Consider the following 55,273-nt stretch of genomic DNA (forward strand, 5'->3'; position numbering starts at 1 on the left):
ACTCGTGCCGGATGCCTCGATCGACGACGGCACCCTCGACATCGCGGTCATCCAGCCGACCGGCCCGTTCGGCTGGCTGGGCGTCTGGCGGCGGATCTGGTGGGACAACTCCGTGCTGCGGCGCTCCCGTGCCGGGCGCCGGGTCCTCGATCGGCGCGGCCGCGACACCTCGATCCGCTATCTCCGCGGAACCTCGGCCGAGGCGGCCATGACCGAGCCGACCTCGATCGAGCTCGACGGCGACGAGTTCGGCGAGGCGGTGCGCATCCGGTGCCGCATCGACGGAGGCGGACTGCTGCTGGTGCTCCCCGAGGGGCACGACACCAGCAGGTTCTGAGTGGGGCCCTTCGACAGGCTCAGGGACCCACACCCTGGGTCGCTGAGCGGGGCCCTTCGACAGGCTCAGGGACCACACCCTGGGTCGCTGAGCCTGTCGAAGCGTGCTCAGCGCATCACCTCGACGGTGCCGGTGAGGTTTCCGCCGCTCAGCGTCAGCGTGAACGGGGCGTCGTCGTCGGCGGGCTCCTGCACGCCGACGACCGTCACGCGCGGAGCCATGTCCATCGTGCACACGCGGTCCTCCTCCGCGAAGGTCACCGTGGCGCCCCCATCGTTCTGCTCGACACCCGAGACGACCGGCGGGCAGCTCGACGACCCCCAGGTCAGCAGCACGATCCCCTGATCGTCGAACCAGCCGGCCGAGGGCTGCATGTCGGTGGGCCCGGAGGGCGCGGCCGGAAGGGCATCGAGATCGGCGTCGCCGGTGAGGTCTCCGTTCACGACCGTCACGTCGACGTCCTGGGTGACATCGACGCCCTCGGGGATCACCGACAGCGAGGCGCGCGGAACGAGATCCTTGGTGCAGGCCTTCTCCTCGGGGTCGAGGAGCGTCACGGTGAGCTCCTGCCCGGAGGCCGTGGTCGACTCCGTCTGCGGCACGCAGGTGGACGACCCCCAGGTGACGACGGCGAACGAGCGTCCGCCGTCGAGCCAGGCGACCTCGACGTCGGCGCCGTCCGGCGCCGATCCGCCCGCACTGCTCGTCGGAGCCGGTGCGGAGGAGGCCGGAGACGACGGCGACTGCGCGCATCCGGCCATCAGGAGAGCCCCGCGGCGAGCGCGGCGGCGGACACGAGGATGCGCGTGCTGTTCATGTCTTCACGCTACCGGGGCACCGGCATCCGCCGCATCGGCTACTGCAGCGCCGACGTGAGCCGCGCGAGGTTGTCGAGCACCGTCGAGCGCAGCGGCTGCTGCTCCCACTCCTCCAGGGTCAGCTCGCGGCTCAGCCGCCGGTACTCGTCCTCGACCGCGCGCACCTCCGAGACGAACTCCTCGCCGCGCACGAGCATGGAGATCTCGAGGTTCAGACCGAACGAGCGCATGTCCATGTTGCTCGAGCCGATCACCGCGACCTCGTCGTCGATCGTGAGCGTCTTGGTGTGCAGGATGTACGGCTTGCGGTACATCCAGATGCGGATGCCGGCCTTCAGCAGCGCCTCGTAGTAGCTGCGCTGCGCGTGGTAGACGATCGCCTGATCGCCCTCCTCCGACACGAACAGCTCGACCTGTACGCCGCGGTCGACGGCGGCGGTGACCGCGACGAGCAGCGCCTCGTCGGGGACGAAGTAGGGGCTGACGATCATGATCTTCTGCTTCGCGCCGTACAGCAGACCGAGGAACAGCCGCAGGTTGTTCTCGGCCTCGTATCCGGGCCCCGACGGTACGATCTGGCAGTCCAGATCTCCGCTGCCGGATTCCACGCGGGTGATGTCGATGCCGTCGGGCACCCGGTCGGTCTCCGCGTAGTAGTCGCTGAGGAACACGGCGTTCACGCTCGCGACGATGGGGCCGTCGACCCTGACCATGAGGTCGACCCAGTGCAGCCCGCGCTTGATGTTCTTCCGCAGGTTGTACGACGAGTCGGTGACGTTCTGCGAGCCGAGGAAGGCGATCCGACCGTCGACGACGAGCAGCTTGCGGTGGTTGCGCAGGTCGGGGCGCTGCCAACGGCCGCGCAGCGGCTGCACCGGCAGCATCTCGTGCCAGTCGGCGCCCATCGCATCGAGCCGAGCACGGGTCTGCTTGTACCTCGGCTTGCCGCGGTTGGCCCAGAAGTCCAGCAGCACGCGCACCGGGATGCCTCGCGCTGCGACCTCCTCCAGGGCGCGGAAGAAGTTGTCGGTGGCCGCATCCGCCTGCAGGATGTAGAACTCGACGTGCACGTACTCCGTGGCCTGACGGATGGCGTCGGCCATCTCGTCGAGGGACTCCTGGTAGTCGGAGATGAGGTGGGCGCCGTTGTCGCCGGCGATCGGCAGCGCACCGAGGCGCTGGTTCATCGCGGCCAGGGGCGGGAACCACTCCGGCGCATTCGGGCGCAGCGTGCCGAACTGCAGGTGGCTGGACGTCTCGTCGATGTAGGCGTTGATCTGCGCCTGCTTGCGTCGTCGTGCCCTGGGCAGTCTCGGGTTCCCGATCAGCAGGAACAGGACGATGCCGATCTCGGGCAGGAAGAAGATCGCGAGCAGCCAGGCCATCGCCGAGGTGGGGCGGCGGTTGCGCGGGATGACGATGATCGCGGTGATGCGGATGGCGATGTCGATGACGGCGATCGCGCCGACGATCCACCACGGCCAATTGCTGGTGTTGATCACTCCCCGCCTCCGTCAGTCGCTCGGATCAGCGTAACGGCTGGGACGGACGATCCGCGTCATTCCGCGGATAGCACGGGGTGTGGTCAGGATGCGCGCGGTGGCAGGCCGCGCCGGGCACGCTCCTCGGCCTCGATCTCGGAGTGCACCTTGCGCTCGGTGCGGTCGGAGCGCAGGATGCCGCGCAGCACGAAGTAGAAGACGGCGCAGACCACGATGGTCGGAAGGATCGACCAGATCACCGCGCTCCAATAGCTGTCCACCCCACCATCGTACGCGTCTTCCACTGCTGCTCCCCATCGGACGGATCGCCACGGGCGATCACCAGCCCCGGAGATGCCGCGGAGAGCAGGGCGCGGGAGACGAGCACACTCTCGGGATGGACACGATCATCAAGGCATCGGATGCCGCAGAACTGCTCAGTCTCGTCCCCGCACTCGCGGGCTTCACCCCGGCGCGCAGCCTGGTGCTGCTGCCGTTCCACGGCACACGGGCGCCCGGCGTGCTGCGAATGGATCTGCCACCGGGAGACGACGTCGAGGACTACGTCGACGCCGTCCTCGAGCTGCTCGTGCAGGTGCGCGGCTGCGACGCGATCGCCGTGGTCGTCTACACCGATGAGGACGCCACGCACACGCGCGACGGCCTGGTGCTGCCCCATGCGGTGCTCCTCGAGCACCTGCTCGGCTGCGCGCACGACGAGGGGTTCCACATCGTCGAGGGCCTGTGCGTGCTGCCGTCCGGGTGGAGCGACTACCTCGAACCGGAGCCCGCCCTGCATCCACTCGACGAGATCCCGCCCGTCCCCGGGCTGCCCGGTGTCGACGTCGCCGCCGACCAGCACACCGGCGCGAGCCTGCCGCAGGCCGATCTCGCCGCGCGTCAGCGTGTCGGCCTGGCGCTGCGCGATCTGGATGCCGTCCTGGAACGTCTCCGATGCGACGGCGCGCGGCTCGGCCACGATGAGAACCCGCAGGCGATCGGAGCCGCCGTCATGCTGGACGACATCCCCTCGTTCGCCGAGACGCTGCTGGAGGGGAGGACGACCCGCCGCCGTTCGCATGCGCCGCTCTGCTGTGGTGCCTGCACCGCCCCGCGCTGCGCGACGCCGTGCTGGTGCAATGGGCCAGCGACCAGGGGACCGGCGTGCGTGCCTTCGACGCGCAGCTGGGGCACGCGAGGAGTGGAGCGGAGACCCCGGCCGAGATCGGCGACATCTTCCTCGGTCGTGCCGGCGACCCGGATCCGGCACGCCTGCGCCGGGCGCTGGAAGCGGTGCGACACGCCGCTGCGTGCTCGCCGCGCGAGCTGCGACCCGGCGCCCTGGCCTCCGCCGCATGGCTGTCCTGGGCGCTGGGCCGGTCGACGCATGCGGACGCGTACCTGCGGATGTCGCAGCAGATCGACCCCGAGCACGGCCTGACCGGCCTGCTGCTGCGAGTGCTCGACGGCGCGCTCCTGCCGATGTGGCTGATGGAGCGGGGCGAGCGCCTCGTGCCGCCGGCCGGGCCGGGTCGCTGAGCCTGTCGAAGCGCGGGCCCTACTTGACCAGCGGGAAGAGGATCGTCTCGCGGATGCCGAGTCCGGTGACGGCCATCAGCAGGCGGTCGATGCCCATGCCCATTCCGCCGGTCGGCGGCATGCCGTGCTCGAGCGCACGCAGGAACTCCTCGTCCACGCGCATCGCCTCGAGGTCGCCGCCGGCCGCGAGCTTGGCCTGCTCGATGAAGCGCTCGCGCTGGACGACCGGGTCGACCAGCTCGGAGTAGCCGGTGGCCAGCTCGAAGCCGCGCACGTACAGATCCCACTTCTCGACGACGCCCTCGATGGAGCGGTGGTCGCGCACCAGCGGAGAGGTGTCGACGGGGAAGTCCATCACGAAGGTCGGGCGCTCGAGGCCGGGCTTGACGAAGTGCTCCCAGAGCTCCTCGATCAGCTTGCCGTGCGTGGCGTGCGGCGGAACCTCGACGTCGTGCGCCTCGGCGAACGCGATCAGATCCTCCAGTGCGTCCCGCGGGGTGAACTCGCGACCGGCCGCCTCGGACAGCGAGCCGTACATCGAGATGCGGTCCCACTGGCCGCCCAGATCGTACTCGGTGCCGTCCGCCCAGGTGACCGTCGTCGAACCGGAGACCGCGATCGCCGCGTTCTGCACGAGCTCCTGGGTGAGGTCGGCGATGCCGTTGTAGTCGCTGTACGCCTGGTAGGCCTCGAGCATCGCGAACTCCGGGCTGTGCGTGGAGTCGGCGCCCTCGTTGCGGAAGTTGCGGTTGATCTCGTACACCCGATCGATGCCGCCGACGACGGCGCGCTTCAGGTACAGCTCGGGCGCGATGCGCAGGTACAGCTCGGTGTCGAAGGCGTTCGAGTGCGTGATGAACGGGCGGGCCGATGCGCCGCCGTGCTGCACCTGCAGCATGGGGGTCTCGACCTCGAGGAAGTCGTGGGCGGTGAAGGTGGCGCGCAGGCTGGCGTTCACGGCGGCGCGTGCGCGCACGGTGGTGCGGGCCTGATCGCGCACGATCAGGTCGAGGAAGCGGCTGCGCACGCGGCCCTCCTCGCTGAGGTCGCCGTACACGTTCGGCAGCGGCAGGATCGCCTTGGACGCGATCGTCCAGTCGTCGGCCATGATCGACAGCTCGCCGCGGCGGCTGGAGATCACCTCGCCGTGCACGAACACGTGGTCGCCGAGGTCGACGAGCTCCTTCCACGCGGCGAGGGACTCCTCGCCGACGTTCGCCAGCGAGATCATCGCCTGGATGCGGCTGCCGTCGCCGGCCTGGAGCGTGGCGAAGCAGAGCTTGCCGGTGTTGCGGCTGAACACGACGCGACCCGCGACGCCGACGATGACGCCCGTCTCGGCGCCCGCCTCGAGCTCGCCGTACTCGGCGCGAAGCGCGGGGATCGTGTGTGTCACCGGCACGGAGACGGGGAACGCCCCGCCCGCGGCATCCGCGCGCTCGGCGATCAGCTTCTCGCGCTTGGCCAGACGGACCTCGCGCTGCTCGAAGGTGTCGTCCGCCTCGGCGGTGTCGTCTGTGGGCGCGGTGACGGGCGCGTCGGTCATGTGCGGGCTCCTCGAAAGTCGCCGCCCAGTCTACCGGCGCGGCCCGGTGCGTCCTGCGGGGCGTCCTCCCGGCGGCGATCGCCGTGAGCCGACTTCACTCCCGACCGGATCCGGTCAGCTGCCGCCGTTCCACTCCGGGACGGGGTCACCGCCCAGAGCCGCGTTGAGCGCACTCAGGGTGCGGACGGTCAGTGAGAGCTCGTCGGGCGAGAACTGCGGCATGTCCCGCCGCAGGGACTCGGCCAGCAGCGCATCCCCCTTCCGGACGAGAGCCTCGCCGCTCGGAGTCAGGCGGACAGCGTTCTCACGACGCGAATGAGGAGCGGGCTCGACGATCATGAATCCCGCGGCGACAGCGGAATCGATCTGCCGGCTCACCGTTCCCTTCGTCAAGCCGAGACGGGCGGCGATGCTCTTCTGATTGAGAGGGCCTGGGTGGGCGTCGACGACGCTGAGGACAAGGAACTGCGCCAACGACAGACCGAGCCCGCCCCGGTAGAGGGCGTCACCGGCGCGATCCATCCGCGCCGCCACCTGCCGCACGAGAAACCACAGCGTGGCCGTCTCGTCCTGCGCGCCGTTCATCCGATGATCCTATCATACGGTTTGACTATCAACGGTTGTGTATGCAACGGTTGATAGCCAAACCAAGGAGATTCCATGCGCATCCTGCTGCTGCTCGACCACCCGTACACGCTCGACTCCGCCGAGAATGTGCCGCACCGACGAAGCTTCACCGCAGCGGTCGCCGCAGCCGCCATCCGGGGAGCCACAGCAGCCGGACATGAGGTGGATGTCGTGGATCTGGCTGCCGACGGGTTCAACCCCGCGATGACTCGCGAGGACCTTCTCGCCTGGCGAGGCCACGGCGATCCCGACCCGCTTGTGCGCGACTACCAGAAACGCCTGCTGGAGGCGGATCATGTGGTCTTCGCGTTCCCGATCTGGTGGGAAGCGATGCCCGCGGCGACGAAGGGCTTCCTCGACAAGGTGGTCGCCAAGGGGGTCCACTTCGAGGAGCTCACCGACGCCAGGGGAAACCCGTTCCGAAACCTGATGCCCCGGTTGCAGGGCGTCACGATTCTCACGGTGATGACGACGCCGCACGGAGCCTATCGCTGGTGGTTCCGTGATCCTGTGACCAAGATCCTCTTCAAGGGCACCTTCGGAAAGATCGGTGTCAGGAACCTGAGGTGGCGCAACTACGCCAGCATCACCTCGAAGACGCCCGGCCAGCGCGATCAGCTGATCCGCGAGACAGAGGACCACTTCTCGCGTCTGAGCGGCCGATGACCGCCTGCGCGGCAGATCTTGCCGACAGCGCGTCGAAGCCGATCGTCACAGCGGCACCCGCTCTCCGCGCGTGAAGGCGCTCCAGCGGCCGCGCCAGGGCGCCCCGCTCCCAGCCAGCAGCACCTCGTCGGCCGCGGTGTCGACCACCGCGGTCACGAAGGTCCACATCTCGTCGGAGCGCCCGAGAACACCGGGCATCCGCAGAGCCGCGAGGGCCTCGTCCGCCGTCGCCGGCGTCCCGCACCCGTGCAGCACGGCCAACCGGTTCCTGCTCTCCTGCAGCCACTCGTCATCATCGGGCACCGCGAGGCCGTCCACGGTGCCGTCGAGCAGGCGCAGATGGTTCGTGTGCAGATACCGGCCCGATGCGCGGTCGACGCGCCCCGCCGCATTCTCGATCAGGTCCGCGTGCCCTGCGGCGTCGGCGACGTCGAACGCGAAGCCGCCGGCGCAGGGCACCGACGGACAGGGCGGCCCGCGCCGCCTCTCCGCTGTGCTGACGCTGCGCATGCCGTGCGACGAAGTGACGGCCGGCGCCGCTCGTGTCCGCGGTGACCACCGGCACGTGATCCATCCCGAACGCGAGACCGTCGGCCGTGGTCACGAACGCGTTGGAGGGCAGCATCCCCGGGTACCAGACCGCCGTGATCGTGGGGTCGCCCTCGATGTCGAGGGTGACCAGGCGGATCTCGTCGCGCAGCTCACCGTCGCCGTCCTCGTTGTGCCCCATCAGCACGCCGGCATCCGTGGTCAGCGCGAGATCGCTGCATCCGGTGCCGTCCCTGCCCAGATCGCCGCGCAGGTTCCTCGCCCAGAGCTCCCTCTCAGGCACGCCTGCGCCCTCCGCGATCCAGGCGAGCTCCTGGGATTCGACCGGCAGCAGCCGACTGGTCGACTCCCTGACCGCGTCGAACCGCTCGGCCGCGGCGCCGTCCGCTCGGCGCACCTGCGCCTGCCAACTCCCTCCCCGCAGGTCGCGGAACGCATGGATCGCGTCGGCATGCTCGCTGCCGAGAGCGCGCATGACCTCTTCGCGCCCGCCGCGGAACACGCTCCAGGCGAGGCCGGAGACGGGGTCGAGGTGGGTGATCTCCATCACACGTCCCGGACGTCGGGCGTCTGGTCGGATGCCTCGCGCAGCGCGCGCTCGACCGTCGACTGCACCAGCGCCGACAGGTACCCGCCGGGATTCTCGACGCCGATGCCGCGCAGCAGCGCCGTGGACTGCCCGATGATCGACCGGGAGAACTCGGACGCCGTGGCGATGGCCTCGGCGTACGCGGCGCGATCCTCCTCGGCGACGACGACCGGCTCGCACCCGAGTTCGACGGCCAGCGCCTGTGCGATCGGCAGCACTGCGGCAGGTGCGGTCACCGCGGCGAACGCGGCCTGCAGCTGACGCAGGTCGACCGTGGTCCCGGTGAACGAGATCGCCGGATGCACCGCGAGCGGTATCGCTCCCCGTTCGGCCGCCGGGCGCAGCACCTCGGTGCCGTAGCCGGGGTCGGTGTGCAGCACGAGCTGGCCGATCTGCCAGCCGCCCACCTCGGCGATGCCTGCGACCAGGCCGGGCAGCTGGTCGTGCGGGACCGCGAGCACGACCAGCTCGCTGCGCCGCACGACCTCCGGCGCATCGAGCACGGGAGCACCGGGCAGCACGGCAGCCGCCCGATCGTCGTCCGAGCCTGAGGTGATGCCCGTGATGGCGTGCCCCGCGCCGGCGAGCGCGGCGCCGATCACCGGGCCCACCCGGCCCGCGCCGATGATGCCGACACCGAGGCGTCCGTTTCGAGTCATCCGTCGATGCTAACGCCGGGTGCCGGGCGTCCCGTCCCGTCCCTCGGCGCTCTCCCCAGTTCCGGTCCCAACGCTTGCGGGTGCACACGACCAACAACCCGCAACGAGTGAGACCGGAGCTTCAGAAAGACCGCCAACGCGAGGGCGAGTAGCTGACAGCCGGCGCTCTCCCCAGTTCCGGTCCCAACGCTTGCGGGTGCACACCACCAACAACCCGCAACGAGTGAGACCGGAGCTTCAGCAGAGCGCCGCATCGGCGCGAGCGCGGCCGGTGACGTGCCTGCGCAGCTGCTCGCCGATCGCGCGCATCGCGTCGATCACCGGTGCGCGCAGATCGTCCGCACTGCCCTTCCAGTTCGCGGCCACGGCGTAGGCGACGCTCGCGGCAGGCCCTTCGAGGTGCCCGGCGTCGATGCGGGCGAACGAGGTGCTGCCGGTCTTGTGGCGCAGCACCATGCCCTGATACTCCGGCTCCACGTGCGCGAGCGGGTCGAGCAGCAGGGCATCGGCGACCATCGACGTGTCGGCGTTCGCGGCGAGCCAGGTCAGCACCTGCTCGCTCACCTCGGCGGAGATCACGTCGCCCTCGCCCAGCCGCCGCATCACGTCGGCGAGCTCGGCACCGGTCCCGTACGACGGCGTCCACGGCAGGTCGGGCGTGCGCTCCGAACGGATGTAGTCGTGCAGCGCGGTGTCGGTGTAGCCGAGCGCGGGCGCCACCGCCCGCACCTCCTCCAGGCCGCAGAGCGCGATCAGGGCGTTGGTCGCGAGGTTGTCGCTGAACGCCCCGACCAGCAGAGCCGCGTCGTGGACCGACAGCGACTGGTCGCGCATCCGGTACAGCAGCCCGGAGTCCTCGACCACATGCTCGGCCGGGATCGGCACGATCTGATCCGCCGACAGCGACCCGTCGGAGAGCCGGCGCGCGACCTCGATCAGCAGGAAGATCTTGCCGATGCTCGCCGTCTCGCACTGCTGGTCGGGCGCATGCTCGGCGAGCACGGCACCGGTCGCGGCATCCACGATGCGGATCGACCAGGTGACCCGACCGTCCAGCTCCGGCAGTTCCACGGCCATCAGACTCCCTCTCCGACGACGAGGCGGATGCCGGCATCCGAGGCATCCAGCACGCCGTCCACGTTCAGCGGCACGCTCAGCGCGTTCGGGTCGTGCCCGAAGCCCTGCTCCCAGAGCACCGGCTTGCCGAGCTCGGCGAGATACTCCGTCAGGAGAGCGCGAACCCCGCCGAGGTCGGCCACCCCGTCCACCACCGCGCAGTTGTGCCACGATCCGAGCACGATGCCGGATGCCGCGGCGATGCGGCCCGCGCGCAGCAGGGCGAGCAGGAACCCGTCCAGCCGGTAGAGGTCCTCGTCGATGTCCTCGAGAAACAGGATGCCGCCCGGCGCCACGGCCGCCTCCGGCGCGCCGAGGGCGCCCGCGAGCAGTGCCAGGTTGCCTCCGGTGAACCGGCCGGATGCCCGTCCCGGCACGAGGACCTCGGCGGCGGGCCCGACGATCCCGCGCCCTCCCCACGGCTCGAACAGCCAGCGGCGCACGTCGTCGCGGATCAGCTCGGAGTCGCGGAAGACGTCGTTCCCCGGCATCGGACAGAACAGCGTCGGCACGTCCAGATGCACGCGGAACGCCTCGTGCAGCGCGGTGATGTCCGACGACCCGGTGAGCAGCTTCGGCCGGCCGTCGCGACGCAGTGCCGCCCCGCGCATCAGGCCCCAGTCGATGCCGTCGAGCAGCCGCATCGCGCCGTACCCGCCACGCACGCAGACCACGGCGGCGGTGTCGGGGTCGAGCCAGGCATCCACCAGGTCGTCACGGCGCCCGGCATCCGGCCCTGCGAGGTACTTCGCCCGCGGATGCGGCTTGAGCACATGGTCGCCGACCGTCACCTCCAGACCCCAGTCGCGGTAGTACCCCACAGCGCGGTCCAGGCTCTCGGCGTTGCCGAGACCCGACGGCGTGATGAAGTGCACCCGATCGCCCGGCTGCAGCGGTGCCTCGCCGAGGTACGCGTGCCGGTCCACCGCCACCGCCGTCCCCGTCATGCGCCGGTCCGTTCGATCGTGGGTGCCGCGGCGAGCAGCCGCCGGGTGTACTCGTGCTGCGGATCCAGGAGCACCTGCTCCGTCGTGCCGTACTCGACGATCTCGCCCTCCAGCATCACCGCGACGGTGTCGGCGATGTTCCACGCCAGCCCGAGGTCGTGCGTGATCACCAGGGCGCTGAGCCCCAGTCGGTCGCGCAGCGAGAGCAGCAGGGCGAGGATCTCACCGCGCACCGAGGCATCCAGCGATGCGACCGGCTCGTCGGCGACCAGCATCTGCGGACCGAGTGCCAGCGCCCCGGCGATCACCGCGCGCTGCCGCTGCCCGCCGGACAGCTCCTGCGGGATCGCGGTCATGAACCGCTCCGGCGGAGTCAGCTCGGCGTCGGTCAGGCTCTGCGCGACCCGCTCGGCCTCATCGCCGGGGTAGCGCTGCACGCGCAGCCCCTCGGCGACGGACTCGTAGATGCTGAGCTTGGGATTCAGCGCCGCGGTGGGGTCCTGCAGCACCATCTGCACCTCGCTGCGGAACGCGCGCATCGCGCGCCCGCCGCGCGGCAGGTCCTGGCCGCGGAAGCGCACCGTCGATCCGTCGTCCGGATGCTGCAGGCCCACCAGCGTGCGCGCCAGCGTGCTCTTGCCCGACCCGGACTGTCCCACCAGGGCGAGGATCTCGCCGCGGTGAACCGCGAGGTCGACGTTCTTCACGGCCCGGAGGGCCGGTCCGCGGCCATGGTAGGTGACGTTCAGTCCCTTCGCCTCGAGCAGCACCTCGTCGCTCAGCGTCCGCGGTTCACCACCCGGGGCTGTGCGGTCGCGGCGGGTCACCGGGTTCAGACGGGATGCCGGGTCGCCGATCGTCGGGAAGGCGTCCGCCAGCTGCCGGGTGTACGGATGCTCCGGCTCCAGGCACACCTGCAGCGACTCCCCGATCTCGAGGAGCTCGCCGTCGCGCATGACCGCAATCCGGTCACAGGCCGTCGCGAGCACCGACAGGTCGTGGCTGATCATCAGCATCGAGATGCCGCGGTCGGTGACCAGTTCGCTGATCATCTCCAGGATCTGCTTCTGCACGATCACGTCGAGGGCGGTGGTCGGCTCGTCGGCGATGATGATGTCGGGTTCGCAGGCCAGTGCCATCGCGATCATCACGCGCTGCTTCTGGCCGCCGGACATCTCATGCGGGTAGGCGTCGATCTTCTGCGGCGCGAGATCGACCACCTTCAGCAGCTCGGCCACGCGGGCGCGGCGCTCCTTGTCGCTCTTCCAGGCATCCGTGACGTGCAGCTCGAGCGCCTCGATGATCTGCTGTCCCACCGTGCGCACCGGGTTCAGCGAGTGCATCGCGCCCTGGAAGATGATGGAGGCGTCTGCCCAGCGCAGTGCGCGCAGCGCACCGAAGTTCAGCTCGGTGATGTCGGTGTCGCCGACGAGCACGCGCCCGGTGAGCTTCGCGTTCGCGGGCAGCAGGCGCAGCACGCTCATCGCGAGCGTGGACTTGCCCGAGCCCGATTCCCCGGCCACGCCGAGCGTGCCGCCGGCGGGCAGCTGCAGGGAGATGTTCTTCACCGCGTGCACCTCGCCTCGGCCGCCGCGACCCGAGGTGCGATAGGTGATCGAGACGTCGTCGAAAGTCAGGTCGGGCATCTCTCAACGGCTCCTCAGGGTCGGGTTCACGATGTTCTCCACGGTCCGGCCCACCAGGGTGAAGGCCAGCACCACGAGCACGATGGCGATGCCGGGGACGAGCACGTACCACCAGTAGCCTGCAGTCGCCGCCGGAGTACTCCATCGAGTTCTTCAGCACGGAGCCCCAGGACTGCATGGTGGTGTCGCCGAGCCCCAGGAACGAGAGCGTCGACTCGGCGATGATGGCCGATCCCACGGTGAGCGTGGTGTTGGCGAGCACGAGCGGCAGCACGCCGGGCAGCAGGTGCTTGACGATGATGTGCCAGTGACCGGCTCCCAGCACCCGGGAGCGCTCGATGTAGTCGCGCGACTCCACCGACAGGGTCTGCGAACGCACCACGCGGGCGGTGCCCGCCCACGAGGTGAGGCCGATCGCGATGACGATCGTCCACACGCCCCGCTGCAGCACCGACGACAGCACGATCGCGAGGATCAGCGAGGGCAGCACCAGGAAGAAGTCGATGATGCGCATCAGCAGTCCGCCGGTCCAGCCGGTGAAGTGCCCTGCCGCGATCCCGACGATCGTTCCGATGAGCATCGACACGGCCGTGGCCGCGAAGCCGACGACGAGCGAGACCTGTGCGCCCCACACCATGCGCACCCAGATCTCGCGACCCAGGTGGTCGGTGCCGAGCGGATGCTCCCAGGACGGCGGCGCGAAGCGCGGCGCGTCGACCAGTTTGGTGGCATCCAGCATCCACGCCGGGGCGATGACCGGGGCGATGATCGCGATGACGATCACGACGAGCAGGAACACCAGGCCGATCATGCCGGTGCGACTGCGCGCGAACTCACTGCAGAAGGCGGCGAAGGCCTTGCGGCGGCGTGCCCACGCCATGCTGCGCGGCGAGCGCGCGATGGTGGCGGTCTGAGCGCTCATCCGCGCCTCACTCTCGGGTCGAGCCAGCGGTAGACGAAGTCGGCGGCGAGGTTCATCACGATGATGATCGCCGAGAAGACCACGAAGGTGCCCTGCAGCAGCGGCAGATCGGGACCCTGGATCGCCTCGAACGTGAGCTTGCCGAGGCCGGGCCAGGAGAACACCGTCTCGACGGTGACCGCACCGGCGATGAGACCGCCGAGGTGCATGAACACGAGCGTGACCGCGGGCAGCAGGGCGTTCGGCACCGCGTGTCGGCTGCGCACCAGATCGTCGCGCAGGCCCTTGGCCCGTGCGGTGACCAGGTAGTCGGCGCTCTTCTCCTCCATCACGGATGCCCGCATCACGAGCACGTACTGCGCGTAGACGACCGCGACCATCGTGATCACCGGCAGCACCATGTGCGAGATCACGTCGAGGATCTGCCCGAGCACGTCGTCCGGCGGATTCGGCGACGTCATCCCGCCGGTGGGGAACCAGTGCAGCGTGCCGCCGAAGACCATCAGCAGGATGAGCCCCAGCCAGAAGGTCGGCACCGACCAGAGGACGAGCGACGTGCCGGTGGTGACCTTGTCGAACCTCGAGCCGTGCAGCCATCCGGCCTTCTGCCCGAGCCAGAGGCCGAGCGCGATCGCGATGATCGCCGCGGTGCCCGTGAGCAGGATCGTGTTCCAGAAGTACTCGCCGATGAGCGAGGACACCGACTGCTTGTACACGTAGCTCTCGCCGAAGTTGAGCGTGAACACGTTGCCGAGGTAGGTCAGGAACTGCTGCCAGAGCGGCTGGTCGAGCCCCAGCTGCCGGCGCAGCTCGGCCATCTGCTCAGGGGTCATGATGCGGTCCCTGGCCATCGCCGCCACGGGATCGCCGGGGAGGATCTTGAAGGCGAAGAAGCCCAGCAGGATCACCATCGCCAGGCTGATGAGGGCTCCGCCGATCTTCGTGAGCGCGTACTTCAGCGCGGGGACACCGCGCGGTCGCGCCTCGCCCTGCTCCTCCAGGATGACGGCCTCCGTGACCGGCACCGCATTCGACATCTGCGTCTCCTTCTGCTGTCGATGAGCCCTTCGACAGGCTCAGGGGCCCACAAGCATGGGTCGCTGAGCCTGTCGAAGCGCGGGTTATTCGACGTCGGCGCTGTTGCGACGTCGCATCACGAGGAAGACGATGCCGCCGATCACGATGACGGCGATCACCGCGCCCGTGACGATGAGGCCCACGTTCGGCCCTCCGTCGGCCGCTGCCGCCTCGTCACCGGCCGGACGCACCGTCAGGTAGCCCCAGTAGCCGGACTGGTTGGCGATGATGCCGTCCTTCTTCGGCTGCAGCGAGAAGTCCGTGAACCGGTCGGAGCGGTACGCCTCCAGGCCGTTGGCGTACCAGGTCGCGATCTGCGGCGTGGCGGTGTAGTTCATCTCGAGCATCTCGCGCACGATCGCCTCGCGCTTGCTCTGGTCGAGCTCGGTGTGCTGCTCCTGGTAGAGCTTGTCGAACTCGGGGTCGCACCAGCCGTCCTGCGACGTGCCGCCCGTCCCGTCGGTCTTGGTCGCCAGGCCCGCGCAGGTGTTGATACCCAGCTGGTAGTCGGGGTCGGCGCCCTGGCTCCAGCCGCTGAAGTACATGTCGTAGTTGCCCTTGGTGGTCTCGGCCGTGATCGTGTCGGTGTCGGTCGACTTCGGGTCGATCGCGATGCCGATGTCCTTCATCCACGGCACGAAGAACTCGGCCTCGGCCTGGTCGGTGGTGCTGGACGAGTCCACGAACAGACGCAGCGTGAGCTTCTTGCCGTCCTTCTCACGGATGCCGTCGGCGCCCGCCTTCCAGCCGGCGTCCTCGAGCTTCTGCTTCGCCGCCTCGGGATCGAACTTCATGATCACCTTGTCATCGGCCGGCAGCGTCCACTTCGGGTACGACGATGGGACGAAGCTGGTGGCCGGCTCACCGTAGCCGCCGAGCACCTTGTCGAGCAGCGTGTCGGTGTCGGTGCCGAGACGGATCGCCTGGCGGACGGCGACGTCCTGCAGGGCCGGGTTGCCGTTGCCGTAGGCCTGACCGTCCTGGGTCTTGGCGCCGACGTTGAAGCTGATGGCCGAGTAGCGGCGACCCTGCCCGGAGTGCGTGGTGATGCCCTTCGCGCCCTCCAGGGCCTCGAACTGCGTCGCGGTCAGACCGGTGACCATGTCGACGTCGCCGGAGCGCAGCGCCTGCACCTGGGCGTCGCTGTTCGTGTAGTAGATGTACTGGATCTTGTCGATCTTCGGGGCGCCGCGCCAGAACTCCTTGTTCGCCTTGAGGACGATGGACTGGTTCGCCTTGTAGCTCTCCAGCAGGAACGGACCGGAGCCGACGACGTCCTTGTCGTTCGCGTACTCGGCGGGATTGTCGATCTTCTCCCAGACGTGCTTGGGCACGATCGGGATCTCGACGCCGGGGTTCGGCGCCTGCGGGTCCTTCATCTTCAGCACGACGGTCTTGTCGTCGGGCGTCTCGATCGAGTCGAGGTTGGCGAGCAGGCCGCCGTTGGCGACGCCCAGTGCGGGGTCGTCGATCATCGACTGGTAGGTGTAGGCCACGTCAGCCGAGGTGATCGGCTCGCCGTCGGACCACTTCAGGCCGTCCTGCAGCGTGAACGTCCACGTCCTGCCGCCGTCGGACGGCTCCCACTTGTCGGCGAGTCCCTTCGTGGGCGAGCCGTCCTCCTGCGCGTTCTGCACGAGGAACTCGTACGTGTAGCGCAGCGTGTTGGTGGGGAGCAGGTAGATCGAGGTGAACGGGTTGAACGAGTCCACGAAGCCCGAGGTCGCCACGCGAAGCGTCTTGGCGTCGGACTTGCTCGAGGGGGGTGCCGAGGAGTCCGCGGCATGGATGCCGGTGGGACCGGCCGCGTTCGCGACCGTGGCGGGAGCGACGACCATCGCGGCGGCGGCCGCCACGCACAAGGCGCGGACCAGGTGTTTACTGTGACGAGTTCGCATCAGCGTCCTTCTTTCGGTGCGGGAGCCCTGGGGAGGGGCCCCGTGGGATTCAGTTATAGAACCGCACGTCAGGCACTCTGGTCAACAGATTCGTACCAGATCGTTGCCATCGAAGGGACATTCGCGATGTCATCCTCGACAATTCGCGAACAGGGTCTCGGCGGCTGCATTGACGCATCTACAGCCTACGTCACCTGTTCTGCTCTGTGAAACGGACGGTGGAACGACGTCCGCTCCGACGGCCTGCATGGCTGGATCAGCCTTGACAGCGCACGCCTCTGCGACCGATGATCCGTTACAGATCATCGGTCCTAACAATCAGGGAGCCACCGTGCCGATTCCGACCCCGCCCACGGCGCCGAACTGGCGCACCCGGCTTCTCCGCGCCGATCCGGAGACCGGCTGGGAAGGGAGCAGGTGGACGTCCGCCGTGCTGGAGCCCGGCTTCGCCGCCGACCAGGCGGTCGCGTCGTGGAACGCGGATGCCGGGGTCTCGGCGCACGTGAAGATCCGTGCACGCGATATCGACGGTACCTGGTCTGAATGGCTGCTCCTCGCCGAGTGGGGTGAACCGGGTGCGCGTCGCAGCCCCTCGGGCACCCCGGATGCCGCCTCCGGCGCGCCGTTCGTCGACACCGACGTGCTGAAGGCGCGTCCCGCGCATCCGTTCGATGCGGCACAGCTGCGCGTCACCCTCGACGGGCGACCCGATGCCGCGCCCGCACTCCTCCTCGCCGCGGCGAGCTTCACCGCGCCGGCGGATGCCGCGCTGGTCGCCGCAGACGGATCGTCCGCGGGTGTCGTCGGCGCCGCGGCCGCCCTGCGACCGCTGTCGCAGCGCGCCTACCCCGCCCGTGAGGACCTCGGCGGGGGACCGGTGTGGTGCTCGCCGACCTCGCTGACGATGGTGCTCACCGCCTGGGGTGCGGAGGTGCCGGAGGCACCGGCGGATGCCCCGGACGGCACCGACTCGCACGTGCCCTGGGTCGCCCGCGCCGTGCACGACACGGTCTACGCCGGCACCGGCAACTGGTCGTTCAACGCCGCGGTCGCCGGCAGCCTCGGCTTCGACGCGGTCGTGACCCGGCTGCCGTCGCTCCGCGACGCCCGCGCGCTCACCGACGCCGGCATCCCGGTGATCTCGTCGATCCGGTTCACCGACCGCGCCGAGCTGCCCGGCGCCGACTACGAGGCGCCCACCGGTCACCTGGTCGTGATCCGCGGCTTCACCGCCGACGGCGACGTGCTGGTCGCCGACCCGGCGAGTCCCGGCGGGAACGCGGGACTGCGCACCTATCCGCGCGCCGCCTTCGACACGGCGTGGTCGCGCAGCCGCCGCACGGTCTACCTGGTCACCCCGCGCGGGCACGAGCTGCCGGAGGCCCCGGGTGACGGGGCCTGGTGAGAACGCCTCAGACGTCGGCGAGCACGGCCTCGAGCAGGTCGATGCGCGAGGCCAGCGAAGACAGGTCCACGTGCTCGCTGACGGCGTGGGCGCCGCCGCCGCGGGGCCGAAGCCGTCGATCGTCGGGATGCCGAGGCTGCCCAGCAGATTCGTGTCGCCGGCGCCGTCGGCGGGTCGTCCGTCGACGGTCTGACCGATCCCGGCAGCGGCGGCGCCGACGAGCTCGAGCAGATGGCTGTCGGCGGCGGAGGGACTCCACGCCGGACGATGGCTGAGCACGGTCGTCTCCACGACGGCGCCGGCGCGCACGGGGGCGAGGGCCCGCAGGGCTTCGAGCACCCGACCCTCGGTGACGCCGTCGAGGAACCGCAGGCCGATCTCCGCCTCGGCCTCGGCCGGTACGACGTTGGCCCGTCCTCCGCCGCCGATCGTGCCGACGTTGCAGAGCACCTCGGACGCCAGTGCGGGGTCGGTCACGACGCCCCGGATGACGACGAGCTGATCGACGAGCTCGTCGATCGCCGAGATCCCGGCATCCGGGTCGAGCGCGGCGTGCGCGGCGCGGCCGCGCACCCGCAGCCGCAGCCGGGTGCTGCCGCGCCTGCCCACCTTCATCGCCCCGTCCGGATGCGGCGACTCGAAGCCGATCGCGCCGGCGACGCCGACGGCGCACTCCCGCAGCAGGTCCTGCGAGAGCGGGGAGCCGACCTCCTCGTCGCAGACCAGGATCGCGCGCACCGCGCGGTGCGGACGAGCGCGCAGCCGTTCGATCGCGGCGATCATCACGACCAGGCCGCTCTTCATGTCGTAGACGCCGGGGCCGCGCACGGTGTCGCCGTCACGGATCCAGGGCACCTCCGCGTCGAGGGTGCCGCGCGCCCAGACGGTGTCGGTGTGCCCGACCAGCAGCAGCGGGGAGCCCTCGCCGTCGACCTCGGCGACGAGATGCGGGCCGGCATCGCTCTCGACCAGACGCACCCTCGCACCGGCATCCGACCACCACTGGGCGAGCACGGAGGCGATCTCGCGGGCGGACTCACGGTCGAAGGAGGGCGACTCGATCTCGACGAGCCGGCGCAGCCTGGCCAGCACGCGGTCCGCCTCCGCCGTCGCGGATTCCGTCATGATCGCACCCCCTTCACGCGCTGTTATGAAACATATCGGATGATCGATTCCCTCGCGATCCTCGGATATCTTCGACGTTCGGATCGGGAGTCAACGGAATATAGGATACGTATCATGCACGACGCATCGGGGCGACGGTACCACTGCTCGACGCTGCGCAGCCACGCGGAGCTGCACGCGGCAGCCGAGCTGTACGCGCGTGTCTTCGACTACGACACCCCCGACCTGCAGCTGAACACCAACCTGCTGAGCGCCCTGGCGCGCAACGGAGGTTCGGCGGTCGGAGTGCACACCGACGACGGCGAGCTCGTCGGGTTCGCCTACGGCTTCGCCGGCCGCGACCGTGCGGGGAACGACTTCCACTACTCGCAGGCGGCGGTCGTCGCCCCCGGGCACCAGGGCGCGGGCGTCGGACGGCTGCTCAAGAGCGCCCAGCGGGACATCGCCCTGGAGTGGGGGCAGCGGCGGATGCGCTGGACCTTCGACCCGTCCCTCGCCCGCAACGCGCACTTCAACTTCAGCACGCTCGGCGCGGAGGGCATCGGCTACGAGGACGACTACTACGGGCGTCCCGGCACCGACCGCATCGTGGTCGAGTGGGCGCTGGACCGTTCCGGCGATCCGTACGCCGCCGAGCGCGCGCTGCAGCCCCCGGCGTTCGGCCCCGACGACTGGGGACGCCCGGTCTCGGCGGGCGGCGACGCCGTGTGGCTGCCGGTCCCCGCACGGCCGGCTGGCGACGCCCCGATCTGCAGCACCGTGCGCGCCGCCCTGCGCAGCCTCGTCACAGAGGGACGCGTGCTCGTCGCGTGCACGAGAATCGACGACAGGACCGCCGCGCACCTCGCGGTGCGCCGCCTCGATGAGGAGGAAGAGTGAGCGCGAACAGGCCCCCTTCACCGGCCACGGACGACGAGGACGCCCACGACAGGACGCTGGTCTCACCCGGAGAGCGCTACGGCGAGCGCATCCGCACGAACGTGTCCGCCGAAGCGCTGCAGGCGCGGGTGATCGACGCGGAGACTCGCTCGCTGGCACAGACCTTCGAGGAGCTCTCGCGCACCGGTGACGTGCCCCGCGCCGCGACCCTGATCCTCGGCGCCCGGCGACGGTACATCGGCGGGCAGGGCAAGGCCGCCGCGTACGCCGAGCTGCTCGGCGCCGATCTCTCCGCGACGCTCTCGAACGTGTTCCTCGTCGACGGCCGAGCCCTCACGCCGCTCACCGTGCTCACCGACGTGCGGGCCAGCGACGTGCTGGTGGTGTTCTCGATGCGCCGCTACCGGGAGGACACGGTGCGCTTCGGCGAGCTGTTCCGCGAGGCCGGCGGCCAGCTGGTCGTCATCACCGACAGCGCGGACGCGCCGCTGGCATCCATCGCCTCGGCCCTCATCCGGGTGCACACCGGATCGGCGTCCTACGCCGACTCCCCCACCTCTGTCGCCGCGGTCTGCCACCTGCTGTCCACACTCACCACCGCGAGCGCCAAGGGCGCCCGCCGGCGACTGACCGTGCGCGACAGGTTCGGCAGCGACCTGAGCCTGTACCACCCCGGTCCGCTCACCGGGCCCGTCGCGGGAGCGGAGTCGCAGGGATGAGGATCACACGCATCACGCTGTTCGAGGTGTCACTGCCGCTCCTGCACAGCTTCGAGACCAGCTCGCATCGCAAGAGCGGCCTGCGCCACATCCTGGTCCGAGCGGTCGATGACGACGGCCGAACCGGCTGGGGCGAGATCGCCTCTCCCACCGACCCGTATTACACGTCCGAGATCACCGACACGGCCTGGTCGGTCGCCGAGCGCTACATCACTCCGGCCGCACTGGGCACTGAGTGGGACGAACCGGCCGCGCTGGAGAGCACCTGGTCCAAGGTCCGCGGACACGAGTTCACCAAGGCGGGGTTCTCGGCCGCGGCGTGGGATCTGCACGCCCGCGCGCAGGAGCGCTCCCTGGCATCCGTGCTCGGCGGCACGAGGACCGAGGTGGTGGCCGGCGTCTCGCTGGGCATCGAGCCGAGCATCGATGAGCTGCTGACCCAGGTCGAGCGCCAGGTGAGCGCCGGATACCCGCGGATCAAGCTGAAGATCGCCCCCGGCTGGGATGCGGAGCCCGTACGAGCCGTGCGGAGCCACTACCCCGACCTCGATCTGCACGTCGACGCGAACGGGGCCTATCCCGACACGGCGGAGTCGGCGGAGATACTCCGCGCCCTCGACGAGCAGTCGCTCACCATGATCGAGCAGCCCTACGAACCGCGTGACTTCCCCGCGCACGCCCGGCTTCAGCGCCGGATCGGCACTCCCGTCTGCCTCGATGAATCCGTGGTCGACCTGGCCGACCTGCGAACGATGATCGAACTGGACGCCGGGCGGGTGCTGAACATCAAGGTGTCCCGCATGGGCGGTCTCCTCGCCGCCCGCCGCGCCCACGATGTCGCCAGGGATGCCGGCATCCCGGTCTGGTGCGGCGGCATGCACGAGTTCGGCGTGGGGCGCGCGGCGAACGTCGCGATCTCCTCGCTGCCGAACTTCACGCTGCCCTCGGACGTCTCCGGTTCCGCCAAGTACTACGCGAGGGACGTGATCACCTCACCGGTGGTCGCCGTGAACGGTGTCGTCGCCGTCCCGGACGGCCCCGGCATCGGATACGACGTGGATGTCGAGTGGGTGCGGCAGAACACCGTGCGCACCGCTGACCTCACCATCTGAGATCGAAGGGCCTGACACATGATTCCGGTGATCGACGGACACAACGACCTCGCCTGGGCGCGCCGCGAGCGGTTCGGGTCGACGACGGCGGGCCTGGACGGCCCGGTGCCGGAACTGCACACCGACCTGCCGCGACTCGCCGCGGGCGGCGTCGGCGGGCAGTTCTGGTCGGTGTGGGTGGACCCCGAGCTGACCGGCGCCGAGCAGGTCACCGCCACCTTGGAGCAGATCGACTTCGTGCAGCGGTTCATCGCGGCGTACCCCGGCCGCCTCGCCGCCGCGCACACCGCCGACGACGTCCGGACGGCGATGGCCGCTGGGCGCATCGCGTCGCTGATCGGCGTCGAGGGCGGTGCTCAGATCGACGGCTCGCTCGCGGTGCTGCGCCAGTACGCGCGCCTCGGCGCCCGCTACATGACCCTGACCTGGTCGCGCACGATCGCGTGGGCGGACTCGGCGACCGACGAGCCGCAGCACGGCGGACTGACCGACTTCGGCCGCGACGTCGTGCGCGAGATGAACCGGATCGGCATGCTGGTCGACCTCGCCCATGTGGCGCCGACGACGATGCGCGATGCGCTGGCGGTGAGCACTCGCCCCGTCGTGGTGACGCACTCCTGCGCGCTGGCGCTGTGCGACCACCCGCGGAACGTGCCCGACGACGTGCTCGCCGCGATCGGCGCGCAGGGCGGCGCGGTGATGGTCGCGTTCGTGCCCTCGTTCGTCTCGCAGGCCCGACGGGACTGGGTTCTCGCCGGCGAGCGCGGCGAACCGCCGGTCGTCGGCATCGCCGCGGTCGCCGACCACATCGAGCACATCCGCGACGTGGCCGGCGTGCACGCGGTCGGCATCGGCGCCGACTACGACGGAACAGGATCGATGCCGACGGGCCTGGACGACGTCTCGCGCTACCAGGACCTGCTCGACGAGCTGCGCGGGCGCGGGTGGTCGCCGCAGGACCTCGAAGCCGTCGCGCACGGCAACGTGCTGCGGGTGCTCGAGGCCTCCGACGCCGATCACACGGCGTTCCTCGCCGGCACCGCCGGCGAACCGGTGTCGCTCGCGCCATCGGTCGACCTCGCCCGGCGTGCCGCAGCACAGGCGCCGCGGGTGCTGGTGGTGGTGAACGCCGAGCCTTCCGGTCCGCGCCGTCTCGGCCGCTGGCTCGAGGAGGAGGGCGTCGTCGTCGACGCCGTGCTCGGGTCCGACGGCCTGCCCGACGACCTGGACGGCTACGACGGACTGGTCATGCTCGGCGGCGGCCTCATGCCGGATGACGACGATCGCGCGCCGTGGCTGGCGCAGGAGCGGGTGCTCGCCAGGGAGGCGATCGACGCCGACCTGCCGACGCTCGGCATCTGCCTCGGCGGGCAGCTGCTCGCGCATGTCGCGGGCGGCGAGGTGCGCGCCTCGTTCGGGCCGAAGGAGCGCGGCGCGACGCTGATCACGCCTTCGTCGCACGGCGCGGAGGATGCCGTGCTCTCCGCGCTCGAGGATGCCGCGCACATGATCGAGAACCACCAGGACATGATCACGGTGCTCCCCCGGACGCCGTGCTGCTCGCCTCGAGCGGGGCCGTCGAGAACCAGGCCTTCCGTCTGGGTGCGCACGTGCGCGGGCTGCAGTTCCACCCCGAGGTGGGCGCCGAGGACCTCACGCGCTGGCAGGAGCCGACCACCCGCGCCGAGGGCGACCGGCCGGTCGCCGAGCTCCTCGCCGAGGCCCGTGACGTCGACGACGTCAACACCCGTGCGAGCAGGGCGCTGGCCGCGGCGTTCGCCGCGGAGGTGCGCGCGGCCGCCGCGGCACGGACCTCGTGATGACGGACCTGCCCGGCGTCGCCGTCGAAGCGCTGGCCGCGCGACTGGACGCCGCGACGCTGCGCCGCTCCCCGGCATCCGTCGCCGCCGTGACCTGGCAAGGTGAGGTGGTGGCGGTGCGCACGCACGGCGAGCCACGCCGTGACGGTTCGGCGACCGCCGCGGGCACGGTGTTCCGGATCGCCTCGATGTCGAAGAGCTTCCTGGCCGCGACCGCGCTGTCACTGCGCGATGAGGGGCTGCTCGACCTGCACGCGCCGATCGGGCAGTACGTGCCCGAGGCGGCAGCGGCGACGTATGACGGCCGCCCGGCGCGCATCACGCTCGACACGCTGCTGAGCAACCGTTCGGGTCTCGCCGAGGACAACCCGTGGGGCGACGAGCACCTCGGGGAGTCCCGCGAGTTCGTCGGCGCTCTCGTCGGCGACGGTCTCCGGCTGTCGGCGACTCCCGCCACCGCGTACCAGTACTCCAACGTCGGTCAGTCGCTGGCCGGTCGCGCGATCGAGACGGTCACCGGTCGCCCGGTCGAGGACGTCGTCCGGGAGCGGATGCTCGATCCCCTGGGACTCGCCGACACCCGGGCATCCGCCGACCTGTATCCGGCCGGGGCCGACCTCGCGCACGGCTTCCGCACGTTCGACGACGGCGACTCCTTCGTGCCGGAGCCCTTCGTCGGCACCGGGGCGCTCGGGTGCATCGGCAGCCTGTTCAGCACGGTCTCGGACATCGCGCTGTGGATGCGGTTCCTCGGCTCGGCGTTCGCACCGGACGCCGAGGACGCCGTGCTCAGCGCCGCCTCGCGGCGCGAGCTGCAGGTCGCGCACACGCTGATCACCCCGGCCGTGGGGCAGTTCGGCGAACGGGAGCTCGACGGTGCCGGTTACGGCTACGGCCTCGTCGTGGAGCACGACCGCCGCTTCGGCAGGGTCGTGCAGCACGCCGGCGGCCTGCCCGGGTTCTCGTCGCACATGCGCTGGCACCCGGCGACGGGTATCGGCGTGGTGGTGTTCGGCAACTCCGATCAGTTCGGCGCCGGACGCGTCGCCGGCGGCCTGCTGCACGACGTGCTGGGCGGGATCGACGCGCCGGCCGCCGTCGTGCGCCCGTGGCCGCAGACCGTCGCGGCCGCCCGCCGCGTCGACGAGCTGCTGCGCTCAGGACGGGCGGTTGCCTGGGACCAGGCGGGTCCGCTGGCCCGCAACGTGCTGCGCGATGTGCCTGCAGACGTGCGCACTCGCCGGCTTCTGGCGGCTCTCACCGAGACCGGCGACCCGCTGGCCGTTGCCGTGCCCTTCGAGGGGCGCATCGTCTCGGCGACCGATGCCTCGGCGCTGCGCTGGACCGTGCCCTGCCGCTCCGGCACGCTGATCTGCGACGTGCGGATGGTGGGGCTGCACGACCCGATCGTCCAGTCGATCGACGTGCGGGTCTCCGACGAGACCGGACGCAGGCCCCGCGACGAGACCCCGTCGGTCACCGACCATCATCGGGTGGTGCTCCCCTCCGGTCGTTGACGAACCGCCCGGGTCGTCGAGCGAGCGAGGAACGCGTTCGTTGAGCGAGCCGCAGGCGAGTCGAAACGCAGAGACGAAACGCCCACAGCAGACCTGAATGCGTTTCGTCTCGGTCGCAAGCTCCCTCGCTCAACGACCCGAGAGCCCCGAAGCCCACACCCATCCTCACCGTTTCGTCTCGGTCGCAGGCTCCCTCGCTCAACGACCCGAGAGCCCCGAAGCCCACACCCATCCTCACCGTTTCGTCTCGGTCGCAGGCTCCCTCGCTCAACGACCCGAGGGCCCCGAAGCCCACACCCATCCTCACCGTTTCGTCTCGGTCGCAGGCTCCCTCGCTCAACGACCCGAGGGCTGCGCGGTCTCCGCCCAGCGGTGCGAGGTGTCACGCGACGCCGCGGCCACGGCGGCGAGGGCGACCTCGTCCACGAGGCGCATCGTGTCGTCGCGCTCGAGCCCGGTCAGCCTCCCGGAGACGGGACCGGTGACGGTGTGCACCTGAGCGCCGCCGACGCGCTGCGCGCGGGCGATCGGCCCCTGGTTGATCGCGATGCCCTGCATCCGGGCCAGGGGGAAGACGGCGAGCTTGCGCCACAGCGCTCCGCGGCGCGTCATCAGTGCGAACTCGGTGACCGCGTATCCCTGACGCCTCCAGCTGAACGGATGCGTCCACCGGGCACGCCGCGCCGTCGTGCGGTACGGGTCGCCGGCGACCGGCCCCAGCACGCCGTGCTCCCAGATCAGCGGGATGACCGACGCCGGAGCATCCGGCAGCACCAGCGCGAGCACCCGCTCGACGTCGGCGCGCTTGCCCACCGGCAGCACGATGTTGAACTGCTGCGCGGTGCTGGACTGCTGCGCGGAGGCGCTCTTGCCCGACATCCGGTTGATGCGCACAGACCACCACCCGAACGGCCGCCACAGCAGCGGCTGCACGACCTCGACGGCGAAGATGCGCCCGGGTGGCAGAGTCTCGGTCACGGTCGTGAGCAGCCCGAAGGTGAGGCGGATGCCGTCGGCGGTGGGGGCGATCGAGTACCGCAGCGAGCGCGAGATCTGCGTCCAGGCGATGCCGACCACGGCGATGACCATCGGGATGCCCATGCCGAGACCTATGCCGAGCACCACGACGCTCCGGATCGCCTCGCCGTCGGCGAGCGACGAGATGATGACCGACGCCATCGCGACGAGGAAGATGAGGCCGAAGAACACCAGCCAGACGATGCCGTTGATCAGGTGCGAGCCGACCAGGCGCCTGGTGGGGATCTTCACCACGCTCTCGGGGGCGACGTCGGCGAGATCGACGCCGGCGATCAGGTCGTTCACACCGGAGTTCACCGAGCCGACGAACTGCTGACGCATCGTGCCGGGCGCGGTGGCCGCGGTGCCGGCCGATGCGGCGAGGCGAGCCGATCGCGCGCCGGATGCCAGGCGCAGGATGTCGGCGCGCACCGACTCGGCCTTCGCCGTGGCCAGGTACTCCAGTTCGACGTTCGCGTCGGTGCCGGCACCGACGACCTCGACCTTCGCCAGGCCGATCAGCCGTGCCAGGAACGGGCGGGTGAGGTTGACGCCCTGCACGCGATCCAGCGGCGCCCTCCGCTGCGAGCGGAAGATGATGCCCTTGCGCACCTCGACGTGAGACCCGGTGATGCGGAACTGGTGGAACCGCCAGACCACCCAGAAGATCACGATGACGACGATGAGCACGGCGAGCACGACGAGCAGCGCGACGAAGGCGAGGCCGTTCGCGAACACCCAGTCGACGGGGTCGCCGTCGGGGATGTCGCCGACGGCCTCCTCCGGGGCGAAGATGCCGACGAGCCAGTTGATGACGCGGTCGCGCATGTTCGAGATGACCAGGCCGGCGACGATGATCAGCACCAGGCCGCCCTTGAGCAGCGGGGTGAGCGGATGCATCCGGTGCCAGTCGCCGTCCGCGAGGGTCGACGAGCCGCCGTCCGGGAGGATCGGCGGTGCGGGCGTCACCGGCCCCTGAGCGGGCGGCGGGACCGGTGCGCTCACAGCCCGGTCCGGCGGGTCTCGGCGACCTGGATGAGGGTGTCGCGCAGGGCTTCGGCGGCGGGCTGGTTCAGGCCCGGGATCTGCACGCCGGTGGTCGCGGCGGCAGTCACCATCTTCAGCTGCGCGACGCCGAAGGCACGGTCCAGCGGGCCGTGCGTGATGTCGACCAGCTGCAGGCGTCCGTAGGGGACGGCGACCATCCGCTGCCACAGGATGCCGCGGCGGAACACGATGTCGTCGGATCGCAGCATGTATCCGATGGCCTTGGCCTGGCGCGGCAGGATGACCATGGTCACCAGTGTCACGAGGATGAGCACACCCGCCGGGATCCAGGCCCAGGTCTGCTCGAAGCCGAACGACAGCACCGCGGCGGCTGCGGCCACCAGCACGATGAACAGCGTGTTCTGCACCATCTGCGAGGCCACGTAGCGCTGCGAGATCTGATGCCAGGTGCCGTCCAGGGCGAGCGCTCCCTCGGAGCGCGGCGTGCGCAGGGCTTCGTAGTTGCCCTGGTCGAGCACGGCCGGCTCGGAGACGGGGTTCTGCGGTGCCTCGGCGGATGCTGCGGGTGCGGCGGGTGCCGGCGGGACGACGGGTGCCGGCGGGACGACCGGCGGCGCGGCCGGAGGAGGCGTGACGGAGGCCGGAGGCTGCGCGGGAGCCGCCGGCGGGGCCGGCGGGGTCACGGGCGGGACGGGCGCACCGGGCTCGTTCTGGTCACTCGGCGGGGTCGTCTGGCTCTCGGTCATCGGGGTCCTTCGGCAGGGTGCAGAACTGTTCTGCGAGGAGTGCGGCGGCGATCAGCACGATCGAGCTGACCACGACCGCGATCATCGCCGTTATCGACCCTACCGGCGGAGCGACGGGACGCGACCAGAGGAAGACGCCCAGGCCTGCGCCGAGCCCGAGCAGGATCGCGCCGAGCAGGCTGGACGCGCGTGCCAGGGTCGCGGCGCGCAGCGCGCGGAACGGGTCGATGCGTGTGCCTCCGCGCACGCTGCGGCGCACGGGAAGCGCGAGCAGCACGACCACGATCGCGAGCAGCACGAGGAGCACCGGCAGGAAGAGCGATGGCGTGAACGTGGCTCTTCCCGAGACGGTGAGGAAGTGATCGAGGGCGAAGCCCGCAGCCGCGCCGAGCAGAGCGAGCACCGCCAGCAGACCGGGAGAGGTGCGCTTCACCGCGCAGCTCCCTGATCTCCGGCGGTGCCGTCCTCGTCGGTGCGCAGCGAGGCGACCAGCTCGGCGACCCGCCCGCTGCCGGGCAGCACGGCCTCAGGGTCGAGCGACAGCCACGGCTCGAGCACGAACAGCCGCTCCGCGGCACGCGGATGCGGCACATGCAGATGCGGCTCCGCACTGGCGAACGAGCCATAGGCGATCAGGTCGAGGTCGAGGGTGCGGTCGCCCCAGCGCTCCCGGCGCACCCGGCCCTCCTCCTCCTCGACCGCGTGCAGCATGCCGAGGAGCACCTCGGGGGCGAGACGGGTGGTCACCAGCGCAACGGCGTTCAGATAGCGGGGCGCATCCGGGTCGGGACCGCTCAGGTGCACGGCGACGGTCTCGATCGGGTCCGACATCCGCACCTCGTCGACGAGCGGCAGCCGGCGCAGCCGCTCCGCTGCGCGCTGCAGTGTCTCGCCACGGTCGCCGAGGTTCGAGCCCAGCGCGACCACGGCGACCTCGGCTTCGCGCGCCGGTCGCGGATCGGGGAAGCCGGACACCTGCGTCAGAGTGCGGTCGGGGCGAGGATGCTTCACGCCTGCCCCCTGCCGCGCATCACCGAGACCGACACGTCGGCGAAGTTCAGCGGGATCGGTGCGTGCGGCTTGTGCACGGTGACCTGCACCAGGCGCACTCGATCGTCCTCGAGCACGGCGTCGGCGATCCGTTCTGCGAGAGTCTCGATGAGGTTGACCGGCTCGCCGGCGACGATCGCCGCGACCCTCTCGGCCAGCTCGCCGTAGTGCACCGTGTCGGCGACGTCGTCGGATGCCGCGGCGTCCTTCAGCGGCAGGTGCAGAGTGAGGTCGATCGTGAACTCCTGCCCGTCCCTGCGCTCGTGGTCGAACACGCCATGGCGTCCGAACACGGTCAGTCCGGTCAGCACGATCTGGTCCATGAAGTCCACGCCCCCAGCCTACGGCGGTCGCCGATTCCGAGAGCGTTTCGTCTCGCTCCGCTCGCTCAACGACCAGAGGCCGACCCCACCCGGTCGTTGAGCGAGGGAGCGCAGCGACTGAGACGAAACGCTTTCAGCGTCCGGCGATGCTGCCGTCCCACGCCTCCAGCACCGCCAGCGCATCCCGCGTCGCGGCGACGTCGTGCACCCGCACAGCCCAGGCCCCGGCCCGCGCGGCGAGCGCGCTGGTCACGGCCGTCGCCAGGTCGCGCCGCTGCTGATCCGCGTCGCCGGCGAGGGTCTCGGCGAGGAACCGCTTGCGCGAGGTGCCGATCAGCACCCGCGAGCCGAGCGCGACGATCTCGTCGAGGCCGCGCAGCACATCCCAGTTCTGTGATCCGGTCTTCGCGAACCCGATGCCCGGGTCGACGATCACGCGCGAGGGCGCGATACCGGCGGCCGCTGCGGCGGCGATCCGCTCGCGCAGCTCCCCCGCCACCTCGCGCGCCGCCCGCGCGTACTGGGCGCGCGCGTACATGTCGTCGGACGGACCGCGCCAGTGCCCGATCGCGATGTCAGCGCCGGTCGGTGCCACGGCGGCCAGCATCCGCTCGTCGGCGAGCCCGCCGGAGACGTCGTTCACGATCCGCGCGCCCGCCTCCACGGCGGCCACCGCGGTCTCGGAGTTGAGCGTGTCGATCGAGACCGGGATGCCCGAGTCCGCCAGCGCGGCGATGATCGGCAGCACCCTGCTCTGCTCCTCGGCGACCGGCACGCGTGAGGCCCCGGGCCGGGTGGACTCGCCGCCGACGTCGATCACGGCAGCGCCCTCGGCCCGCATCCGGTGCGCGTGCGCGAGCGCCTTCTCGGGATCCATGTGCCGCCCGCCGTCGCTGAACGAGTCAGGCGTGATGTTGAGGATGCCCCAGATCCCGGTCATTCCCCGGTCCCTGAGCTCGTCGAAGGGCTCCATGCGGTGGGCCCCGGGCCCGCGCCGATGAGCGCGATCAGCTCGGTGCGTGCGACCGGGTCGGTGTAGGCGCCTCGGGCGGCGATCGTCAGGGTCGACGCCTCGGGCTGGCGCCCGCCGCGCATCGTGACGCAGCCGTGCGTGGCATCCATCACGACCAGCACGCCACGGGCGTCGAGGTTCTCGGCGATCGTGTCGGCGATCTGCTCGCCGAGCCTCTCCTGCACCTGCGGGCGCGCGGCGAGGATCTCGACGACCTTCACCAGCGCGCCGAGTCCGACGACCTGCTCCCCGGCAGGTACGCGATGTGCGCATGCCCGGCGAACGGCAGCAGATGGTGCTCGCAGACCGAGCGGAACCGGATGCCGCGCAGCAGCACCGCCCCCGAGGGCAGCGTCTCGGGAGCAGGACCGCGAGACACGCTGATGGTGCGCGCGAGCGGTGCCGCCGGGTCCTCATGCACGCCGGCGAAGTACTCCGAGTACAGCTCCGCCATCCGCGCCGGCGTCTGCCTCAGCCCCGGACGGTCGGGGTCCTCGCCGATCGCCTCGAGCAGCTCACGGGTGAGCCGTTCGACACGTCCCCTGTCGACGGTCACGTCAGGCCGTCGCCGGTCGGGTGTGTCCCGCCTGCGGCTTCGGCCGCGTCGTCTCGGCGGGAGCGGCTGCCTGCGCGGCGATGCCGGCGGTGTCCGCACGCTGCGGCACGTCGATCGGGGGCAGCAGCGAGACCGGGCGCTCGTCGCTGGAGAGCCACTGCGGGCGCTCCGGCAGCTTGCGCACGTCGGTGAAGATCTCCGCGATCTGGTTGTGGTCGAGGGTCTCCTCCTCGAGCAGCGCCAGCGCGAGGCGGTCGAGGATGTCGCGGTTCGCGCTGATCACCTGGTAGGCCTCGTTGTGGGCCTGCTCGATGAGGGCGCGCACCTCGATGTCGACGCGCTCGGCGATCGACTCGGAGTACTCGCGTCCGCGGCCCATGTCACGGCCGGCGAAGGGCTCACCGCCCTCGGAGCCGAGCTTGACCGGCCCGAGCTCGGTGGTCATTCCGTACTCGATGACCATCTTGCGGGCGATGCTGGTCGCCTTCTCGATGTCGTTCGAGGCGCCGGTGGTGGGGTCGTGGAAGACGAGCTCCTCGGCGACGCGGCCGCCCATCGCGTAGGTGAGCTGGTCCTGCAGCTCGTTGCGGGTGACGGAGTACTTGTCCTCGAGCGGCAGCACCATCGTGTAGCCGAGGGCCTTGCCGCGCGGCAGGATCGTGATCTTGGTGACCGGATCGGTGTGGTTCATCGCCGCGGCGGCGAGTGCGTGACCGCCCTCGTGGTACGCGGTGATGAGCTTCTCCTTGTCCTTCATCACGCGGGTGCGGCGCTGAGGTCCGGCGATCACGCGATCGATCGCCTCGTCGAGGGCACGGTTGTCGATCAGCTGCGCGTTCGAGCGCGCGGTCAGCAGCGCGGCCTCGTTGAGCACGTTGGCCAGGTCGGCTCCGGTGAAGCCCGGGGTCTTGCGGGCGACGACCTCGAGGTCGACGCTCTTCGACAGCGGCTTGCCCTTGGCGTGCACGTCGAGGATGCGCTGGCGGCCCTTGAGGTCGGGGGCGTCCACGCCGATCTGGCGATCGAAGCGGCCCGGGCGCAGCAGCGCGGGGTCGAGGATGTCGGGACGGTTGGTGGCCGCGATCACGATGACGTTCGCGTTCGGGTCGAAGCCGTCCATCTCGACGAGCATCTGGTTCAGAGTCTGCTCGCGCTCGTCGTTGCCGCCGCCGAGGCCCGCACCGCGGTGCCGGCCGACGGCGTCGATCTCGTCGATGAAGATGATCGCCGGGGCGTTCTCCTTGGCCTGGTTGAACAGGTCGCGCACGCGGGACGCGCCGACGCCGACGAACATCTCGACGAAGTCCGAACCGGAGATCGAGTAGAACGGGGCGCCGGCCTCGCCGGCGACGGCGCGGGCGAGCAGGGTCTTACCTGTTCCGGGAGGGCCGTACAGCAGCACGCCCTTCGGGATGCGGGCGCCGATCGCCTGGAACTTCGCGGGGTCCTGCAGGAACTCCTTGATCTCCTGAAGTTCCTCGATGGCCTCGTCGGCGCCAGCGACGTCGGCGAAGGTGACCGTCGGGCTCTCCTTGTTGACGAGCTTCGCCTTGGACTTGCCGAACTGCATGACCTTGCTGCCGCCGCCCTGCATCGATGAGAGCAGCCACCAGAACAGCAGGCCGAGGATGATCATCGGCAGGAAGATCGAGAGGAAGCCGCTGAACCAGCTGGGCTGCGGGACGACGTCGTTGAAGCCGTCCTTCGGATCGGCCGCGTTCACGGCGGTGACGATCTCGTCGGCGCGGGCCTGCGTGTAGTAGAACTGCACGGCCGTGGAGTCCTTGAAGGCCTTGGAGAGCTCCATGTCGACGCGCTGATCGCCGTCGGTGGTGATCACCTTGGTCACGGTCGTGCCCTCGAGCAGCTTCAGACCCTCTTGCGTGGTGATCGTCTGCGGCGCGCTCAGGTTCGAGATCAGCAGGAAGCCGCCGAACAGCAGCAGGCCGATCAGCGCCACGTAGATCAGCGGGTTCCGGGAGACCTTCTTGACATCCATGATCCGATCAGCGTACCGCTCGAACCTGTGGCATCCGCTGGGATTCGCCTACGGCGTACGGATGCGGGTTTCGACTCGCTCCGCTCGCTCAACCTTGACCCGCTGCGCCGCAACGCCGCTTCGCGCCATTGCCCCGACAGCGCGTCAACTGTAGACGTGCGGGGCGAGCACGGCGACGTCGCGCAGATTGCGGTAGCGCTCGGCGAAGTCGAGGCCGTATCCGACGACGAACTCCGGCGGGATGTCGAAGCCGACGTACTTGCAGTCGATGTGCACCTTGGCCGCCTCCGGCTTGCGCAGCAGGGCGAGCACCTCGATCGACTCGGCGCCGCGGGACTCGAAGTTCTCCAGCAGCCAGCTGAGAGTCAGGCCGGAGTCGATGATGTCCTCGACGATGAGCACGTGCTTGCCGTGCAGGTCGGTGTCGAGGTCCTTGCGGATCTGCACCACGCCGCTGGACTTGGTGCTGGCGCCGTAGCTCGAGACCGCCATGAAGTCGATCGGCGCGTGCATGGGCAGAGCGCGCGCGAAGTCGGCCATGACGACGAAGGCGCCCTTGAGAACGCCGACCAGCAGCAGATCCTTGCCCGCGTAGTCGACGGCGACCCGCGCCGCCAGCTCGTCGAGCTTCGCTCGGATCTGCTCCTCGGTGACGAGGATCTCTGAAAGGTCGTCCTGGATCTCAGCGGCGCGCATGGATCGATTTTAGGCGACGGATGCCGGGCATCCGCACTACTGTGAGCGGTGATGCGGGCGACCGTCCCGCACGGGGAGCAGAAAATGGATATCAACGACATCCTCACGCAGGTCCCGGTCGACGACATCGCGCAGAAGTTCGGCGTCAGCCCGGATGTGGCCGCGCAGGCCGTGAAGGAGGGCGGCGCCGCCCTGCTCGGCGGGCTCGCGAAGAACGCTCAGACAGACGAGGGTTCGGCGGCCATCGAGAGCGCCCTGAGCCGTCACGAAGGATTCTCCGGCGCCTCGTCCGTGGACGACATCGACGCGGCCGACGGCGGCAAGATCGTGAAGCACGTGTTCGGAGACAAGGAGACGGATGTCGCGCAGGCGCTGAACTCCTCGGAGAAGACGGCCGGCGGCATCGACTTCGGCAAGCTGCTGCCGGTGCTCGCACCGATCGTCCTCGGCCTCATCGCCAACGCGAACAAGGGCAAGGCCGCGGGCGGCGGCGGTATCGGCGACGTCATCGGCGGGCTGCTCGGCGGCGGCGAGCAGTCCGGCGCTCAGCAGGGCGGCGGCATCGGCGACATCCTCGGCAATCTCGGCGGCCTCCTCGGCGGCGGTTCGCAGGGCTCCTCCGGCGGTGGCGGCATCGGCGACATCCTGGGCGGCCTGTTCGGCAGCAAGAAGTAGCGCTCCCCGGTTCGTTGAGCGAGCGAAGCGAGACGAAACGCCTCAACCGACCTGCGAGCGTTTCGTCTCGTCGCTCCGCTCCTCGCTCAACGACCCGTGACGCGCGCGGTGAAGACGATCTGCCCGCCGGTGCGTCGGGCGCTGCAGCCGGGCAGATCGATCGGGCCCTGGCCCGACCAGTCGGTGGCCAGGCGCGCGACCTCGAGGGTCTGGACGCGCGACAGGCTCACGCCGAACTCGCTGCCGACGACCAGCCGGATGATGCGGTTCCGCAGCGCGGCAGGGTTCGCCGCGAGGGCGGCGACGCTGACCGAGATTCCCGCCTCGGCGTGCTCGACGATGTCCTCGATGGTCTCGTGGATCATCTCGTCGAACGCCTCGGCGTCTTCCCGGAGCTGCTCGGCGGTGCGGGCGAGCGCCTCGGCGATGCCGGGGCCGAGTTCGGTCTCGAGCACGGGCAGCACCCGCTCGCGCACGCGCACACGGGTGAACCGCGGGTCGAGGTTGTGCGGGTCGTCCCAGATCTGCAACCCGGATGCCGCGCACGCGGCGCGCGTCGTCTGACGTCGCACTCCGAGCAGTGGGCGCAGCCACACCGTGCCGTCCTCGTCCTCGCGTCGGGGCGCCATGCCCTGCAGACTGGCCGCGCCGGCCCCGCGGGCAAGGCCCAGCAGCACGGTCTCGGCCTGATCGTCGAGGGTGTGGCCGACGAGCACCGGCGCCTGTTCGCGCGCCGCGACCGCGCGGAGGGCCGCGTACCGGGCATCCCGCGCCGCGGCTTCCGGCCCGCCTTCGGCGTCGACCTCGACGCGCACGACCAGCGCCCGGAGCCCGAGCCGCTCGGCCGCGGCGGCGGCTCGGGCCGCGACATCCGCGGAGCCCTCCTGCAGACCGTGGTCGACGGTGACACTGACCACCTCGATCCCGCGGGGGCGCGCCTCGAAGGCGGTCGCTGCGGCGAGCGCCAGCGAGTCGGCGCCGCCGGAGAGGGCGACGATCACGGTGCCGCCGTCGGGAAGCGCCGCGCGCACGGCCCGGCGCACCTCGGCGACGGCGGGGTCGAGGGATCGTTCTGCCACATCCCCACGGTACTTGCGTGAGGAGACTTGCGCGCGTCTCCTTACGCGTCGCCTCCCTGCGATCCGGCGAGCGGGTGCCGCGGAGAAGTGCGCTTCGGGCGGGCGAATCCCCGAAGACGTCCGCGCAAAGCGTTTTTCTCCGCGCGAGGTGCTCACGGAGAGCCGCCGGCCGCCCGGAGTAGGCTTGTCGGCGGCATCCCACCGTCTTCCGGCATCCGCAGGTGCCGTCACAACAAGGAGAGAACGCATGGGCGCACACGACGCCGTCATCGAGATCCCGCGCGGCAGCCGCGTGAAGTACGAGGTCGACCACGAGACCGGACGGGTGCACCTCGACCGCGTGCTCTACACGACGTTCGGCTACCCGGCCGACTACGGCTACTTCGACGACACGCTCGGCGAGGACGGCGACCCGCTCGACGTGCTGGTCCTTCTCGACCACCCGATCTACCCGGGCGTCGTCGTGAACGTGCGCCCCGTCGCGGTGCTCAAGATGAGCGACGAGGCCGGTGGCGACGACAAGCTCGTGGCCGTGCTGTCGAAGGACCCGCGCTGGGCGCACATCCACGATGTCGACGACGTGCCGCAGCACACCAAGGACGAGATCGCGCACTTCTTCGAGCACTACAAGGACCTCGAGCCCAACAAGTGGGTCAAGGTCGACGAGTGGGGCGATGCCGCCGAGGCGGAGCGGATCCTGAACGAGGCGATCCAGCGCTTCGCCAACGGGGGTCACTGACCTCGCACGACATATGAGAATCCCCGGTCCTGAGGACCGGGGATTCTCATATGTAGACGAGCGTTCAGACCGAGATGCCGTGTGCCGCCATGAAGGTGATCGGGTTGATCGCGCCGCCGTTGCGATAGACCTCGAAGTGCAGGTGGCATCCGGTGGAGGCGCCCGTCGTGCCCGCGTAGGCGATGACCTGGCCGGCACGCACGTGCTGACCCGGGCTGACCCGGAAGCCGCCGGGGCGGATGTGGCCGTAGCCGGTGCCGATCCCACCGCCGTGCTGGATGCGGATGTAGTTGCCGTATCCGCCGTTGTAGAACGCGGCGTCGACCGTGCCGGAGTGGGCGGCGTAGATCGGCGCTCCGCAGCCGTTGGCGAGGTCCACGCCGTAGTGGAAGGCCGAGCAGCTGGGGCACGGACGCGGGCGGGCGCCGTACCCGGAACTGCGGTGGCCGCCGTGCGGGCGCACCCAGCCGCTGGAGGTGGGCGTTCCGCCTCCGCCGCCGCCTCCGCCGCCGCCGCCGTTGTTCTTCGCGGCTTCCGCGGCTTCACGGGCGCGGCGCGCGGCTTCCTCGCGGCGGCGCTTCTCCTCGGCCGCCTTGCGGATCCGCTCGCCCTCCTGGTAGGCGGCGACGGTCTTCGCCGTGGTGTCCTGAAGTGCGGCGAGCTGCGCCTGCAGCGTGGTGAGGTTCGCCTCGCTCTCGTCGAGCGCCGCCTGTGCAGCATCCGCCGCCTGCTGCGCCGCGATCATCTTCTGCTCGGCGACCTTCTGCAGACGGTCGCGCTCGTCGCGGGCGACCTTGGCCTTGTTGCTGAGCGCCTGCGCCGAGTTACGGGCGGCGACGGCGTTGTCGTACACCGACTGGTTGTACTCGAGCAGCTTGTCCATCGTGCCCAGCCGCGACAGCAGCCCGTCGGCGTTCGCCGCCGACCCGCTGAAGAAGAGCTCGAGAGCGGAGTCCTCGCCACCCTTGCGGTACAGCTGGGTGGCGACCTGACCGGCCTTCGCCGAGGTCTCGTCGGCGAGCTTGGCCTGCTCGTCGGCCTGCGACTGCAGGTCGTCCGCCTGCTGGGCGGCATCGAAGAACTTCTGCTGGGCGACGAAGAACTCGTCACCCGCCTTCTCGGATGCGGCCTTGGTCTCTGCGACCTTGTTGGTCAGGCTCTGGATCAGGCCCTTGATGCGGGTGACCTCGCCGGCCTTCGCCGCCTGGTTCGCCTTGGCCTTCTGGACGTCGTCCCAGCTCGGGTAGCTCGCGGCGAACGCTGCCGTCGTTCCGGCGCCGATGCCGAAGACGCCGAGCGCGGCGACGCTGAGGGCGCCGATGGTCATCGCGCTGCGGCGGGTCACGCCGTCGGGCGTCCACAGCCGGCTGCGCTCGCCGGGTGTCGGACCGCACCCGCAGTCGGGCTCGCCAGCCTCGACCGGGTATTTCTCGTCGTTCACGCGGCCCCTTCCCGCCCGTTTCACAGTTGCCACACTAACAACATCCGTCACATGTGCAACAGGCGTACAACGGCGTCCTACTCACCGGCGGGGTGCCGTCGGGCACGGCTCGCCACCTCCCATGGTGCACCTGAACACGCCCGAGCGACAGAGGCCACGCCCTCGATTCGTGTTTTCGCGAGGACATCGCTTATGCTTGAGCGTCGGCAAGGAAAGCCCCCAGGCAGACCTTCGGCCCCATCGTTTAGCGGCCTAGGACGCCGCCCTTTCACGGCGGTAGCACGGGTTCGAATCCCGTTGGGGTCACTCATCCGATACAATTGAAAAGTTATGGCCCTGTAGCGCAGTTGGTTAGCGTGCCGCCCTGTCACGGCGGAGGTCGCGGGTTCAAGTCCCGTCAGGGTCGCTCCAAGCGACGAGCCTTCTTTCGAGAGGGCTCTTCGTCTAGGACGCGACAGGTTCGCCGGTCGCGCGGCTCTGTAGCTCAGTTGGTAGAGCGCACGACTGAAAATCGTGAGGTCACGGGATCGACGCCCGTCGGAGCCACAAGGACCGTCGTTACAACGGTTCTAGAAACCCTCGCGTAGCTTCTACATCGCGAGGGTTTTGCTTTGCGCGGTGAGAATCCCGCTCTTCGAGGGAGCGCAACGGCTCAGTCGCTGGAGTCGTCTCGCAGGACCTTCCCGTCGACGGCGTCGAGCTGCACCTCGTGCTTGAACTGTGACGTGTCGATCACATCGCCCTCCCAGACGGTCTTGCCCATGTCGCTGTCCAGGCCGAGCTCCTGGATCGACCCGCCGGGCACCGCATCGAGCATCAGCTCGGCCGCCTTCTTGTAGTCGATCTTCGCTGCAGCGACGCGCTGTTGATGCTTCGCCTTGTCTGCGGCGTCATCCGACTCGGCCCTGGGGCCGCTGACGACCTCGGTGCCGTCGGCGGAGATGTCGAGCTGATTCTCGGTGCCGTCAGAAGTGACGACCTGCACCTCCCACACGGCGCCGTTCTGCTCGGTCTCGATCGTGATGACCGTGCTGCCGGGCACTTCCTTCATCGCCAGTTCACCAGCGGCCACCAGAGAATCGAGACCGGCGGACTCCGCGGAACCCGGCGCACCGGATCCGACGGGCGTCGGCGGCACCTCCGGCATGCTCGGCGTCCCGGTCGTGCCCCCGCTGCAGCCGGCGAGGACGCTGACCACGAGACCTGCGGTGCACACGAGCGCGAGCCGAGGCGTGCGCTGTGCTGTCTGGTTCTTCCACATGTCGGAACCCTCCTTCGGTCCGTCAAGGTCCCGCGAGTCAACGCGTCATCATCCGAACGCGCAAGGGGGTGGTGAACTGACGGAAAGGGAGGACGATGTGCGGCGGCCGGGTCCTGCCCATGCTGCCGAGCACACCGGCGTTGCGCGTGTCAATCCGCTGGTCGCCGCTCTCCGCGCGACGGATACTGACCAGATGGAGAACAACGCCTCAGCGATCGCTCGTCTCGCGAAGCAGCAGGGAAGAATCGTGGGTGCCGCCGGAGTCCCTGACCAGCGGAGCCATCGCCGCCGCTCTCGGCAAGGCCCCCGATGCGAGCGACTGGTTCGCCGGGTCTGTGGTGGCATACCTGCCCTCGGTGAAGTTCGATCTTCTCGGCGTCGACCCAGGACCGGTGGTGACCGCAAGCGCGGCGCGGCAGATGGCGCTCGGGGCGAGAAGCCGGCTGGGTGCTGACATCGCAGTGGCCGTCACGGGGGTCGGGGGCCCGGGGCCGAAGAGGGCAAAGCGCCGGGGACCGTGTTCGTCGCCGTCGCCTCCGGCGACCGGACCCACGTCGAGGAGCATCACTTCAGCGGGCCGCCACCGGCCATCGTCCAGTCGACCGTGCAGGCGGCGCTCGACGCCGTCCTCGACGCTCTCCGCTGAATCCGTCACGTCACGGCAGATCGCTGAGGTCGATGTCGTCGTCCCCCTCGTCATCCGTCGACGTCTCCTCATCGGAATCGCCTGCGTCGCCGGTCGCGTCCGGATCGTTCGCGACCGGGTCGTCCGACTGCTGACGAGGAGCGAGCTCCTCGGGAATCATGGTCTCTTCCGGCGTGGGCTGTGCATCAGACATGATCGTCTCCTTTCATCGTCCCGACAGCATGGTGATGGATCGAGATTCCGGCATACCCCTTGACTTCGGCGCGCCGATCGACGCGGACACGCGACGGGCGAGCCCGCGTCGCCGGTGCCCGCGCGAGAATGGGCGGCATGCGCGTTCACAGGGTCGTACCGAACCTCACCGTCACAGACCTGGCGAAAGCGGTTGCGGAGCACCAGGCGGCTCTCGGCCTCGGCGTGCTCATGGACCACGGATGGATCGTCACGCTCGGTGACGATGCCGGCCACCAGTTCAGTCTGATGACCGCCGATGCGTCCGCGCCGATGAATCCGGCTGTGTCGGTCTTCGTGGACGACGTGACAGAGGCCCTCGCCCGCGTTCAGGCCGCTGGGCTGGAGATCGTACACCCGCTCACGGACGAGCCGTGGGGCGTCACCCGGTTCTTCTATCGCGACAGCAGCGGTCACGTCATCAATGTGGGCATGCACACGCCCGCGGGCTAGACGCGCCGCAGTGTCCGGGCCGAAGCCGCCGCGGTCGAGCCCCTCCTTTCAGCGACGGTGCGCGCGTACGGTCATCGGACCGAACGAAGGAGAGATCATGAGCGATCCGACGAACACGCGTGGAACCCCCGGCCCCGACGAGCAGGCGGATGTCGCATCCGGCGGTGCACCGGAGGAGCCGGACCAGCAGCCGGACCAGCAGCAGAACGAGCAGCGCACGCAGCGCGACGTGCTCGACGAGGAGACGACCGACGAGAACGGCAGGCCGCTCGAGAATCCGTCGGGCGGCTGACCGTGCCCCGTTGGATGACCTGGATGCTGGTGGGGAGCGCCGCGACCATCGCGTTCCTCATCGGCGTCCGGGTGGGCGGCCAGCCTCCCTCACGAACGGAGGCGTCGCGTCCGGGCTATCACCGCGCCTGAAGGACCGTCCTTCTCCATCGCGCAGGTCACGACCTGTCAGGGCTTCGTGATCCCGGCAAGTCTCAGGTCCAGCGCCGCGAGCACACGTCGCGCCTCCTCGACGTCCCACGGCGTCCCCTGCAGCTCGAACTCGAACAGCACCGGACGCCCGGATGCGCGAGCGATCTGCCGGCACGCCGCCTGGTACTGCGCTCCGAAGTTGCGGTTGCCCGATCCCATCACGCCCACCATCAGCCGACGCGTGCGCGGCTGCGACAGGAACCGTCGCACCGGCTCGGGAATCGTGTCATTGTCGGGGTTGCCGGTGGCATACGACGGGGTCAGCAGCACCCAGGGCCCCTCCGGCGCGGACTGCCGGATCTCGCGCACAGTCAGATCGAACACCGGCCGGCGCAGCCGCTCCGCGAAACTGCGCACCATCCCCGACGCGCTCGACGAGAAGTAGACGGGCACCATCGGCGTCCGCTCCGAGAGGGTGTCGAGGCTGTCCATGTCTTCCAGTCGACCACCGGACCGATGCTCCGCGCCCGACGAACCGGCGTGAGAAAGGCTCCACCGGACCCTCCAGTCTCCGCAGGCTCACCTGTCAGACGCGTCGGGCTCTTCCTCGAGCAGATTCAGATTGAGTTCCCCCGTCGCGTTGAGGCGCGTCATCATCGCTTTGACGCGGGCGGCGCTCAGCGGCGGGACCTCGGCACGATCGAAACCGAACTGCAGAGGGATGGCGGGATGGATCCAGATGGTGATGCGGGCATCCGGCTCTCCATCCGGATGCAGCCACGTCATCATGAAGCTCTCCTGTCTGCGGAGCTTCGTGGCGATGACCACCTTCACGTGCGCGAGGGTCTCGTCATCGATCGTGATCGGTCCGGACGTTCCGTCGTACTTGAGCCTGCCCATTACTGAACCATAGAACGCTCACCGCCCTTCTGGAGCGCTTGCAGAATCTCCCGGTTCTTTCAAGGCCGTTTGCGGTCTTCCGAATCGGGTTGAGAGTCCCGGTATGGACGCAGCAGGACCCAGGACGCAAATGGAAGTGTCCATCGACGGCACGACCTTCGTCCTCGAGCACGGGCAGAACATCGAGGACGTGAAGAGAAGGATCGAAGAGGCGGGGAACTCCCCTCCGCGATTCGTCGAGTTCGTCGTGCGAGGAGGCCTGCGGATGAGCGTGCGGATCACATCGCAGACTCGCGTCACTGTCTGTGTGCGCCCGGCGGCGGGGGCGGGCGATGAGCCCCTCATCCCGCCGCTCTCCGAGTGGGATCTCTGACCGCTCCCCCGTGCGCAGTGCGGGTCAGCTGCCCCAGACCTCGGGGAACTGCGACGAGACCCCGGTGTTCCGGCCCTCGGCGTCGTAGGTGTAGAAGCCCTCGCCGTCGGCGACGCCGGTCTTGCCGTTGTCGATGCCGCGCTTCAGCACATCGATGAAAGGACTCGGCTGCGGGTTGTTGGCCTGGATGTTGTAGGCGACGTTGAATCCGACCACGTCGTAGATCTCGAACGGGCCCTGCGGCGAACCGGTCGCCTTGCGCCAGATGCCGTCGATGTCGGCGACCGAGCCGACGCCGTTCACATAGAGCCGCGCGCCGGCGTCGAGGAACGGGATGAGCAGGCCGTTCAGCAGGTACCCCGGCGACTCCTTGCGCACGCGATAGGGCACGAGGCCGATCTCTGTCGCGAACTGCACCAGTGCGTCCAGCACGGCGGGGTCGGTTCCCGGATGCCCCATCACCTCGCCGGTGTTGAACCGCCACACCATGTTCGCGAAGTGCAGCGTGCCGAGCCGCTCCGGACGACCGGTCGCGTCGGCGAAAGTGCTCGGCATCAGCGACGAGGTGTTGGTCGCGAGGATCGCCCCCGCCGGAGCGGCCTCGCCCACCTGTGCCCACACCTTCTTCTTCAGCTCGAGGTTCTCGGGCACGGCCTCGACGACGACATCGGCATCGCCGACCGCGTCGGCGAGCACCGTGGTCGTGGAGATGCGGCCGATCGCCGCGTCGAACTTCTCGTCGGTGAAGTCGGGCAGATCGGTGCGATAGTGCCCTCGCATCCACTCCCACCGTGCGGCGAGCTTCGCGAGGATCTCGTCCGAGATGTCGTACGCCCGCACATCCTTACCGTGATAAGCCGCCTGCATGATGATCTGCGATCCGAGCACTCCGGTACCGAGCACCGCAACCTTCTGCATGTTCTCCACAGCCATTCCCTTCTTCGTTAGTTCATGGTCCACAACCTCGAACAGGGGCATCGTATTCCATTCATCCGGATGATCTCCACGGCAGCAGGCCGTGAGAATCGACGGCGACCGACACGGAGGATGCCGCTCCCGAGGGGTCTCGGGGCGGCATCCTCGGTCTGCGACTCAGGCCTCCGGGCGGTTGGCCCTCAGCACCTCGAGCCTGGCGCGGTACTCGGTCTCGTCGACGTCGCCCTTGGCGAAGCGGTCGGCGAGGATCTGCTCGGCGCTGCGTCCCTGCGCCCACGGGGCGTGCCCGCCGGGGGCGGCCTGCCAGGGGCCGCCCCAGTACCGGCGACGGCGGACGATGAGCGTGATGAGCAGGCCCACGATGACGAGGAACATCACCGGCCAGATGAAGAAGAACGGCCAGAACGGAGCCCCGCCCCAGACGCCTGCGTGTGCGGCGACGGCCGCCGATGTTGCGAGCATGATGCCCTTCCTTCGATCCGATCGGCCGCATCTCGACCGATGGATCCAGCCTCGCGATCCGGGACTCCGAGCGAATCCGCCCCAGGGCGTCTCTTCGTCTACGCCCAGGGGAGTACTACTGCCAGCCCGGCGCGATCAGACCGGTCTCGTAGGCGATCACCACGAGATGCACCCGGTCGCGCGCCTGCAGCTTCGACAGGATGCGCGACACGTGGGTCTTCGCGGTCAGTGGGCTGAGGAACAGCTCCGCCGCGATCTCGTCGTTCGTGCGCCCGAGGCCGACCAGCCGCAGCACCTCGCGCTCCCGCTCGGTGAGCACCTGCAGCGCCGAGGCATCCGGCGCCTCGCGCAGTCCTACCGCCAGCCGGTCCAGCAGCCGCCGCGTCACGCCGGGCGAGAGCAGCGCCTCGCCCTCGGCGACGGCGCGCACCGCGCGCACCAGATCGGCCGGCTCGGTGTCCTTCACAAGGAACCCGGCCGCACCGGCGCGCACCGCGCGGGCGACGTACTCGTCCAGCTCGAAGGTCGTCACGATCACGACGTGCACCGTGGCGAGCGCGGGATCGGCCGCGATCCGCTCTGTGGCCCAGAGGCCGTCGCCCTCCGGCATCCGGATGTCCATCAGCACCACGTCGACCGGCGTCTCGCGGATGCGGGTGAGCAGCTCCTCACCGCCGGATGCCTCGGCGACGACCTCGATGTCATCCTCGGCATCCAGCAGCGCACGGAACCCCGCGCGCACGAGAAGCTGGTCGTCGGCCAGCGCGACCCTGATCATGACGCCCTCCCCCACGGCAGGTCGGCGATGACCATCGCGCCGCCGGCTTCGCCGTCCTGAAATCTGATGCTGCCACCCAGCAGGCCCGCACGCTCGCGCATGCCGAGCACGCCGCCGTGACCGGCATCCACAGGATCGGCACCGCCGAAGCCGCGCCCGTCGTCCGAGACCGTGACCACCAGCCGCTCACCGCGCCGCTCCAGCACGACCCGCGCGTGCGCAGCGCCGGAGTGCCGCACGATGTTGGTCAGCGCCTCCTGCACGATCCGGTACGCGGCGAACTGCGCCGCCCTGCTGGGCGCGCCGTCCCCCAGGCGATCGTCGAGCGCGACGTCGAGCCCCGGCGAGGTCAGGCCGGCGATCAGCCGCGGCAGCTCGGCGAGCTCGGCCTGCGGAACCAGAGGCGCCTCACCCTCACGCAGCACCCCGAGCACGCCGCGCACCTCTTCCAGCGCGAGCTTCGAGGTGTTCTTCACGTTCTGCAGCGCGGCGCGCGCCTGCTCGGGATCCTTGTCGAACAGGTGCAGCCCGACGCTGGCCTGCACGTTCATCTGCGACAGGGCGTGCCCGAGCACGTCATGCAGTTCGCGCGCGATGCGCACCCGCTCGCGCTCCTCCGCGCTCTGCTGCCGGCGCCGCGCCTCGGCCTGCATCTGCGCACGGCGTGCGCCGCGCGTGCGCAGGCCCGCGCCGAGCGCGAAACAGAGCGCCAGCGCGACGGTCACCGCGACGATCGCGCCCGGGAACCAGAACCGGTCGATCACGGTGCCGATCAGCAGCGCCGCCGCCCAGCCGATCCCGACCGAGATCGCCGCCCACACCATCGCCCCGCGCGCAACCGCGCCGACCACCGCGAATGCGAGGGCGACATACGGCGGACCGGGCACAGGTGTCGTCAGCACGTCGAGCAGGGCGAAGCCGGTGACCACCGCCACGGTCGGCCCGGGGAGGCGACGCGCGGCCAGCAGCGCCAGCGGACCGGCGATCGCCAGCGCGAGATGCAGGATGAGGAGCCCGGATGCTCCGTGGTGCGCTGCGCGCACCGTCATCCACAGTGCGGCCGGCACCTGGATCAGGAAGCTCAGCACGACCGGCGCAAGCAGCCGCAGTCGCCGCCCGACCGACGCGGGCGGCCCCCACCCGCCGCCATCCCCGAAGGAGGCGACGCGCTGCGGATCCGACATCCTCCGATGCTAATCGCGCCACCTCCCGCGCAGCATCCTGCCTCCGGAGACCCTCGGCGTACTCCCCGGGGAGTACGCCGACCACCCCGAGACAGCCGTTCCAACATGAAATCCCCTCCCTGGACGGGTGTCTCGCGCCGCAGCGGGTATGTCGCGACGCGGCGGATGCCTCGCACACCCGCGGGCCGAGGACTCCGGCGTGCCACACTGGGCGGATGACGGATGATCCGCGCGAAGCGCGACGCGCACCCGAGACGCTCGACGAGTTTCAGCTGACCGAGGGGCACCCGCAGTTCCGCGTCGACGTCGAGCGCATCCGTTTCTCGCCGTACTACTCGCGTCTCTCCGCCGTCACTCAGGTCATCTCGCAGACCGGCGCAGGGCTCGCCGTGCACAACCGGCTCACGCATTCGATCAAGGTCGCCGCGGTCGCACGGGCGATCGCGACGCACCTGTCCGCGCGTGACGACGAGGCCGGGCGCACCGCGGCCGAGCTCGGCGGCGCGCACCCGGTCGTGGTCCAGGCCGCCGCGGCCGCTCACGATCTGGGGCATCCGCCGTTCGGTCACCTCGGTGAGCAGACCCTGGATCGTCTCGCCCGCAACAGGTTCGGACTGTCGGAGGGCTTCGAGGGCAATGCGCAGACGTACCGCATCATCACCCGCCTCGACGAGCACGACCGCCCGGGCGTGGGCCTGAACCTCACCGCCGCGGTGCGCGCGGCCGTGCTGAAGTACCCGTGGCTGCGTGGCGAGGGCGGGCCCCGGCGCGGCGGTGCGGGCAAGTTCAGCTTCTACGCGATCGACGAAGAGGACGCGAGGGAGGCGCTCTCCGCCTACCCGATGATCGAGCGCGGACAGCAGACCGTCGAGTGCTCGATCATGGATCTGTCCGACGACATCGCCTACTCGCTGCACGACCTCGACGACTTCTACCGCGCGGGTCTGCTGAACGCCGTCACGCTGTCGGCCGAGTTCCGCGGGTGGCATCGCGATCTCGCCCGATTGCGCACCGTCGACGCGGCGGCGCTGCGCGCCGACGCCCGCACGCCGGGGCACTCCCTCGAGCTGCTGTGGCGGCGGCTGGCCGAGAAGGATGCCTGGATCGCCGACTCCGACGCGTTCAGCGAGGCCGTCGCCAGGGTCAAGGCCGAGGTGATCGACGGGCTGCTCTCCGAGCCGTTCGACGGATCGCTCGCCACCGAGCGCGCCCTCGCCCGTTTCACCACGGAGTGGATCGCACGGCTGCAGTCCTCGGTCGAGGTGCACCGACACCCCGACATCCGCTCCGGACACGTCAGCCTCGATCGCCGGGCCTGGCACGAGGTCGCCGTGCTGAAGTTCCTGCACGAACGGTTCATCCTGGAGCGCCCCGACCTCACGGTCTACCAGCGCGGGCAGGCGACCGTGCTGGAGCGCCTGGTCGACGGGTTCGCGGCCTGGCTCGACGATCCACGTGACGCCCGCCGTGCGCCACGCCGCCTGACCGACCTGGTGGAGCTCGCGCAGGACGACTACGGCCGGCTCGGCGGGCCGGGGACCGGCGAGGACCGGGATCGCCTGGCGCGCGGCCGCGGCATCATCGACTACGTCGCCTCACTCACCGACGCCCAGGCCGGATCGCTCGACGCGCTGCTGGCCGGCCAGACCGAGAGGCTGTGGGAGGCCGGGCAGGGACTGTAATCAGCCGATCCGCTCCACCTGCTGCCGCAGGATCGTACGCAGCTTCTCCGGCGCAGCGCGCCGCCCCAGTTCTTCAGGTGCCATGGAATGACGCCGCATCGATCGGCGTTCGGCCTGAGTACCGATCTTCGAAAGGACCACACATGCGCGCCGCCGTCTACGACCGCTTCACCCGCGACTTCACCGATCTCGCCGTCCGCGATGTGCCCGAGCCCAAGGTGGCACCGGCATCCGTCCTGATCGAGGTGCGCGCCGCCGGCGTGAACCCGGTGGACTGGAAGCTCATGGCCGGCGGACTCGACGCGATCATGCCGACGATGTTCCCCGTGATCCCCGGATGGGATGTCGCGGGCGTGGTCGTCGCGGTCGGCATGGACACCCCAGAGTTCCAGGTCGGAGACGAGGTGATGGCCTACGCGCGCCCCGACGTCGTCGGCGGCGGCACCTTCGCCGAGCGGGTGGATGTTCCGGTCCGCGCGGTGGCGCACAAGCCGGCATCCCTCTCCTGGGAGCAGGCGGGTGCGCTGCCCCTCGCCGGCGGCACCGCACTGCGCGCGCTCGACGCTCTCGGCGACATCGATGGCCGCACGGTGCTCGTCCACGGAGCGGCCGGCGGCGTGGGCAGCTTCGCGGTGCAGATCGCCGTCGCCCGGGGCGCCCGCGTGATCGGCACCGCATCCGAGCGCAATCACGAAACGCTGCGGGAGTACGGCGCCGAGCCGGTGGTCTACGGCGACGGCCTCGCCGACCGCGTGCTCGCGCTGGCCGGCGGCCCGGTCGACGCGGTCGCCGACTTCGTGGGCGGCCAACTCGACACCACGCTCGCTGTGCTCCGCGAGGGCGGAGCACAGGTGTCCGTCGCCGACACATCGGTGGTCGCGCACGGCGGGCGGCACATCTGGGTGCGCCCCGACGGCGCAGAGACCGCACGCCTCGCCGCGATGGTCGAGGACGGCACGCTCCGGATCGAGATCGCCGGCACGTTCGGCCTCGACGAGGTCCCCGACGCCTTCCGCGCCAGCGCGACCGGGCACACCCGCGGCAAGCTCGTCATCGTCCCGTAAGCGCTGCCCCGCTCGTTCGAATCGCGCAACTGGCTGCGTTCCGCACTCAGAAGCAGCACGTCGCGCGATTCGAAGGCGGGCGAGGTGGTCACCGCCGCAGCTGCAGGCGCGACCAGGACGCGCACACCAGTGCGGCGAAGACCACCGGCACCGCGAGCACCAACAGCAGCTGCCCCGTCGTCACTTCGGCGCCGCCGCTCATCGCCCACAGCGCCGGCGCGGCCAGCGGCATCCATCCACCCGCGCCGGAGAGCGAGCCGACCTGCGCGAGGATCACCAGCGCGATCGTCCCGCCGACGCCCGCGAACACCGAGTGCGCAGCAGTGGCGATCCACGCGACCGGCGTGACGATCAGTCCGGTGAGCAGCGCCAGAGCGACCTGCCTGCCGAGACCGGCCCGGGCCGCGGCATCCGGCGTCCCGTAGCCGAGCAGCAGCCCGAGCGCGAGCACTCCGCCCGCCAGCACGACGCCCACGCACACGACCCACACCAGGTGCACCACGATCTTCGCCAGGGCGATGCGCCCGCGCCCGACCGGCAGGGCGAACAGCCCGGTGATCGTGCCGTCGGTGAACTCCCGTCCGAACATCCACGCCAGCACGGCGCCGAACCCGATCAGGCCGCCGACCGCGGTCACCTGCGCAGCGCCCGCGAGCAGGCCCGCCCAGTCCTGCACCGCCGCCGGCCCGGCCTTCGCCGCCACCTCGGGGCTGCCGCCCGCGACCGCCGCCGTGATTCCGCCGAGCAGCGCGAGCGTTCCCGCGATCACCGCGAGCGTCGCGACCACTCCCACCGGCGACCGCACGAGCTTCAGCGCCTCGACGCGCAGCGCGTTCATCGCCGGGCCCCTACGCGGATCTCGTCGTCGACACGGATGCGATCGAAGAACACTCGCTCGAGATCGGAGCCGGCTGTGTCGAGCTCCCCGATCAGCCCGCCGCGGTTCATCAGGATCACCCGGTCGGCGATCCGCGTCACCTCGTCGAGGTGGTGACTGCTCACCAGCACACCTGCGCCATCGCCCGCGCGACGCAGCAGCTGCTCGCGCAGCAGGATCACGGATGCAGGGTCGAGGCCGTTGCCGGGCTCGTCGAGCACGATCAGGCGAGGATCGTGCTGCATCGCCGCTGCGAGGCCGACCCGTTGCCTGGTGCCGAGCGACAGCCGGCGGAAACGTCGGTCGGCGACAGGAGTCAGCTGCCAGGCATCCAGTGCTCCCGGCACGACTGCGGGGTCGACACCGCGAAGACGGCACGCGATGCACAGGTTCTCGCGGGCCGTCAGCTCGGGGTACGCCAAGGGCACCTCGATCAGTGCGCCGACATCCGCCCAGCGCGCCACCGGGAGGTCGTCGAGCGGATGCCCGAGCACCCGCACCGATCCGGAGTCCGGCCGCAGCATCCCCAGTGCCAGCCGCATCAGGGTGGTCTTGCCCGCGCCGTTCAGCCCGACGAGTGCGACGATCTCGCCGGCATCCACCCGGAACGACAGGTCGTGCACCCCGTCGCCACCTCGGAAGGCCAGGCCGACGTCATCGAAGCGCAGCATCGACGCCACCTCCCAGCGCGTCGAGTGCCGCGGCGAGCACGGCCGCCGGATCGGGCTCGTCGGACTGCGCCCACTCCAGCAGCGCCACGCCCAGTCCCGCGATCACCGCGGTCGCCGCCACCCGCGCGCCGACCTCGGACGATCCTCGTGCGACGAGCGCGACGACCAGCGCATCCGAGGTCGCCGCGCTGTTGCGCTCGATCGCGCCATGCAGCCCGGATGCTCCCGCGAGGATGCGCAGTCTGGCGCGCAGCGCCTCTGCGGCATCCGTGTCGATCCCGTTCCACACCGCGCGGATGCCGGTGGTGAGCGCGCGCATCGCGGGCTCACCCGGCGGGCGCGAGCGCACGGCTTCCGCCATCAGCGGGTCGAACGGATCCTCCAGCAGCAGGGCCTCCTTGGCGGGGAAGTGCCGGAACAGCGTCATCTCGCTGACACCGGCGCGGGCGGCGATCTCGGCCGTTCCCGTCGCGTCATACCCCTGCGTCGCGAAGAGCTCCAGCGCCGCCGTGCGCAGTGCCTCGTGCGTCCTGCTCCACCTGTCCACCGCCGCAACGTTAGTCACTAACTATTATCTGCGCAAGACGCTCACCCACGCCGAGACCCCGCCTGAGCACCGTCGACCAGCGGGGGTCTCGACAATCAGGAGGGGTCTCGGCGGAGGCAGCAGGCACCGGTGCGAGGTCAGGTGCCGTGGCTCAGGCGCCGATCTGTGCGCGCTCAGCCCGCAGAGGCTGCCGGATCACCAGCACCACGACCACGGCGACGAGGATGACGGTGGTCAGGGCGACCGGCAGCGGCAGCACCGCGTCGACCAGGACGAGCACCGCGCCGCCCGGCACCGCGACGTTCACCAGCGGGTCGGCGTTCTCGCGGATCGCGATCCACCAGATCGCGAGCAGGAACACCGCGATCGGGATCGCCACCGCGAACGCCGCGAGCAGCGGCGGGACGCGCCCCTCCCCGATCAGCAGGTCGATCTGCAGCTCGATCCCCACAGAGAAGGCCGCCGCCCCGGCGAGCACGAAGTAGTGCGTGTACCCGTAGCGGAACGACCGCCTCATCGACGTGATCGCGCGGTGGTGCGGCGGCCAGAAGTAGATCCACCACATCGATGCCGCCGAGATCAGGGTGAGCACCGCGATCGAGATCAGCGACCACAGCGACTCGACCTCGTCGAGGGCGCCGATCACCGCGTTCGCCGAGGCGAGGATCGACTCGCCGAGCACGATCAGCGTGAACAGCGAATACCGCTCCGTGATGTGGTGCGCATGCCACGGCGTCGTGTTCTGCGACTCGGCGATCAACGGCACCGCGAGCTCAGCGGCGGCGAGCACCACGAACACCGGCACCTGCCAGGTCGCGGGAACCAGCAGGAAGAGCAGCCAGAACACCTGCACGATCGCGATGCCTGCCGCGTAGAACAGCGCGGTGCGCTGGTAGGCCGGATCGGGCCGCGACGCACGCAGCCACTGGGCGATCATGGCGACGCGCATCACCACGTAGCCGAGCACCACGACGGCGAAGTCGCCCTGGAACGCACGCCCGATTCCGGCGGCGAGCACCAGCACACCGCTCATCTGCACGATCGTCATCACCCGGTACAGCCAGTCGTCGTTGTCGAACGACGTCGCGAACCAGGTGAAGTTCATCCACGCCCACCAGATGCCGAAGAACACCATCACGAACGTGACGATGCCGTCGCCGACGTGCCCTTCGAGCAGCGTGTGATGGAGCCGGGAGGAGGCGACGCTCACCGCGACGACGAAGACGAGGTCGAAGAACAGCTCCAGAGAACTGGCCACACGGTGCGGCTGATCGGGGTCGCGGGGCAGCATTCTGCTCAGCCGGAACCGGGGCGTCGTGGTGTCGCTCACGGCGACAGAGTAGCGCTGGTCAGAGCTCGCCGGGCCGCATCGCCTCGGCGTCGATCGCGCGGATGATCCGCTGGCCGGCGGTGTCGGTGGAAGGCTCGGATGCCGGCGGCATCCGCCTTCCTCCCGCGCGGCGCATAGACCACCAGCGCGTGGAACAGGAACCGGGCGAAGAACGCGACCACGAGCGAGACGGCCGTCGCCAGCACGCTGGAGATGTGCCAGCTCTCGACCATCAGCGCCATCACCGGGATGCGCAGGGCCGCCTCGACGTTGTTGAAGGCGAAGGATGCCGCGAATCGCGCCCACACCCCGCGCGCATCGGCGCGCAGATCGGCGAACACGAACCGCTCCTGCAGCAGGAAATTGCCGATGATCGTGACCTCGGCACCGATGATCGCCGCCCAGATGTACGGCATGCCGGCCTGAGTCAGCAGCCACATGATGCCGATGTTCGCGACCGCGCCGAGCAGGCCGATCAGCGCGAACAGGCTCATCTTGCCGAACCTCAGTCGGGCGAGGTGCGCGACGAACGTCGCCCCCTGCCGCAGCGACGCCTTCGACGTGCCGTGCCTGCGCTCGCCGAACGACATCGGCACCTCGGCGACGCGCACGTCCGAGCGCACCAGGATCTCGAGCAGGATCTTGAAGCCCCGCGGCCGCAGGCCGTCGACGTCGATGCGGCGCCGGTCGACCAGGAAGTACCCGGTCATCGGGTCGGTGCTGCGCCACAGCCGGCGCGGGAACATCGCCTTGGTCAGCCAGGTCGCCGCCCGTGACACCCCGAAGCGCAGCGCGGTGCCGAGGCCGTCCGAGTCGCCGCCGCCGATGTAGCGCGAGGCCGCCACGACGTCGACGTCCCCCCGCTCGTGCCCGGCGACCAGTTCGGGCAGCAGTTCGGGCGGATGCTGCAGATCGCCGTCCATCACGATGCAGATGTCGTGGGATGCCTGCTGCAGGCCGAGCACGACCGCGCCGCCGAGTCCGCCCGTGTTGTGCTCGCGGTGGAAGCCACGCACCGGCAGCGGCGCGGAAGCCGCGACCCGTGCGATCTCGTCCATCGTGCCGTCCGAGCTGTCGTCGACGAAGAGGATCTCGGCCTCTCTGCCCGCGAGTGCCGCGGCGGTGCGCTCGACGAGCTCCGCGACGTTGTCGCGCTCGTTGAACGTCGGAACGATCACCGTGACGGCTTCAGCCACCCCTCGTCCCCTCCTGTCGCGCGGGCATACGGCACTCCATGGTGGCACGGCCACCTGTGTAAGGTTGCTCGGGCCGAGGAACGCAGCCGTATACACGAAGACGATGACGATACGAACGAGGACGCGATGACCCTTCTCAGACATTCCGCACACTGGTGGAGGGAGAACCGTCTCGCCGCCGCCGCGGGCCTGATGGCCCTGTTCATGCTGGTGTTCACGGTCGGTGGCGCGGTCGGTGCGGCGAACGCCGCCGACGACTCGGCATCGGTGAAGGGCAAGACCTTCACGATCGCGACCGACACCACCTGGGCGCCGTTCGAGTTCCAGCGCGACGGCGAGCTGCGCGGCATCGACATCGACCTCATCAAGGCGGTCGCCGAGGACCAGGGCTTCGACGTCAAGATCGACGTGCTCGGCTTCGACGGCGCGCTCTCCGCGGTGACCGCCGGGCAGGCCGATGCCGTGATGGCGGGCATGTCCATCACGAGCGAGCGGGAGAAGACCTTCGACTTCTCCAACCCGTACTTCGACTCCGGCATCCAGATGGCGGTCGCCGCCGACGACGACACGATCACGGGCTACGACGATCTCGAGGGCAAGACGGTCTCGGCCAAGACCGGCACTGAGGGCTACGCCTTCGCCGAGAAGCTCGGCAAGGAGATCGGCTTCACCGTCACCGGCTTCCAGGACGCCGCCGACGCCTACAGCGACGTGACCTCCGGCAACTCCGTCGCGACGTTCGACGACTACCCGATCCTCGCGTACGGCATCGCCACCGGCAACGTCGCGCTGAAGACGGTCACCGACCAGGAGAAGGCCTCCAGCTACGGCATGGCTGTGAAGAAGGGTGACAACGAGGCGCTGCGTCTCGCGTTCAACGCCGGCCTGAAGAGCCTCATCGCCGACGGCACGTACCAGAAGATCCTCGACGACTACCTCGGTGAGGATGCTCCGGATGCGGCGACCATCGGCGGCGGCAAGGCCGCACTCGGCAACGAGAAACTCGATCCCGGCAAGCCCGGCGCCCTTCCGAAGAACCCGAACTTCGCCACCGACACCCCGGTATCCAACGGCACGTTCACGGTCGCGACCGACACCACGTTCGCTCCGTTCATCTACCAGCTGGACGGCGAGAACGTCGGCATCGACATGGACCTGCTCCGCGCGATCGCGGCGAACCAGGGCTTCGAGGTGAAGATCAAGACCCTCGGGTTCGATGCCGCACTCGCGGCGCTCACGGCCGGGCAGGCCGACGGCGTGATCGCCGGCATGAGCATCACCGACGAGCGCAAGCAGGTCTTCGACTTCTCCGATCCGTACTACGCCTCGGGCGTGCAGATGGCGGTCGCGAAGGACAGCGACATCTCTTCGTACGACGATCTGAAGGGCCAGAACGTCGCCGTGAAGACCGGTACCGTCGGCTACGACTTCGCCAAGGAGCTGGGCGCGAAGGTCGGGTTCACGGTCAACGCCTTCCAGGACTCCGCCGACATGTACAACGACGTCGCGACCGGCAGCTCGGCGGCGACCTTCGAGGACGCCCCGGTGCTGCAGTTCGGCATCGCCTCGGGCAACGTGCCGCTGAAGATCGTCACCGATCCGGAGCCGGGTGCCGACTACGGATTCGCGGTGAAGAAGGGCGAGAACGCCGAACTGCTGGCGATGTTCAACGCCGGCCTCGAGAACGCCAAGGAGTCCGGCGCCTACCAGCAGATCATCGACCGCTACCTCGCGATCGACGACGCGGAGGCCTCGGACAACTCGTTCTGGTCGCTGCTGCAGGCTTCCTTCCCGCCGCTGATGCAGGGTCTGCTGCTGACTCTGCTCGCGACGGCGCTGTCGATCGTGTTCGCGATGGTGCTCGGCATCCTGTTCGGCATCATGAAGCTGTCCGCGAACGGTTTCGTGCGGTTCCTCGCCAGCGCGTACGTGAACATCTTCCGCGGCACCCCGGTGCTGGTCCAGGCGTTCTTCTTCTACTTCGGTGTTCCCGCGGTGACCGGGCAGCCGCTGGACGCGCTGACCGCAGGTGTCATCACGCTCTCGCTGAACGCGGGTGCGTACATCACCGAGATCGTGCGCGGTGGCGTGCAGTCGGTGGATCCGGGGCAGATGGAGGCCGCGCGCTCGCTCGGCCTGGGCTGGGGCGCGTCGATGCGACGCGTGGTGATGCCGCAGGCGTTCAAGATCATGACGCCGAACCTCATCAACCAGTTCATCATCACCCTGAAGGACACGTCGCTGCTGTCGGTCCTCGGCTTCGCCGAGCTGACCTACCAGGGCCGCATCGTGATCGCCTCGACCTTCCGCTCCTTCGAGATCTGGATCGTCGTCGGTGCGATGTACTTCATCGTGATCTGGCTGCTCACGGTGCTGTCCAACTGGTTCGACCGCAAGTTCAACAAGTAGGGGATGACCATGACGAACAGCGAACCCGCATACACGCGTCCGGTCTCCACGACCGGGAACCCCATCGAGGTGCGCGACCTGCACAAGTCGTTCGGCAGGAACGAGGTGCTCCTCGGCATCGACCTGACGGTCGCCAACGGCGAGGTCATCGCTGTGATCGGCCCGTCGGGGTCGGGCAAGTCCACCCTGCTGCGCTGCCTGAACCGTCTCGAGGAGGTCACCAGCGGCGAGGTGCTCATCGTCGGCGAGAACATCGCCACCGCGAAGGGCAAGGAACTCGACGGGGTGCGACAGCGCGTCGGCATGGTGTTCCAGCACTTCAACCTGTTCCCGCACATGACGGCTCTCGAGAACGTGATGCTCGCCCCGACCGAGCTGCGCCGGCTCAGCAAGACGAAGGCGCGCGAGCGCGCCCTCGAGCTGCTCACCAGGGTGGGCCTCGCCGACAAGGCGGATGCCCGGCCGGCATCCCTCTCCGGCGGTCAGAAGCAGCGCGTGGCGATCGCCAGGGCCCT

56 protein-coding genes, 3 tRNA genes and 5 pseudogenes (2 of these 64 only partly in view) are annotated in these 55,273 nt (G+C 69.9%); 25 read left to right on the forward strand and 39 right to left on the reverse strand.

The features are described 5' to 3' along the window. A protein-coding gene (locus tag L2X99_RS11645; RefSeq protein ID WP_236126590.1) for a diacylglycerol/lipid kinase family protein crosses the window boundary here: on the forward strand, positions 1–337 show its end. Its footprint begins 662 nt before the window's first position; only the last 337 of its 999 coding nucleotides appear in the window; its start codon lies beyond the left edge, outside the window; the stop codon is at positions 335–337. Between the two features lie 107 nt (positions 338–444). Here the strand turns inward: L2X99_RS11645 and L2X99_RS11650 are convergent, their stop codons facing one another. The 3 genes from L2X99_RS11650 to L2X99_RS11660 all read right to left on the reverse strand — a co-directional run bounded on the left by L2X99_RS11650 (position 445) and on the right by L2X99_RS11660 (position 2,917). Further along, on the reverse strand, positions 445–1,098 hold the full coding sequence (locus tag L2X99_RS11650) for a hypothetical protein (RefSeq protein WP_236126589.1): 654 nt from the start codon (positions 1,096–1,098) through the stop codon (positions 445–447). 95 nt (positions 1,099–1,193) lie between these two features. After that, entirely contained in the window at positions 1,194–2,654 is a 1,461-nt protein-coding gene (gene cls, locus L2X99_RS11655; RefSeq protein WP_236126840.1) for a cardiolipin synthase, read from the reverse strand. Between the two features lie 86 nt (positions 2,655–2,740). Beyond that, a complete protein-coding gene (locus L2X99_RS11660) occupies positions 2,741–2,917 on the reverse strand; it encodes a hypothetical protein (protein ID WP_236126588.1) in 177 nt (58 codons plus the stop codon). 116 nt (positions 2,918–3,033) lie between these two features. Between L2X99_RS11660 and L2X99_RS11665 the strand changes: the two genes are divergently transcribed. Beyond that, entirely contained in the window at positions 3,034–4,077 is a 1,044-nt protein-coding gene (locus L2X99_RS11665; protein ID WP_236126587.1) for a DUF4192 family protein, read from the forward strand. Further along, on the forward strand, positions 4,044–4,175 hold the full coding sequence (locus tag L2X99_RS17905) for a hypothetical protein (protein WP_268928505.1): 132 nt from the start codon (positions 4,044–4,046) through the stop codon (positions 4,173–4,175). Before L2X99_RS11665 ends, L2X99_RS17905 begins: the two co-directional genes overlap by 34 nt. A gap of 19 nt (positions 4,176–4,194) precedes the next feature. Here L2X99_RS17905 and lysS read toward each other — a convergent pair whose 3' ends face one another. Further along, complete coding sequence (gene lysS, locus L2X99_RS11670) at positions 4,195–5,721, reverse strand: lysine--tRNA ligase (protein WP_236126586.1); 1,527 nt, start codon at positions 5,719–5,721, stop codon at positions 4,195–4,197. A gap of 114 nt (positions 5,722–5,835) precedes the next feature. Next, positions 5,836–6,306 (reverse strand): MarR family winged helix-turn-helix transcriptional regulator, encoded by a 471-nt coding sequence (locus L2X99_RS11675; RefSeq protein WP_236126585.1) that lies wholly within the window; start codon positions 6,304–6,306, stop codon positions 5,836–5,838. 75 nt (positions 6,307–6,381) lie between these two features. Between L2X99_RS11675 and L2X99_RS11680 the strand changes: the two genes are divergently transcribed. Further along, the gene (locus L2X99_RS11680) at positions 6,382–7,014 is read left to right on the forward strand and encodes an NAD(P)H-dependent oxidoreductase (protein ID WP_236126584.1); all 633 of its coding nucleotides are present in this window, start codon (positions 6,382–6,384) and stop codon (positions 7,012–7,014) included. A gap of 45 nt (positions 7,015–7,059) precedes the next feature. Here L2X99_RS11680 and L2X99_RS11685 read toward each other — a convergent pair whose 3' ends face one another. The 9 genes and pseudogenes from L2X99_RS11685 to L2X99_RS11730 form a co-directional block, all read right to left on the reverse strand. After that, positions 7,060–7,317, reverse strand: coding sequence for a hypothetical protein (locus L2X99_RS11685; RefSeq protein WP_236135142.1), 258 nt, complete (start codon positions 7,315–7,317; stop codon positions 7,060–7,062). Then, positions 7,307–8,110: a C45 family autoproteolytic acyltransferase/hydolase gene (locus L2X99_RS11690; protein ID WP_236135143.1), complete on the reverse strand. Its 804-nt coding sequence runs from the start codon at positions 8,108–8,110 to the stop codon at positions 7,307–7,309. The genes L2X99_RS11685 and L2X99_RS11690 overlap by 11 nt, the downstream gene beginning before the upstream one ends. After that, complete coding sequence (locus L2X99_RS11695) at positions 8,110–8,811, reverse strand: DUF2520 domain-containing protein (protein ID WP_236126582.1); 702 nt, start codon at positions 8,809–8,811, stop codon at positions 8,110–8,112. Before L2X99_RS11695 ends, L2X99_RS11690 begins: the two co-directional genes overlap by 1 nt. A gap of 237 nt (positions 8,812–9,048) precedes the next feature. Next, on the reverse strand, positions 9,049–9,888 hold the full coding sequence (locus L2X99_RS11700) for a serine hydrolase (protein ID WP_236126581.1): 840 nt from the start codon (positions 9,886–9,888) through the stop codon (positions 9,049–9,051). After that, complete coding sequence (locus L2X99_RS11705) at positions 9,888–10,874, reverse strand: S66 peptidase family protein (RefSeq protein ID WP_236126580.1); 987 nt, start codon at positions 10,872–10,874, stop codon at positions 9,888–9,890. Before L2X99_RS11705 ends, L2X99_RS11700 begins: the two co-directional genes overlap by 1 nt. After that, the gene (gene nikE, locus L2X99_RS11710; protein WP_236126579.1) at positions 10,871–12,520 is read right to left on the reverse strand and encodes a nickel ABC transporter ATP-binding protein NikE; all 1,650 of its coding nucleotides are present in this window, start codon (positions 12,518–12,520) and stop codon (positions 10,871–10,873) included. The genes L2X99_RS11705 and nikE overlap by 4 nt, the downstream gene beginning before the upstream one ends. 229 nt (positions 12,521–12,749) lie before the next feature. Then, a pseudogene (locus L2X99_RS18630) lies at positions 12,750–13,442 on the reverse strand (ABC transporter permease); the annotation flags it as partial. Continuing rightward, positions 13,439–14,479, reverse strand: a complete 1,041-nt coding sequence (locus L2X99_RS11725; RefSeq protein WP_236126576.1) for an ABC transporter permease — start codon at positions 14,477–14,479, stop codon at positions 13,439–13,441. The gene L2X99_RS11725 and the pseudogene L2X99_RS18630, both read right to left, overlap by 4 nt. An 84-nt stretch (positions 14,480–14,563) precedes the next feature. Then, positions 14,564–16,375, reverse strand: a complete 1,812-nt coding sequence (locus L2X99_RS11730; RefSeq protein ID WP_236126575.1) for an ABC transporter substrate-binding protein — start codon at positions 16,373–16,375, stop codon at positions 14,564–14,566. Positions 16,376–16,748: 373 nt separating this feature from the next. Between L2X99_RS11730 and L2X99_RS11735 the strand changes: the two genes are divergently transcribed. Beyond that, a complete protein-coding gene (locus L2X99_RS11735; RefSeq protein ID WP_236135144.1) occupies positions 16,749–17,822 on the forward strand; it encodes a C39 family peptidase in 1,074 nt (357 codons plus the stop codon). A 70-nt stretch (positions 17,823–17,892) separates the two neighbouring features. Continuing rightward, complete coding sequence (locus L2X99_RS17910; RefSeq protein ID WP_268928509.1) at positions 17,893–18,015, forward strand: hypothetical protein; 123 nt, start codon at positions 17,893–17,895, stop codon at positions 18,013–18,015. On the opposite strand, the pseudogene L2X99_RS11740 reads toward L2X99_RS17910, so the two are convergent. Beyond that, positions 17,967–18,947 (reverse strand): annotated as a pseudogene (locus L2X99_RS11740) (M20/M25/M40 family metallo-hydrolase); the annotation flags it as partial. The gene L2X99_RS17910 and the pseudogene L2X99_RS11740 sit on opposite strands and share 49 nt — an antisense overlap. Before the next feature lie 114 nt (positions 18,948–19,061). Between L2X99_RS11740 and L2X99_RS11745 the strand changes: the two are divergent. From L2X99_RS11745 to L2X99_RS11770, 5 genes are read left to right on the forward strand one after another with little or no spacing between them, the layout of a single operon-like run. Further along, positions 19,062–19,826: a GNAT family N-acetyltransferase gene (locus L2X99_RS11745; RefSeq protein ID WP_236126572.1), complete on the forward strand. Its 765-nt coding sequence runs from the start codon at positions 19,062–19,064 to the stop codon at positions 19,824–19,826. Further along, complete coding sequence (locus L2X99_RS11750; protein WP_236135145.1) at positions 19,823–20,545, forward strand: MurR/RpiR family transcriptional regulator; 723 nt, start codon at positions 19,823–19,825, stop codon at positions 20,543–20,545. The genes L2X99_RS11745 and L2X99_RS11750 overlap by 4 nt, the downstream gene beginning before the upstream one ends. Beyond that, entirely contained in the window at positions 20,542–21,657 is a 1,116-nt protein-coding gene (gene menC / locus L2X99_RS11755; RefSeq protein ID WP_236126570.1) for an o-succinylbenzoate synthase, read from the forward strand. The genes L2X99_RS11750 and menC overlap by 4 nt, the downstream gene beginning before the upstream one ends. Positions 21,658–21,675: 18 nt before the next feature. Continuing rightward, complete coding sequence (locus L2X99_RS18365; protein ID WP_329608003.1) at positions 21,676–23,583, forward strand: membrane dipeptidase; 1,908 nt, start codon at positions 21,676–21,678, stop codon at positions 23,581–23,583. Next, complete coding sequence (locus L2X99_RS11770; RefSeq protein WP_236126569.1) at positions 23,477–24,994, forward strand: serine hydrolase domain-containing protein; 1,518 nt, start codon at positions 23,477–23,479, stop codon at positions 24,992–24,994. Before L2X99_RS18365 ends, L2X99_RS11770 begins: the two co-directional genes overlap by 107 nt. A gap of 336 nt (positions 24,995–25,330) precedes the next feature. On the opposite strand, the gene L2X99_RS11775 is transcribed toward L2X99_RS11770, so the two are convergent. The 9 genes and pseudogenes from L2X99_RS11775 to hpt all read right to left on the reverse strand — a co-directional run bounded on the left by L2X99_RS11775 (position 25,331) and on the right by hpt (position 33,401). Next, positions 25,331–27,016, reverse strand: coding sequence for a PH domain-containing protein (locus tag L2X99_RS11775; RefSeq protein WP_236126568.1), 1,686 nt, complete (start codon positions 27,014–27,016; stop codon positions 25,331–25,333). Next, positions 27,013–27,765: a PH domain-containing protein gene (locus L2X99_RS11780; protein WP_442923442.1), complete on the reverse strand. Its 753-nt coding sequence runs from the start codon at positions 27,763–27,765 to the stop codon at positions 27,013–27,015. The genes L2X99_RS11775 and L2X99_RS11780 overlap by 4 nt, the downstream gene beginning before the upstream one ends. Continuing rightward, positions 27,734–28,198 (reverse strand): DUF3180 family protein, encoded by a 465-nt coding sequence (locus L2X99_RS11785; RefSeq protein ID WP_236126567.1) that lies wholly within the window; start codon positions 28,196–28,198, stop codon positions 27,734–27,736. The genes L2X99_RS11780 and L2X99_RS11785 overlap by 32 nt, the downstream gene beginning before the upstream one ends. After that, positions 28,195–28,776: a 2-amino-4-hydroxy-6-hydroxymethyldihydropteridine diphosphokinase gene (gene folK, locus L2X99_RS11790; protein WP_442923443.1), complete on the reverse strand. Its 582-nt coding sequence runs from the start codon at positions 28,774–28,776 to the stop codon at positions 28,195–28,197. Before folK ends, L2X99_RS11785 begins: the two co-directional genes overlap by 4 nt. Continuing rightward, a complete protein-coding gene (gene folB, locus L2X99_RS11795; protein WP_329608181.1) occupies positions 28,773–29,138 on the reverse strand; it encodes a dihydroneopterin aldolase in 366 nt (121 codons plus the stop codon). Before folB ends, folK begins: the two co-directional genes overlap by 4 nt. Before the next feature lie 133 nt (positions 29,139–29,271). Next, the gene (folP, locus tag L2X99_RS11800) at positions 29,272–30,078 is read right to left on the reverse strand and encodes a dihydropteroate synthase (protein WP_236126565.1); all 807 of its coding nucleotides are present in this window, start codon (positions 30,076–30,078) and stop codon (positions 29,272–29,274) included. Beyond that, a pseudogene (gene folE / locus L2X99_RS11805) lies at positions 30,075–30,706 on the reverse strand (GTP cyclohydrolase I). The gene folP and the pseudogene folE overlap by 4 nt, the downstream one beginning before the upstream one ends. A gap of 1 nt (position 30,707) precedes the next feature. Beyond that, complete coding sequence (ftsH, locus tag L2X99_RS11810; RefSeq protein WP_236126564.1) at positions 30,708–32,705, reverse strand: ATP-dependent zinc metalloprotease FtsH; 1,998 nt, start codon at positions 32,703–32,705, stop codon at positions 30,708–30,710. Between the two features lie 144 nt (positions 32,706–32,849). Beyond that, positions 32,850–33,401 (reverse strand): hypoxanthine phosphoribosyltransferase, encoded by a 552-nt coding sequence (hpt, locus tag L2X99_RS11815; RefSeq protein WP_236126563.1) that lies wholly within the window; start codon positions 33,399–33,401, stop codon positions 32,850–32,852. Between the two features lie 84 nt (positions 33,402–33,485). Between hpt and L2X99_RS11820 the strand changes: the two genes are divergently transcribed. Then, complete coding sequence (locus L2X99_RS11820) at positions 33,486–34,076, forward strand: DUF937 domain-containing protein (RefSeq protein WP_236126562.1); 591 nt, start codon at positions 33,486–33,488, stop codon at positions 34,074–34,076. Between the two features lie 86 nt (positions 34,077–34,162). On the opposite strand, the gene tilS is transcribed toward L2X99_RS11820, so the two are convergent. Continuing rightward, on the reverse strand, positions 34,163–35,155 hold the full coding sequence (tilS, locus tag L2X99_RS11825) for a tRNA lysidine(34) synthetase TilS (protein ID WP_236135146.1): 993 nt from the start codon (positions 35,153–35,155) through the stop codon (positions 34,163–34,165). A gap of 247 nt (positions 35,156–35,402) precedes the next feature. Here tilS and ppa point away from each other — a divergent pair, with 247 nt between their 5' ends. Continuing rightward, a complete protein-coding gene (gene ppa / locus L2X99_RS11830) occupies positions 35,403–35,894 on the forward strand; it encodes an inorganic diphosphatase (protein WP_236126561.1) in 492 nt (163 codons plus the stop codon). Between the two features lie 64 nt (positions 35,895–35,958). Here ppa and L2X99_RS11835 read toward each other — a convergent pair whose 3' ends face one another. Then, entirely contained in the window at positions 35,959–37,335 is a 1,377-nt protein-coding gene (locus tag L2X99_RS11835; protein WP_236126560.1) for a M23 family metallopeptidase, read from the reverse strand. Between the two features lie 233 nt (positions 37,336–37,568). Between L2X99_RS11835 and L2X99_RS11840 the strand changes: the two genes are divergently transcribed. From L2X99_RS11840 to L2X99_RS11850, 3 genes are all read left to right on the forward strand, one after another. Next, positions 37,569–37,641: transfer RNA gene (locus L2X99_RS11840), tRNA-Glu, on the forward strand. 26 nt (positions 37,642–37,667) lie between these two features. Then, positions 37,668–37,741: transfer RNA gene (locus L2X99_RS11845), tRNA-Asp, on the forward strand. Positions 37,742–37,808: 67 nt separating this feature from the next. Beyond that, a tRNA-Phe gene (locus tag L2X99_RS11850) sits at positions 37,809–37,881 on the forward strand. Positions 37,882–37,987: 106 nt separating this feature from the next. Here the strand turns inward: L2X99_RS11850 and L2X99_RS11855 are convergent. After that, a complete protein-coding gene (locus tag L2X99_RS11855; RefSeq protein WP_236126559.1) occupies positions 37,988–38,596 on the reverse strand; it encodes a PepSY domain-containing protein in 609 nt (202 codons plus the stop codon). Between the two features lie 119 nt (positions 38,597–38,715). On the opposite strand from L2X99_RS11855, the pseudogene L2X99_RS17915 reads away from it, so the two are divergent. After that, positions 38,716–39,015: pseudogene (locus tag L2X99_RS17915) on the forward strand (CinA family protein); the annotation flags it as partial. Positions 39,016–39,089: 74 nt separating this feature from the next. Further along, positions 39,090–39,242 (forward strand): annotated as a pseudogene (locus L2X99_RS17920) (CinA family protein); the annotation flags it as partial. Between the two features lie 10 nt (positions 39,243–39,252). Here L2X99_RS17920 and L2X99_RS11865 read toward each other — a convergent pair. After that, complete coding sequence (locus L2X99_RS11865) at positions 39,253–39,435, reverse strand: hypothetical protein (protein ID WP_236126557.1); 183 nt, start codon at positions 39,433–39,435, stop codon at positions 39,253–39,255. Between the two features lie 137 nt (positions 39,436–39,572). Here L2X99_RS11865 and L2X99_RS11870 point away from each other — a divergent pair, with 137 nt between their 5' ends. Continuing rightward, positions 39,573–39,926 (forward strand): VOC family protein, encoded by a 354-nt coding sequence (locus tag L2X99_RS11870; protein ID WP_236126556.1) that lies wholly within the window; start codon positions 39,573–39,575, stop codon positions 39,924–39,926. A gap of 97 nt (positions 39,927–40,023) precedes the next feature. After that, positions 40,024–40,218 (forward strand): hypothetical protein, encoded by a 195-nt coding sequence (locus L2X99_RS11875; RefSeq protein ID WP_236126555.1) that lies wholly within the window; start codon positions 40,024–40,026, stop codon positions 40,216–40,218. A gap of 167 nt (positions 40,219–40,385) precedes the next feature. Here the strand turns inward: L2X99_RS11875 and nrdI are convergent, their stop codons facing one another. Both nrdI and L2X99_RS11885 read right to left on the reverse strand, forming a co-directional pair. After that, the gene (gene nrdI, locus L2X99_RS11880) at positions 40,386–40,841 is read right to left on the reverse strand and encodes a class Ib ribonucleoside-diphosphate reductase assembly flavoprotein NrdI (RefSeq protein WP_236126554.1); all 456 of its coding nucleotides are present in this window, start codon (positions 40,839–40,841) and stop codon (positions 40,386–40,388) included. An 87-nt stretch (positions 40,842–40,928) separates the two neighbouring features. After that, complete coding sequence (locus L2X99_RS11885) at positions 40,929–41,249, reverse strand: DUF7882 family protein (RefSeq protein ID WP_236126553.1); 321 nt, start codon at positions 41,247–41,249, stop codon at positions 40,929–40,931. 130 nt (positions 41,250–41,379) lie between these two features. Between L2X99_RS11885 and L2X99_RS11890 the strand changes: the two genes are divergently transcribed. Then, the gene (locus L2X99_RS11890) at positions 41,380–41,622 is read left to right on the forward strand and encodes a hypothetical protein (RefSeq protein WP_236126552.1); all 243 of its coding nucleotides are present in this window, start codon (positions 41,380–41,382) and stop codon (positions 41,620–41,622) included. Positions 41,623–41,646: 24 nt separating this feature from the next. Here the strand turns inward: L2X99_RS11890 and L2X99_RS11895 are convergent, their stop codons facing one another. The 4 genes from L2X99_RS11895 to L2X99_RS11910 all read right to left on the reverse strand — a co-directional run bounded on the left by L2X99_RS11895 (position 41,647) and on the right by L2X99_RS11910 (position 44,982). Further along, positions 41,647–42,555, reverse strand: coding sequence for a 3-hydroxyacyl-CoA dehydrogenase (locus L2X99_RS11895; RefSeq protein WP_236135147.1), 909 nt, complete (start codon positions 42,553–42,555; stop codon positions 41,647–41,649). Between the two features lie 159 nt (positions 42,556–42,714). Next, entirely contained in the window at positions 42,715–43,020 is a 306-nt protein-coding gene (locus L2X99_RS11900) for an SHOCT domain-containing protein (protein WP_236126551.1), read from the reverse strand. A gap of 115 nt (positions 43,021–43,135) precedes the next feature. Beyond that, positions 43,136–43,798, reverse strand: a complete 663-nt coding sequence (locus L2X99_RS11905; RefSeq protein ID WP_236126550.1) for a response regulator transcription factor — start codon at positions 43,796–43,798, stop codon at positions 43,136–43,138. Then, positions 43,795–44,982, reverse strand: a complete 1,188-nt coding sequence (locus tag L2X99_RS11910; protein ID WP_236126549.1) for a sensor histidine kinase — start codon at positions 44,980–44,982, stop codon at positions 43,795–43,797. The genes L2X99_RS11905 and L2X99_RS11910 overlap by 4 nt, the downstream gene beginning before the upstream one ends. A 215-nt stretch (positions 44,983–45,197) precedes the next feature. Here L2X99_RS11910 and L2X99_RS11915 point away from each other — a divergent pair, with 215 nt between their 5' ends. Together L2X99_RS11915 and L2X99_RS11920 are read left to right on the forward strand one after the other, a co-directional pair. Next, complete coding sequence (locus L2X99_RS11915) at positions 45,198–46,664, forward strand: deoxyguanosinetriphosphate triphosphohydrolase family protein (RefSeq protein WP_236126548.1); 1,467 nt, start codon at positions 45,198–45,200, stop codon at positions 46,662–46,664. 143 nt (positions 46,665–46,807) lie between these two features. Further along, positions 46,808–47,728 (forward strand): NADP-dependent oxidoreductase, encoded by a 921-nt coding sequence (locus L2X99_RS11920; RefSeq protein WP_236135148.1) that lies wholly within the window; start codon positions 46,808–46,810, stop codon positions 47,726–47,728. 88 nt (positions 47,729–47,816) lie between these two features. Here L2X99_RS11920 and L2X99_RS11925 read toward each other — a convergent pair whose 3' ends face one another. From L2X99_RS11925 to L2X99_RS11945, 5 genes are all read right to left on the reverse strand, one after another. Beyond that, on the reverse strand, positions 47,817–48,566 hold the full coding sequence (locus L2X99_RS11925) for an ABC transporter permease (RefSeq protein WP_236126547.1): 750 nt from the start codon (positions 48,564–48,566) through the stop codon (positions 47,817–47,819). Further along, on the reverse strand, positions 48,563–49,276 hold the full coding sequence (locus L2X99_RS11930; protein ID WP_236135149.1) for an ABC transporter ATP-binding protein: 714 nt from the start codon (positions 49,274–49,276) through the stop codon (positions 48,563–48,565). The genes L2X99_RS11925 and L2X99_RS11930 overlap by 4 nt, the downstream gene beginning before the upstream one ends. After that, the gene (locus L2X99_RS11935) at positions 49,260–49,823 is read right to left on the reverse strand and encodes a TetR/AcrR family transcriptional regulator (RefSeq protein WP_236135150.1); all 564 of its coding nucleotides are present in this window, start codon (positions 49,821–49,823) and stop codon (positions 49,260–49,262) included. The genes L2X99_RS11930 and L2X99_RS11935 overlap by 17 nt, the downstream gene beginning before the upstream one ends. A 151-nt stretch (positions 49,824–49,974) precedes the next feature. Continuing rightward, on the reverse strand, positions 49,975–51,153 hold the full coding sequence (locus tag L2X99_RS11940) for a low temperature requirement protein A (RefSeq protein WP_329608007.1): 1,179 nt from the start codon (positions 51,151–51,153) through the stop codon (positions 49,975–49,977). Further along, a complete protein-coding gene (locus L2X99_RS11945; protein ID WP_236135151.1) occupies positions 51,150–52,493 on the reverse strand; it encodes a glycosyltransferase in 1,344 nt (447 codons plus the stop codon). The genes L2X99_RS11940 and L2X99_RS11945 overlap by 4 nt, the downstream gene beginning before the upstream one ends. On the opposite strand from L2X99_RS11945, the gene L2X99_RS11950 reads away from it, so the two are divergent. Together L2X99_RS11950 and L2X99_RS11955 are read left to right on the forward strand one after the other, a co-directional pair. After that, the gene (locus L2X99_RS11950; RefSeq protein WP_236126542.1) at positions 52,476–54,758 is read left to right on the forward strand and encodes an ABC transporter substrate-binding protein/permease; all 2,283 of its coding nucleotides are present in this window, start codon (positions 52,476–52,478) and stop codon (positions 54,756–54,758) included. The genes L2X99_RS11945 and L2X99_RS11950 overlap by 18 nt on opposite strands. A gap of 3 nt (positions 54,759–54,761) precedes the next feature. Continuing rightward, positions 54,762–55,273, forward strand: the 5' portion of a protein-coding gene (locus L2X99_RS11955) for an amino acid ABC transporter ATP-binding protein (protein WP_329608008.1). Its footprint extends 271 nt past the window's final position; only the first 512 of its 783 coding nucleotides appear in the window; the start codon lies at positions 54,762–54,764; its stop codon lies off the right edge, out of view.

Origin of the sequence: Microbacterium sp. KUDC0406, from assembly GCF_021582875.1 — a bacterium.
Classification (GTDB): domain Bacteria; phylum Actinomycetota; class Actinomycetes; order Actinomycetales; family Microbacteriaceae; genus Microbacterium.

Coding starts and splice junctions, on each gene's coding strand:
- L2X99_RS11780 (WP_442923442.1), bottom strand. CDS start 27,765: ATGACCGAGAGCCAGACGACCCCGCCGAGTGACCAGAACGAGCCCGGT.
- L2X99_RS11700 (WP_236126581.1), bottom strand. CDS start 9,888: ATGGCCGTGGAACTGCCGGAGCTGGACGGTCGGGTCACCTGGTCGATC.
- L2X99_RS11895 (WP_236135147.1), bottom strand. CDS start 42,555: ATGGCTGTGGAGAACATGCAGAAGGTTGCGGTGCTCGGTACCGGAGTG.
- L2X99_RS11915 (WP_236126548.1), top strand. CDS start 45,198: ATGACGGATGATCCGCGCGAAGCGCGACGCGCACCCGAGACGCTCGAC.
- L2X99_RS18365 (WP_329608003.1), top strand. CDS start 21,676: ATGATTCCGGTGATCGACGGACACAACGACCTCGCCTGGGCGCGCCGC.
- L2X99_RS11725 (WP_236126576.1), bottom strand. CDS start 14,479: ATGTCGAATGCGGTGCCGGTCACGGAGGCCGTCATCCTGGAGGAGCAG.
- L2X99_RS11890 (WP_236126552.1), top strand. CDS start 41,380: ATGGAAGTGTCCATCGACGGCACGACCTTCGTCCTCGAGCACGGGCAG.
- menC (WP_236126570.1), top strand. CDS start 20,542: ATGAGGATCACACGCATCACGCTGTTCGAGGTGTCACTGCCGCTCCTG.
- L2X99_RS11855 (WP_236126559.1), bottom strand. CDS start 38,596: ATGTGGAAGAACCAGACAGCACAGCGCACGCCTCGGCTCGCGCTCGTG.
- L2X99_RS11680 (WP_236126584.1), top strand. CDS start 6,382: ATGCGCATCCTGCTGCTGCTCGACCACCCGTACACGCTCGACTCCGCC.
- L2X99_RS11920 (WP_236135148.1), top strand. CDS start 46,808: ATGCGCGCCGCCGTCTACGACCGCTTCACCCGCGACTTCACCGATCTC.
- ppa (WP_236126561.1), top strand. CDS start 35,403: ATGGGCGCACACGACGCCGTCATCGAGATCCCGCGCGGCAGCCGCGTG.
- L2X99_RS11770 (WP_236126569.1), top strand. CDS start 23,477: ATGACGGACCTGCCCGGCGTCGCCGTCGAAGCGCTGGCCGCGCGACTG.
- lysS (WP_236126586.1), bottom strand. CDS start 5,721: ATGACCGACGCGCCCGTCACCGCGCCCACAGACGACACCGCCGAGGCG.
- nrdI (WP_236126554.1), bottom strand. CDS start 40,841: ATGGACAGCCTCGACACCCTCTCGGAGCGGACGCCGATGGTGCCCGTC.
- L2X99_RS11745 (WP_236126572.1), top strand. CDS start 19,062: ATGCACGACGCATCGGGGCGACGGTACCACTGCTCGACGCTGCGCAGC.
- nikE (WP_236126579.1), bottom strand. CDS start 12,520: ATGCCCGACCTGACTTTCGACGACGTCTCGATCACCTATCGCACCTCG.
- L2X99_RS17905 (WP_268928505.1), top strand. CDS start 4,044: ATGTCGCAGCAGATCGACCCCGAGCACGGCCTGACCGGCCTGCTGCTG.
- L2X99_RS11650 (WP_236126589.1), bottom strand. CDS start 1,098: ATGGCCGGATGCGCGCAGTCGCCGTCGTCTCCGGCCTCCTCCGCACCG.
- L2X99_RS11950 (WP_236126542.1), top strand. CDS start 52,476: ATGACCCTTCTCAGACATTCCGCACACTGGTGGAGGGAGAACCGTCTC.
- L2X99_RS11910 (WP_236126549.1), bottom strand. CDS start 44,982: ATGTCGGATCCGCAGCGCGTCGCCTCCTTCGGGGATGGCGGCGGGTGG.
- L2X99_RS11885 (WP_236126553.1), bottom strand. CDS start 41,249: ATGGGCAGGCTCAAGTACGACGGAACGTCCGGACCGATCACGATCGAT.
- L2X99_RS11870 (WP_236126556.1), top strand. CDS start 39,573: ATGCGCGTTCACAGGGTCGTACCGAACCTCACCGTCACAGACCTGGCG.
- ftsH (WP_236126564.1), bottom strand. CDS start 32,705: ATGGATGTCAAGAAGGTCTCCCGGAACCCGCTGATCTACGTGGCGCTG.
- L2X99_RS11865 (WP_236126557.1), bottom strand. CDS start 39,435: ATGTCTGATGCACAGCCCACGCCGGAAGAGACCATGATTCCCGAGGAG.
- L2X99_RS11675 (WP_236126585.1), bottom strand. CDS start 6,306: ATGAACGGCGCGCAGGACGAGACGGCCACGCTGTGGTTTCTCGTGCGG.
- folB (WP_329608181.1), bottom strand. CDS start 29,138: ATGGACCAGATCGTGCTGACCGGACTGACCGTGTTCGGACGCCATGGC.
- L2X99_RS11705 (WP_236126580.1), bottom strand. CDS start 10,874: ATGACGGGGACGGCGGTGGCGGTGGACCGGCACGCGTACCTCGGCGAG.
- L2X99_RS11930 (WP_236135149.1), bottom strand. CDS start 49,276: ATGCTGCGCTTCGATGACGTCGGCCTGGCCTTCCGAGGTGGCGACGGG.
- L2X99_RS11665 (WP_236126587.1), top strand. CDS start 3,034: ATGGACACGATCATCAAGGCATCGGATGCCGCAGAACTGCTCAGTCTC.
- L2X99_RS11875 (WP_236126555.1), top strand. CDS start 40,024: ATGAGCGATCCGACGAACACGCGTGGAACCCCCGGCCCCGACGAGCAG.
- L2X99_RS11925 (WP_236126547.1), bottom strand. CDS start 48,566: ATGAACGCGCTGCGCGTCGAGGCGCTGAAGCTCGTGCGGTCGCCGGTG.
- L2X99_RS11945 (WP_236135151.1), bottom strand. CDS start 52,493: ATGTCTGAGAAGGGTCATCGCGTCCTCGTTCGTATCGTCATCGTCTTC.
- L2X99_RS11820 (WP_236126562.1), top strand. CDS start 33,486: ATGGATATCAACGACATCCTCACGCAGGTCCCGGTCGACGACATCGCG.
- hpt (WP_236126563.1), bottom strand. CDS start 33,401: ATGCGCGCCGCTGAGATCCAGGACGACCTTTCAGAGATCCTCGTCACC.
- L2X99_RS11905 (WP_236126550.1), bottom strand. CDS start 43,798: ATGATCAGGGTCGCGCTGGCCGACGACCAGCTTCTCGTGCGCGCGGGG.
- L2X99_RS11695 (WP_236126582.1), bottom strand. CDS start 8,811: ATGACTCGAAACGGACGCCTCGGTGTCGGCATCATCGGCGCGGGCCGG.
- folP (WP_236126565.1), bottom strand. CDS start 30,078: ATGACCGGGATCTGGGGCATCCTCAACATCACGCCTGACTCGTTCAGC.
- L2X99_RS11690 (WP_236135143.1), bottom strand. CDS start 8,110: ATGGAGATCACCCACCTCGACCCCGTCTCCGGCCTCGCCTGGAGCGTG.
- L2X99_RS11900 (WP_236126551.1), bottom strand. CDS start 43,020: ATGCTCGCAACATCGGCGGCCGTCGCCGCACACGCAGGCGTCTGGGGC.